General features: G+C 74.4%; 50 protein-coding genes (2 of these 50 cut by a window edge). 33 read left to right on the top strand and 17 right to left on the bottom strand.

The genetic code is table 11. The annotated features are described in order from the left end of the window. The 3 genes in view from Ae331Ps2_RS16600 to Ae331Ps2_RS34280 are tightly spaced (each overlapping or abutting the next) and all read left to right on the top strand, a layout consistent with a single transcriptional unit that may run on beyond the window. Window positions 1-551, top strand: the 3' portion of a protein-coding gene (locus Ae331Ps2_RS16600; protein WP_075307855.1) for an iron ABC transporter permease. The gene continues 427 nt to the left of window position 1, outside the view; the window shows 551 of its 978 coding nt (coding positions 428-978); the start codon falls outside the window, past its left edge; it ends in the stop codon at window positions 549-551. After that, window positions 548-1,600, top strand: a complete 1,053-nt coding sequence (locus Ae331Ps2_RS16595; protein WP_075307856.1) for an iron chelate uptake ABC transporter family permease subunit — start codon at window positions 548-550, stop codon at window positions 1,598-1,600. The genes Ae331Ps2_RS16600 and Ae331Ps2_RS16595 overlap by 4 nt, the downstream gene beginning before the upstream one ends. Further along, window positions 1,597-3,072: an ATP-binding cassette domain-containing protein gene (locus Ae331Ps2_RS34280; protein ID WP_337819528.1), complete on the top strand. Its 1,476-nt coding sequence runs from the start codon at window positions 1,597-1,599 to the stop codon at window positions 3,070-3,072. Before Ae331Ps2_RS16595 ends, Ae331Ps2_RS34280 begins: the two co-directional genes overlap by 4 nt. Window positions 3,073-3,079: 7 nt before the next feature. Here the strand turns inward: Ae331Ps2_RS34280 and asnB are convergent, their stop codons facing one another. Beyond that, window positions 3,080-4,717, bottom strand: a complete 1,638-nt coding sequence (gene asnB / locus Ae331Ps2_RS16585; RefSeq protein WP_075307858.1) for an asparagine synthase (glutamine-hydrolyzing) — start codon at window positions 4,715-4,717, stop codon at window positions 3,080-3,082. A gap of 251 nt (window positions 4,718-4,968) precedes the next feature. Between asnB and Ae331Ps2_RS16580 the strand changes: the two genes are divergently transcribed. The 4 genes from Ae331Ps2_RS16580 (at window position 4,969) to Ae331Ps2_RS16565 (ending at window position 8,665) form a co-directional block, all read left to right on the top strand. Next, window positions 4,969-6,399, top strand: a complete 1,431-nt coding sequence (locus Ae331Ps2_RS16580) for an NAD(P)/FAD-dependent oxidoreductase (protein WP_075307860.1) — start codon at window positions 4,969-4,971, stop codon at window positions 6,397-6,399. Window positions 6,400-6,491: 92 nt separating this feature from the next. Beyond that, window positions 6,492-6,935: an ester cyclase gene (locus Ae331Ps2_RS16575; protein ID WP_075307862.1), complete on the top strand. Its 444-nt coding sequence runs from the start codon at window positions 6,492-6,494 to the stop codon at window positions 6,933-6,935. Window positions 6,936-7,182: 247 nt separating this feature from the next. Continuing rightward, window positions 7,183-7,494, top strand: coding sequence for an integration host factor, actinobacterial type (gene mihF / locus Ae331Ps2_RS16570; protein ID WP_020621796.1), 312 nt, complete (start codon window positions 7,183-7,185; stop codon window positions 7,492-7,494). Window positions 7,495-7,606: 112 nt separating this feature from the next. Then, window positions 7,607-8,665 carry an alpha/beta fold hydrolase gene (locus Ae331Ps2_RS16565; RefSeq protein ID WP_249265266.1) on the top strand — a complete coding sequence of 353 codons (1,059 nt, stop codon included), beginning with the start codon at window positions 7,607-7,609 and terminating at the stop codon, window positions 8,663-8,665. On the opposite strand, the gene Ae331Ps2_RS16560 is transcribed toward Ae331Ps2_RS16565, so the two are convergent. Both Ae331Ps2_RS16560 and Ae331Ps2_RS16555 read right to left on the bottom strand, forming a co-directional pair. Next, window positions 8,647-9,345, bottom strand: a complete 699-nt coding sequence (locus Ae331Ps2_RS16560; protein WP_020621798.1) for a response regulator — start codon at window positions 9,343-9,345, stop codon at window positions 8,647-8,649. The two genes, Ae331Ps2_RS16565 and Ae331Ps2_RS16560, sit on opposite strands and share 19 nt — an antisense overlap. Continuing rightward, window positions 9,342-10,970: an ATP-binding protein gene (locus Ae331Ps2_RS16555; RefSeq protein WP_075307866.1), complete on the bottom strand. Its 1,629-nt coding sequence runs from the start codon at window positions 10,968-10,970 to the stop codon at window positions 9,342-9,344. Before Ae331Ps2_RS16555 ends, Ae331Ps2_RS16560 begins: the two co-directional genes overlap by 4 nt. 323 nt (window positions 10,971-11,293) lie before the next feature. On the opposite strand from Ae331Ps2_RS16555, the gene Ae331Ps2_RS16550 reads away from it, so the two are divergent. The 8 genes from Ae331Ps2_RS16550 to Ae331Ps2_RS16520 all read left to right on the top strand — a co-directional run bounded on the left by Ae331Ps2_RS16550 (window position 11,294) and on the right by Ae331Ps2_RS16520 (window position 20,850). Next, complete coding sequence (locus tag Ae331Ps2_RS16550; protein WP_371335637.1) at window positions 11,294-12,316, top strand: Bug family tripartite tricarboxylate transporter substrate binding protein; 1,023 nt, start codon at window positions 11,294-11,296, stop codon at window positions 12,314-12,316. A gap of 139 nt (window positions 12,317-12,455) precedes the next feature. Beyond that, the gene (locus Ae331Ps2_RS16545; protein ID WP_083695641.1) at window positions 12,456-13,535 is read left to right on the top strand and encodes a tripartite tricarboxylate transporter substrate binding protein; all 1,080 of its coding nucleotides are present in this window, start codon (window positions 12,456-12,458) and stop codon (window positions 13,533-13,535) included. Further along, a complete protein-coding gene (locus Ae331Ps2_RS16540; protein ID WP_075307868.1) occupies window positions 13,532-14,065 on the top strand; it encodes a tripartite tricarboxylate transporter TctB family protein in 534 nt (177 codons plus the stop codon). Before Ae331Ps2_RS16545 ends, Ae331Ps2_RS16540 begins: the two co-directional genes overlap by 4 nt. Window positions 14,066-14,081: 16 nt before the next feature. Beyond that, window positions 14,082-15,590, top strand: coding sequence for a tripartite tricarboxylate transporter permease (locus Ae331Ps2_RS16535; protein WP_075312238.1), 1,509 nt, complete (start codon window positions 14,082-14,084; stop codon window positions 15,588-15,590). Window positions 15,591-15,785: 195 nt separating this feature from the next. Next, entirely contained in the window at window positions 15,786-17,756 is a 1,971-nt protein-coding gene (locus Ae331Ps2_RS16530) for an amino acid transporter (RefSeq protein WP_139318792.1), read from the top strand. 328 nt (window positions 17,757-18,084) lie between these two features. Then, entirely contained in the window at window positions 18,085-19,203 is a 1,119-nt protein-coding gene (gene sfnG, locus Ae331Ps2_RS16525; RefSeq protein WP_043276063.1) for a dimethylsulfone monooxygenase SfnG, read from the top strand. A 138-nt stretch (window positions 19,204-19,341) separates the two neighbouring features. Further along, window positions 19,342-19,437, top strand: coding sequence for a putative leader peptide (locus Ae331Ps2_RS34275; RefSeq protein ID WP_369804811.1), 96 nt, complete (start codon window positions 19,342-19,344; stop codon window positions 19,435-19,437). Window positions 19,438-19,620: 183 nt separating this feature from the next. Beyond that, entirely contained in the window at window positions 19,621-20,850 is a 1,230-nt protein-coding gene (locus Ae331Ps2_RS16520; protein ID WP_075307870.1) for an acyl-CoA dehydrogenase family protein, read from the top strand. 173 nt (window positions 20,851-21,023) lie between these two features. Here Ae331Ps2_RS16520 and Ae331Ps2_RS16515 read toward each other — a convergent pair whose 3' ends face one another. Beyond that, entirely contained in the window at window positions 21,024-22,337 is a 1,314-nt protein-coding gene (locus tag Ae331Ps2_RS16515; RefSeq protein ID WP_075312242.1) for a TMEM165/GDT1 family protein, read from the bottom strand. A gap of 316 nt (window positions 22,338-22,653) precedes the next feature. Between Ae331Ps2_RS16515 and Ae331Ps2_RS16505 the strand changes: the two genes are divergently transcribed. After that, a complete protein-coding gene (locus Ae331Ps2_RS16505; protein WP_075307872.1) occupies window positions 22,654-23,823 on the top strand; it encodes a thiolase family protein in 1,170 nt (389 codons plus the stop codon). Between the two features lie 214 nt (window positions 23,824-24,037). Then, window positions 24,038-25,534 carry a S1C family serine protease gene (locus Ae331Ps2_RS16500; protein WP_075307874.1) on the top strand — a complete coding sequence of 499 codons (1,497 nt, stop codon included), beginning with the start codon at window positions 24,038-24,040 and terminating at the stop codon, window positions 25,532-25,534. A 112-nt stretch (window positions 25,535-25,646) separates the two neighbouring features. On the opposite strand, the gene Ae331Ps2_RS16495 is transcribed toward Ae331Ps2_RS16500, so the two are convergent. Genes Ae331Ps2_RS16495 through Ae331Ps2_RS16485 form a run of 3 tightly spaced genes read right to left on the bottom strand, consistent with a single transcriptional unit; the run spans window position 25,647 to window position 27,551 of the window. Then, a complete protein-coding gene (locus Ae331Ps2_RS16495; RefSeq protein WP_020621552.1) occupies window positions 25,647-26,303 on the bottom strand; it encodes a DedA family protein in 657 nt (218 codons plus the stop codon). Then, on the bottom strand, window positions 26,300-27,100 hold the full coding sequence (locus tag Ae331Ps2_RS16490; RefSeq protein ID WP_075307876.1) for an MBL fold metallo-hydrolase: 801 nt from the start codon (window positions 27,098-27,100) through the stop codon (window positions 26,300-26,302). The genes Ae331Ps2_RS16495 and Ae331Ps2_RS16490 overlap by 4 nt, the downstream gene beginning before the upstream one ends. A 16-nt stretch (window positions 27,101-27,116) precedes the next feature. Further along, on the bottom strand, window positions 27,117-27,551 hold the full coding sequence (locus Ae331Ps2_RS16485; RefSeq protein ID WP_020622685.1) for a TIGR03618 family F420-dependent PPOX class oxidoreductase: 435 nt from the start codon (window positions 27,549-27,551) through the stop codon (window positions 27,117-27,119). A gap of 209 nt (window positions 27,552-27,760) precedes the next feature. Here Ae331Ps2_RS16485 and Ae331Ps2_RS16480 point away from each other — a divergent pair, with 209 nt between their 5' ends. Both Ae331Ps2_RS16480 and Ae331Ps2_RS16475 read left to right on the top strand, forming a co-directional pair. Further along, window positions 27,761-28,402: a hypothetical protein gene (locus Ae331Ps2_RS16480; protein WP_075307878.1), complete on the top strand. Its 642-nt coding sequence runs from the start codon at window positions 27,761-27,763 to the stop codon at window positions 28,400-28,402. Continuing rightward, a complete protein-coding gene (locus Ae331Ps2_RS16475; protein ID WP_249265264.1) occupies window positions 28,399-29,124 on the top strand; it encodes a class F sortase in 726 nt (241 codons plus the stop codon). Before Ae331Ps2_RS16480 ends, Ae331Ps2_RS16475 begins: the two co-directional genes overlap by 4 nt. Here Ae331Ps2_RS16475 and Ae331Ps2_RS16470 read toward each other — a convergent pair. After that, complete coding sequence (locus Ae331Ps2_RS16470; protein WP_212611734.1) at window positions 29,064-30,293, bottom strand: citrate synthase; 1,230 nt, start codon at window positions 30,291-30,293, stop codon at window positions 29,064-29,066. The two genes, Ae331Ps2_RS16475 and Ae331Ps2_RS16470, sit on opposite strands and share 61 nt — an antisense overlap. Before the next feature lie 69 nt (window positions 30,294-30,362). Between Ae331Ps2_RS16470 and Ae331Ps2_RS16465 the strand changes: the two genes are divergently transcribed. From Ae331Ps2_RS16465 to Ae331Ps2_RS16445, 5 genes are all read left to right on the top strand, one after another. Continuing rightward, the gene (locus tag Ae331Ps2_RS16465; RefSeq protein ID WP_075307880.1) at window positions 30,363-31,535 is read left to right on the top strand and encodes a citrate/2-methylcitrate synthase; all 1,173 of its coding nucleotides are present in this window, start codon (window positions 30,363-30,365) and stop codon (window positions 31,533-31,535) included. A gap of 104 nt (window positions 31,536-31,639) precedes the next feature. After that, a complete protein-coding gene (locus Ae331Ps2_RS16460) occupies window positions 31,640-33,112 on the top strand; it encodes an MFS transporter (RefSeq protein ID WP_075307882.1) in 1,473 nt (490 codons plus the stop codon). A 531-nt stretch (window positions 33,113-33,643) separates the two neighbouring features. Continuing rightward, window positions 33,644-35,593, top strand: coding sequence for a 3-oxoacyl-ACP synthase III family protein (locus Ae331Ps2_RS16455; RefSeq protein ID WP_075307884.1), 1,950 nt, complete (start codon window positions 33,644-33,646; stop codon window positions 35,591-35,593). 183 nt (window positions 35,594-35,776) lie between these two features. Continuing rightward, window positions 35,777-41,425 (top strand): biotin carboxylase N-terminal domain-containing protein, encoded by a 5,649-nt coding sequence (locus Ae331Ps2_RS16450; RefSeq protein WP_075307887.1) that lies wholly within the window; start codon window positions 35,777-35,779, stop codon window positions 41,423-41,425. After that, window positions 41,422-42,189, top strand: a complete 768-nt coding sequence (locus tag Ae331Ps2_RS16445; RefSeq protein ID WP_020625987.1) for a beta-ketoacyl-ACP reductase — start codon at window positions 41,422-41,424, stop codon at window positions 42,187-42,189. The genes Ae331Ps2_RS16450 and Ae331Ps2_RS16445 overlap by 4 nt, the downstream gene beginning before the upstream one ends. Before the next feature lie 63 nt (window positions 42,190-42,252). Here the strand turns inward: Ae331Ps2_RS16445 and Ae331Ps2_RS16440 are convergent, their stop codons facing one another. Both Ae331Ps2_RS16440 and Ae331Ps2_RS16435 read right to left on the bottom strand, forming a co-directional pair. Continuing rightward, window positions 42,253-43,437, bottom strand: coding sequence for a glycoside hydrolase family 3 N-terminal domain-containing protein (locus Ae331Ps2_RS16440; protein WP_371335786.1), 1,185 nt, complete (start codon window positions 43,435-43,437; stop codon window positions 42,253-42,255). A 170-nt stretch (window positions 43,438-43,607) separates the two neighbouring features. Then, on the bottom strand, window positions 43,608-44,597 hold the full coding sequence (locus tag Ae331Ps2_RS16435) for a glutathione S-transferase family protein (protein ID WP_075307889.1): 990 nt from the start codon (window positions 44,595-44,597) through the stop codon (window positions 43,608-43,610). Between the two features lie 35 nt (window positions 44,598-44,632). Between Ae331Ps2_RS16435 and Ae331Ps2_RS16430 the strand changes: the two genes are divergently transcribed. The 3 genes from Ae331Ps2_RS16430 (at window position 44,633) to Ae331Ps2_RS34265 (ending at window position 47,837) form a co-directional block, all read left to right on the top strand. After that, a complete protein-coding gene (locus Ae331Ps2_RS16430) occupies window positions 44,633-45,838 on the top strand; it encodes an acetyl-CoA hydrolase/transferase C-terminal domain-containing protein (protein WP_075307891.1) in 1,206 nt (401 codons plus the stop codon). A gap of 338 nt (window positions 45,839-46,176) precedes the next feature. Then, a complete protein-coding gene (locus Ae331Ps2_RS34270) occupies window positions 46,177-46,992 on the top strand; it encodes a class I SAM-dependent methyltransferase (RefSeq protein ID WP_083695637.1) in 816 nt (271 codons plus the stop codon). Beyond that, window positions 46,989-47,837, top strand: a complete 849-nt coding sequence (locus Ae331Ps2_RS34265) for a methyltransferase domain-containing protein (protein WP_083695636.1) — start codon at window positions 46,989-46,991, stop codon at window positions 47,835-47,837. Before Ae331Ps2_RS34270 ends, Ae331Ps2_RS34265 begins: the two co-directional genes overlap by 4 nt. 13 nt (window positions 47,838-47,850) lie before the next feature. Here the strand turns inward: Ae331Ps2_RS34265 and Ae331Ps2_RS16420 are convergent, their stop codons facing one another. The 5 genes from Ae331Ps2_RS16420 to Ae331Ps2_RS16400 form a co-directional block, all read right to left on the bottom strand. After that, window positions 47,851-48,762, bottom strand: a complete 912-nt coding sequence (locus tag Ae331Ps2_RS16420) for an alpha/beta fold hydrolase (RefSeq protein ID WP_212567633.1) — start codon at window positions 48,760-48,762, stop codon at window positions 47,851-47,853. After that, complete coding sequence (locus Ae331Ps2_RS16415) at window positions 48,726-49,301, bottom strand: GtrA family protein (protein WP_020625982.1); 576 nt, start codon at window positions 49,299-49,301, stop codon at window positions 48,726-48,728. The genes Ae331Ps2_RS16420 and Ae331Ps2_RS16415 overlap by 37 nt, the downstream gene beginning before the upstream one ends. A 128-nt stretch (window positions 49,302-49,429) precedes the next feature. Beyond that, window positions 49,430-50,083, bottom strand: a complete 654-nt coding sequence (locus tag Ae331Ps2_RS16410) for a protocatechuate 3,4-dioxygenase subunit alpha (RefSeq protein WP_075307893.1) — start codon at window positions 50,081-50,083, stop codon at window positions 49,430-49,432. After that, complete coding sequence (gene pcaH, locus Ae331Ps2_RS16405) at window positions 50,080-50,778, bottom strand: protocatechuate 3,4-dioxygenase subunit beta (RefSeq protein WP_075329751.1); 699 nt, start codon at window positions 50,776-50,778, stop codon at window positions 50,080-50,082. Before pcaH ends, Ae331Ps2_RS16410 begins: the two co-directional genes overlap by 4 nt. Before the next feature lie 28 nt (window positions 50,779-50,806). Next, window positions 50,807-52,030, bottom strand: a complete 1,224-nt coding sequence (locus tag Ae331Ps2_RS16400; protein ID WP_020625979.1) for a 4-hydroxybenzoate 3-monooxygenase — start codon at window positions 52,028-52,030, stop codon at window positions 50,807-50,809. A 70-nt stretch (window positions 52,031-52,100) separates the two neighbouring features. On the opposite strand from Ae331Ps2_RS16400, the gene Ae331Ps2_RS16395 reads away from it, so the two are divergent. Both Ae331Ps2_RS16395 and Ae331Ps2_RS16390 read left to right on the top strand, forming a co-directional pair. Continuing rightward, window positions 52,101-52,859, top strand: a complete 759-nt coding sequence (locus tag Ae331Ps2_RS16395) for an IclR family transcriptional regulator (protein ID WP_075307895.1) — start codon at window positions 52,101-52,103, stop codon at window positions 52,857-52,859. 57 nt (window positions 52,860-52,916) lie between these two features. Next, the gene (locus tag Ae331Ps2_RS16390) at window positions 52,917-54,044 is read left to right on the top strand and encodes an epoxide hydrolase family protein (RefSeq protein WP_075307897.1); all 1,128 of its coding nucleotides are present in this window, start codon (window positions 52,917-52,919) and stop codon (window positions 54,042-54,044) included. A 4-nt stretch (window positions 54,045-54,048) separates the two neighbouring features. On the opposite strand, the gene Ae331Ps2_RS16385 is transcribed toward Ae331Ps2_RS16390, so the two are convergent. Further along, window positions 54,049-55,275, bottom strand: a complete 1,227-nt coding sequence (locus tag Ae331Ps2_RS16385) for an FIST N-terminal domain-containing protein (protein WP_212567632.1) — start codon at window positions 55,273-55,275, stop codon at window positions 54,049-54,051. A gap of 95 nt (window positions 55,276-55,370) precedes the next feature. Beyond that, the gene (locus Ae331Ps2_RS16380; RefSeq protein WP_255407889.1) at window positions 55,371-55,838 is read right to left on the bottom strand and encodes a S24/S26 family peptidase; all 468 of its coding nucleotides are present in this window, start codon (window positions 55,836-55,838) and stop codon (window positions 55,371-55,373) included. On the opposite strand from Ae331Ps2_RS16380, the gene sodN reads away from it, so the two are divergent. From sodN to Ae331Ps2_RS16360, 4 genes are all read left to right on the top strand, one after another. Next, a complete protein-coding gene (gene sodN / locus Ae331Ps2_RS16375) occupies window positions 55,791-56,198 on the top strand; it encodes a superoxide dismutase, Ni (RefSeq protein WP_020628231.1) in 408 nt (135 codons plus the stop codon). The genes Ae331Ps2_RS16380 and sodN overlap by 48 nt on opposite strands. 128 nt (window positions 56,199-56,326) lie before the next feature. Beyond that, window positions 56,327-56,659, top strand: a complete 333-nt coding sequence (locus Ae331Ps2_RS16370; protein ID WP_020628232.1) for a helix-turn-helix transcriptional regulator — start codon at window positions 56,327-56,329, stop codon at window positions 56,657-56,659. Further along, the gene (locus tag Ae331Ps2_RS16365) at window positions 56,656-57,141 is read left to right on the top strand and encodes an SRPBCC family protein (RefSeq protein WP_075307901.1); all 486 of its coding nucleotides are present in this window, start codon (window positions 56,656-56,658) and stop codon (window positions 57,139-57,141) included. Before Ae331Ps2_RS16370 ends, Ae331Ps2_RS16365 begins: the two co-directional genes overlap by 4 nt. Before the next feature lie 28 nt (window positions 57,142-57,169). After that, a protein-coding gene (locus Ae331Ps2_RS16360; RefSeq protein ID WP_075312254.1) for an AAA family ATPase crosses the window boundary here: on the top strand, window positions 57,170-57,322 show its 5' end (the start). It continues 369 nt past the right edge of the window; the window shows 153 of its 522 coding nt (coding positions 1-153); it begins with the start codon at window positions 57,170-57,172; the stop codon falls past the right edge of the window.

Raw genomic sequence — 57,322 nt, 5'->3', positions numbered from 1 at the left:
CCCTGGCGGGCGCCGCGCTCGCCGCGGGCCTGCAGTCGATCACCATCCTGTTCCTGCTCACCGACCCCCAGGCCTTCGACGACTACCGGTTCTGGCAGGTCGGCTCGGTCGCCGGCCGGGACCTCGGGATCGCAGCGCAGGCGGCCCCGTTCGTCGTCGCCGGGCTCGCACTGGCCCTGACCTGCGGTCCGCGGCTGAACGCGCTGGCGCTCGGCGACGACGTCGCCCGGTCCTTCGGCCGCCCGGTCGGGACCGACCGCGCCGTGTGCGGAGTGGCCCTGGTCGTGCTGGCCGGGGCCGCGACCGCAGCCGCGGGGCCGATCGCCTTCCTCGGGCTCGCCGTGCCGCACCTGGTGCGCCGCCTCGCCGGGACCGACCACCGGGTGGTGCTGCCGCTGGCGGCGCTCGCCGGACCCGTCCTGCTGCTGGCCGCGGACGTGCTCGGCCGGGTCGTCGCCCCGCCGGGCGAGGTCCAGGCCGGGGTGGTGACGGCCGTCGTCGGCGCCCCGCTGTTCGTCGCGCTGGTCCGGCGGCGGAGGTTCCTGCGATGAGCACCGGGACCGTCCCCGTCGGGGATCCCACCGCGGTGCTGCGCCGGATCCGGGCCCGGGCCCGGCGCCGTCGTACGACGGCCGGGCTCGCCGTCACCGTCGCCGTGCTCGCCGCGTTCGTCACCTCCCTCTCGGTGGGTGCACAGGGCCTCGGGCCCGGCGACGTGCTGGCCGCGCTGACCGGGCTCGGCACGCCGCGCACCGAGCTGGTGGTGCTGCGGCTGCGGATGCCGCGCGCGTTGACCGCGCTCCTGGTCGGCGCGGCCCTCGGCCTGGCCGGGGCGCTGTTCCAGCGGGTGCTGCGCAACACCCTGGCCAGCCCGGACGTGATCGGTGTGGGTGCCGGCGCCGCCGTCGGTGCGGTGACCGCCTCGATCGTGCTCGGTCTGTCCGCCACCGGGACCTCGGCCGGTGCGGTGCTGGGCGCCGTCGCGGCGGCGCTGCTCGTCGCCGTCCTGGCCCGCCGCGACGGCCTCGGCGGTACCCGCTTCGTGCTGGTCGGGGTCGGGATCGGGTCGGCCGCGATGGCCGTCGTCTCCTACCTGATGATCACCGCGTCGCTGACCACGGCGCAGCAGACACTGGTCTGGCTGACCGGCAGCGTCACCGAGACCGGCTGGTCGACCGCGGTCCCGCTGGCGACGGCCTGCGCGGTGCTCGTACCCGCGGCGCTGCTGCTGGCCCGTGCGCTGCCCCGCCTGGAGCTCGGTGACGACACCGCGACCGCGCTCGGGCTGCCCGTCGGCCGGGCCCGGGGCGCGCTGCTGGCGGTGGCCGTCCTGCTCGTGGCGGCCGCGGTCGCCGCGGCCGGGCCGGTGTCGTTCGTCGCGCTCGTCAGCGGGCCGCTCGCCGCCCGGCTCGCCGGCCCCGGGCGGGCGTCGCTGCCGCACGCCGCCGGTGTCGGGGCCGCGCTGGTGCTGTTCGCCGACGTCGTCGCCCGCACGCTGATCGCCGAGGTCGCCCTGCCCGCGGGTGTCGTCACCGGTGCGATCGGCGCCCCCTACCTGCTGTGGCTGCTCGCCCGCTCCCGGACCGGAGGAACCCCGTGACCACCCCCGCCACCGTGCCCGCCGGGCCCGCACTGGACGCCGACGGCCTGGTCCTGCGCTACGACGAGCGCGTCGTCGTCGACGGCCTGACCGTGCACGTCCCGCCCGGCCGGATCACCGTGATCGTCGGCCCGAACGCCTGCGGCAAGTCCACCCTGCTGCGCGGGCTGGGCCGGATCGTCGCCCCGGCCGCCGGGACCGTGCGCCTCGACGGCACCGACGTCCGGTCGCTGTCCGGCCGCGAGCTGGCCCGCAGGCTCGGGCTGCTCCCGCAGTCCCCGACCGCCCCGGACGGCATCACCGTCGCCGACCTGGTGGAACGCGGCCGGTCCCCGCACCAGGGCTGGTTCGGCGGCCGCGGCGACGCCGACGACGCCGCCGTCGCCGAGGCGATGCGCGCGACCGGGGTGCTGGAGCTGGCCGACCGCCCGGTCGACGAGCTGTCCGGCGGTCAGCGCCAGCGTGTGTGGATCGCGATGGTGCTGGCCCAGGACACCGGGGCCCTGCTGCTCGACGAGCCGACGACGTTCCTGGACCTGCCGCACGCGGTGGAGGTGCTGGACCTGCTCGTCGACCGGAACCGGGAGCGGGGCAGCACGGTCGTCGTCGTCCTGCACGACCTGAACCTGGCCTGCCGCTACGCCGACCACCTGATCGCGATGGCCGACGGTGCGATCGTCGCGCAGGGCCCGCCCGCGACGACGATGACCGCCGACCTGGTGCGCCGGGTCTTCGGGATGGAGTCGCGGGTGGTGCCCGACCCGGTCGCGGGCACCCCGATGATCGTGCCCGTCGGACGGCACCACCCGGTTCCCACGCCGGCCGCCCCGGCCCCCGAACCGGACGCGGTGCGGACCGAGGACGAGCTGCGCGAGGTGGTCGCCGCGCCGCACCCGATGGTCGCGGGCAAGTCCACCGACCGGGTCGACGAGGTCGCCGCCCGGTTCGTCGCCGCCTCCCCGCTGGTGTTCCTGGGCACCACCGCGCCGGACGGCACGGTCACGGTGACCCCGCGCGGCGACGCACCCGGCTCGGTCCGGGTGCTCGACGGCGGCCGGCGCCTCGCGGTCCCGGAGCGGCCGGGCAACCGGCGCGTCGACAGCATGCGCAACCTGCTCGCGCACGACGGCATCGGACTCACCTTCTGCGTGCCGCGCGCCACGCACGTGCTGCGGGTGCACGGCCGCGCCCGGGTGACCCGCGACCCCGCGGTGCTGGCGCTGTGGGGCCCGGCCGACGCCGAGGGCCAGGGCCCGGCCGCGCACCGGCCGCCGCCGCTCGCACTGCTGGTCGACGTGCACGACGCCTACGTGCACTGCGGCCGGGCGCTCGCCGCCGCCGGGCTGTGGGACCCCGACAGCTGGGACGGCGACGACGTCCCGGGGGTGAAGGAGCTGGCCGACGCCGCCCGGGCCGACCGCGCGAGCCGCGCCGAGGATCCCGACACCGTCGGACCGGCCGCGCGGGTGTGAGCGGGGCTCAGGCCGTCGCGAAGGCCCCGAGCACGTGGTCCGGCCGGATCCCGTCGAAGTGGGACCGCCAGATCCCGTGGTAGAGGACCTCCTCCTCGCTGCGCAGCGGCCAGGAGTCGGACGGGTGCTCGGGCACCTCGTCGGTCAGCCCGGCGGCCGCCGCGGCGGCGGCCTTGCGGGCGGCCAGCTCGGCCAGCACGGTGCCGGCGCCGGAGCCGTCGCCGAACTGCTCCTTGCCGCGCCACAGCAGGTCCTCGGGCAGCCAGCCCTCGAACGCCTCGCGCAGGATCGCCTTCTCCGGCCGGCCGCCGGGGCGCTGCTTCCACTCCGGCGGCAGCGCCAGCGCGGCGCGGACCAGGCCGGAGTCGAGGAACGGCTCGCGGGCCTCCAGCCCGAAGTACATGGTGGTCCGGTCGCAGCGCTGCAGGTTCAGGTGGTGCAGCTGCTCCAGCGAGCGGACCAGCTCGGCCTGCAGGGTGTCCGGGTCGGCGTACTCGGGACCGTGGACGTAGGAGTAGCCGGCGAACAGCTCGTCGGCGCCCTCCCCGGTCAGCACGACCTTGACCTTCTTCGCCGCCTCGCGGGCGAGGATCAGGTTGGGCACGGCGCTGCGGACCAGGGCCGGGTCGTAGTGCTCGATGACCTCGACGGCGTGGTCGAGGGCCTCGGCGATGTCCTCGGGCGTCACCAGGACCTCGTGGTGGTCCGAACCGATGTGCGCGGCGACCTTGCGGGCCGCGATCAGGTCGCCGGACTCCGCGGTCCCGACGGCGAAGGTGGGCAGCTGCTCGCCACGAGCCCGTGCCTCCTGCGCGGCGATGGCCGCGACCAGCGCCGAGTCGAGGCCACCGGACAGGAACACCCCGACGCCGACGTCGGACATCATCCGGCGGCGCACCGCGGACACCACGGCCTCGCGCACCCGGGACAGGTCGGCGTCGTCCCAGCCGGGGCGGATCGCGCGGCGGGCCGGGCGGACCTCGACCGGCACGGCGTCGGCGAACCGCACCAGCCCCGACGACGGGCTCCACAGGCAGCCGGGCGGGAACGAGCGCACGTACGGGCGGTCCTCGGGGTCGAACGCACGGAGCTCGCTGGCGAACAGCACCGTCTCCGACGGGTCCGGCGCGGTGTACGGGACAATCCCGGCGGCACCGCCGCCGTCACGGAACTCTGCCGGCGGCACCCAGTACAGCGGCTTGACCCCGAACGGGTCCCGGGCGACGAGCCCGGGACCGTCGGTGCGCCCCATGGCGACGGCGAACATGCCGTTGAGCGAGGCGACCGCGGCCTGGCCGTCCCACATCACCGCGTGCAGCGCGGCCTCGGTGTCGGACTTGGTGCGCACCGTGCCGTCCGGGAACGCCTTGGCGATGCGCTCGTGGTTGTAGATCTCGCCGTTCCCGACGATCCAGGCAGTACGCGCGGCGTCGGACATCGGCTGGTGCCCGCCGCTGACGTCCATGATCGACAGGCGCTGGTGGCCCAGCCAGGTGTTCCCGACGACCTGCACGCCGGTGTCGTCGGGTCCGCGGTGCGCCACCCTGGCGAGCATCCGCTCGTACTTCTCGGGGTCGGCGGGCTCACCGCCCGGCCATGCCGTGGGTCCACCGAACGCAGCCACGATCCCGCACATGGGCTCCATCGTCGCACGGTCGGCGAGCCCGCATCCGGCTTCCGTTCCCCCACCGTGTGAGTTCGGACTCTGAAAGGCGTTTCCGGAGCGATCCGAATTGCCCCGGCGGCCGAGGGTTCGTACGGTCGGAGACCGGCCAGGACGGCCGCCGTCCACCGCCGACACCAGGACTCAGGGTCCGGAGGCGGGGACCGACACCGGCCATCGAGCAGGTGCGCGGTGACGCCGCGCCAGGACCGACCGACAAGGGGCGGACTCAGGTGAGCACGGCAGAGCACGACGAGCGGCAGGGCCGGCACAAGGTCGTGATCGTCGGCGGAGGGTTCGGCGGTGTGCAGGCCGCCAAGGCGCTCAAGGGCGCCGATGTCGACGTGACCATCGTCGACCGCACGAACCACCACCTGTTCCAGCCGCTGCTCTACCAGGTGGCGACGGGCATCCTGTCCCCCGGCCTGACCGCCCCGGCGCTGCGCCGGGTGCTGAAGAAGCAGCGCAACGTGCGCACCCTGCTCGCCGAGGTCGGCGACATCGACCTCGAGGCCAAGGTCGTGCACGCGGCCGCGCCGGACGGACAACGGATCACGCCGCCCTACGACACCCTCGTCGTCGCCGCGGGCGCCACGCACGCCTACTTCGGGCACCCGGAGTGGGCCGAGCACGCCCCCGGCATGAAGTCGATCGAGGACGCCCGGCTGCTGCGCTCGCGCATCCTGGGTGCCTACGAGCTCGCCGAGGTCGCGACGACCGAGGAGGAGAAGCAGGCGTGGATGACCTTCGTGGTCGTCGGCGCCGGCCCCACCGGTGTCGAGCTGGCCGGTCAGCTGGCCGAGCTGGCGCAGTACGTGCTGCCCCGCGAGTACCGGTCGATCGACACCCGTTCCGCGCGGATCATCCTGCTCGACGCGGCGCCGGCGGTGCTCCCGCCGTTCGCGAAGAAGCTGCAGGACTACACCCGCAAGACCCTGGAGAAGAAGGGCATCGAGGTCCGCCTGAACACCATGGCGACCGACATGGACGCCGACTCCATCACGGTCAAGGGCCCGAACGGCGAGGAGCGCATCGTCGCCCGCACCAAGGTGTGGGCCGCCGGTGTGCAGGCGTCCCCGCTGGCCGAGCTGCTCGCGAAGGCCTCCGGCGGCGAGGTCGACCGGGCCGGGCGCCTGGCGGTCGACCCGGACTGCAGCCTGCCGGGCCGCAGCGACGTGTTCGCCATCGGCGACATGGTCTCCACCATCGACCGGCTGCCCGGTGTCGCGCAGGTCGCGATGCAGCAGGGCACCTACGTCGGCAAGCTGATCAAGGCGCGGGCCAAGGGCGACGACACCACCCCGGCCCCGTTCCGCTACTTCGACAAGGGCTCGATGGCCACGATCGGCGCGCGCGAGGCCGTCGCCGACGTGCGCGGCATCAAGCTCACCGGCTGGATCGGGTACTTCATCTGGTGCTACGTGCACGTGATGTTCCTGATCGGCTGGGGCAACCGCTTCGGCACGCTCTACAACTGGCTGCGGTCGCTGCGTTACGCCCGCTACCGCGGGCACCGGCTGATCAGCGTCACCGCCTCCTACGACAAGGCGGTCGACCCCGAGAAGCCGCTGGGCGCCGAGACCGACGAGCGCGCCGAGCTGGACCCGCGGGTCTCGCCCGGCTCGCCACCGGCGCCCGACGAGCGCCCGGCCGCCACGGCCTGAACGGGCCCACGCACCACGACCGACGCCCGGGGGCACGCGCCTCCGGGCGTCGTCGCGTGCGGGGGTGGGTCGCGACGTGGCACCGTGCTCGGGTGACCCCGGCGATGCAGGTCCTGATGCGTGACATCGCGCGGCTCTGGGACACCGCGGCCGGCGCGCTCTACGACGACGGGGACCCCGGCCCGGCGACGGCCGCGCTGGCTGCCGACGTGCGCTGGACCGAGCTGCCCACCCGCGCCGGGGGCCACGGCCGGGACGCGGTCGCCGCGCACCTGGCCGCCGTCGCCGCTGCCCGGCCGTCCGGGCTGACCCGGACCCGGTTGTCCCGCACCGTCGACGTCCGCCGGGTCGTCGACGAGGTCCGCGTCGGCTTCACCCACGACCGGGAGCTGCCGTGGCTGCTGCCCGGGCTCGCCCCCACCGGGCGCGCGGCGGAGGTGCTGGCGGTGCAGCTGGTGCGGGTCCGGCAGGGCCGGATCGACGAGGTCCGGACCCTCTGGGATCTCGCGGGACTGCGCTCCGTGCTCGACGGGTGAGCCCGTCGTCACCGCTTCCGCTGCATCATCGCGCTGACCTGCGGCAACAGCCCCACTCGTCGAATGTGCGACGGGCGGTCGCCCGGGTGCGGTGAACAGCGCCACGGAAGGCCGTGACCAGGCCCGACACGCCCTGAAGAGGGGGTTCCCGCAGGTCGTGGCGATGTCTCTGCCAGTCTGTACCGCGATCGGAGATAGCAGTCCACCCCGGTGAGCGGGGTGCGTGAACCGAGAGGAGTTGTCAGCGATGGCTCTGCCCACCCTGACCCCGGAGCAGCGCGCCGAGGCGCTCAAGAAGGCGGCTGCGGCCCGTACCGCCCGCAAGGAGCTCCGCGACAAGATCGCCAGCGGCGAGGAGACCATCCCCGCTGTGCTGGGTCGCGCGAAGACCGACCAGATCGTCGGCAAGACCAAGGTCGCCGATCTGCTGAAGAGCGTCCCGGGCTGGGGCCCGGCGAAGGTCTCCAAGGTGATGGAGGAGGCCGGCATCGACGTGTCGCGTCGTGCCGCCGGCCTCGGCGACCGTCAGCGCGCCGCGCTGATCGAGAAGGTCGGCTGACCTTCCCCCAGCGCCTCGCGACGGCCCGGCCCGCCCTGTGCGGACCGGGCCGTCGCGCGTTCCGGGCCGGGCCCCGGCGGGGCGTCCGTGCCGGTCTGGCAGCCTGCCCGGTGTGAACAGCCCCGGTGTGGAGCGGCCCGGTGTGGAGCGGCCCGGTGTCGAGCCGCAGGGCACCGTGCGTACGGTCGAGGCCGAGCCGGGTGTGACCCTCTGGGTGCAGGACCTGCCCGCGCACCGGCCGACGCCGGCGGCGCCGGTGCTGCTGGTGAACGGGGCGGGCTCGGCCGGGTACGGCTGGCCGGACGCGCTGGTCGAGGCCCTGCGCGAGCGGCACCGGGTGGTCCGCTACGACCACCGTGACACCGGGCGTTCCACCCACGCGTTCGAGGACCGGCCCTACGCCGTCACCGACCTCGCGACCGACGCGCTCGCGGTGCTCGACGGCTGTGGGATCGGCCGGGCGCACCTGGTCGGGATGGGGCTGGGCGGGACGCTGGTCCAGCTGCTGGCGCTCGACGCGCCGCACCGCATGGTCAGCGCGGCGCTGCTGTGTTCCGCGGCGCTGCCGTGCTCCGCGGCGCTCGACACCGGCGACGCCGACCTGCCCGGCCCGACCCGCGACGTCCGGCGGATGTGGCAGGAGCTGGGCGACCCGCGCGACGAGGCCGGGGAGCTGGCCTGGCGGGTCGAGTACTGGCGGCGGGTCTCCGGCGGGGTGCTGCCGTTCGACGGCGCCGAGTTCGCCGCACGTGAGCGGCGGATCATGGACCACACCGGGCGGGTCGAGCCGTGCACCGCACATGCCCAGGCCGACCTCGACGGGCTGGACCGCGGCGGCGAGCTGGGCTCGGTCACGGTGCCGACTCTCGTCGTCGAGGCGCCGGAGGACCCGGTGCACCCGCCGCCGCACGCCGACCACCTGGCGGCGCGGATCGGGGCGGCGGCGCAGCTCGTCACCGTCGACGGGATGGGGCACGCGCTGCCGGACCTGCTGTGCGAGCCGATCGCGGCGGTGCTGCTGGAGCACGCCGCCGAGGCCGAGGAGGCGGACGCCGACCCGGCGACACCGGAGGCGGACGCCGACCCGGCGACACCGGATGCGGACGCCGTCCCGGCAGCACAGCAGGCGGAGCAGGCGCCGCCGGGGGCCGGTCAGCCGACCCAGCGGTAGCGGCGCTCCGGGCGGCCGGTGCCGCCGTAGCGCAGCCGTACGGTGACCTGCCCGGTCGACACGAAGTGCTCCAGGTAGCGGCGGGCGCTGACCCGGGACAGCCGGGTGGCCTCGGCGCACTCGGTCGCCGACAGGTCGGCCTCCGCGTCGGTCCCCGAGTGGTCGCGCAGGGTGCCCGCGACGAGCTCGGCGGTCGGGGTGGTGAGGCCCTTCGGCATGCGTTCCGGGCCGCCGGGGGTGCGGGCGGGGGCGGCACCGGTGCCGCCGAAGATCCGGTCGATGTCGGACTGGTCGCGGACCCGGTCCAGGTCGCGCCGGATCCGCGTCGCGCGGTGCACCTGGGCGGCGAGCGCGGCGGAGTCGAACGGCTTGACCAGGTAGTGCAGCGCCCCGCCGTGCAGCGCAGCGGCGACCGTGTCGGAGTCGTCGGCGGCGGTGACGACCAGCACGAACGGGTCGTCGGCGGCCCCGGTGCGCAGCCGCGTCAGCACCTCCAGACCGGACATGTCGGGGAGGTAGACGTCGAGCAGCACCAGCTCCGGGCGGAGCCGGGCGGCGGCGTCGAGGGCGTCGGCGCCGTTGTGCGCGACGCCGACCACGGTGCAGCCCTCGATCCGCTCCACGTAGCCGGAGTGGACCTTCGCGACCATGAAGTCGTCGTCGACGACCAGGACCCTCACACCCGCACCCCCGTCGGCGCCACCGGCAGCACCGCCTCGAAGACCGCACCGGCCCTGCCGGCCGGCGCCGGCCGCACCGCGATGGTGCCACCCCGGCGCAGGCACGCCTGCCGGGCCAGGGCCAGGCCGAGCCCGCGGCCGCCGATCTCGGCGGCCTTGGTGGAGTAGCCGGCCCGGAACACCTCCTCGGCGAGCTCCGAGGCGATCCCGGGACCGGAGTCGCGGACCTCGATCCAGACCTCGTCGCCGTCGGTGTCGCCGCCGCCGGCGAGCCCGATCTCGATCCGGCGCGGGCCCTCGTGCCCGGCGGTCGCGTCGATCGCGTTGTCGATCAGGTTGCCGAGCACGGTCACGAGGTCGGCGGACAGGTCCGGGTCGTGGTCGGGATCGGTCGGGTCGAGCCGGGACTCCGGGTCCAGGGCCAGCTCGACGCCGCGCTCGGCGGCCTGGCTGTTCTTCGCGACGAGCAGCGCGGCCGTCGCCGGGTCGCCGACGCTGGCGGTGACCTCGCGTCGCCAGCCCTCCGAGGCGGCGACGATCCCGGCGACGAACCGGCGCACCTCGTCGTGCTCGCCGAGCTCGGTGAGCCCGGCGATGGTGTGCAGCCGGTTGGAGAACTCGTGGGCCTGCGCGCGCAGGGTGTCGGTGACGGTGTGCGAGGCGTCGAGACGGTGCTGCAGGGTGGTGAGCTCGGTGCGGTCCCGCAGGGTCACCACGGCGCCCACGTCGCGGCCGTCGACGCGGACCGGGCGGCGGTTGAGCACCAGGGCCCGGGTGTCGAGCAGGACGAGCTGGTCCTCGCCGTCGGCGGCGCCGGTGAGGACCTCGCGGAGCCGGTCGTCCAGCCCCAGGTCGGCGACGGCGTCGCCCTCCCGGGCACCGGGCAGCTGCAGCAGCTCGCGGGCGACCGGGTTGAGCAGGGTGATCCGGTTCGCGGTGTCCAGCCCGACCACGCCCTCCTTGATCCCGAGCAGCATCGCCTCCCGGCGCTGCACCAGCTCGACGATCTCGTCCGGCTCCAGGCCGAGGGTCTGGCGGCGGACGCGGCGGGCGAGCAGCAGCGACCCGAGGACGCCGAGGCCCAGGGCCAGTCCGAGCAGCGCGCCGGTCTCGGCGCGGGCCCCGGCGAGGGACTCCCAGAGCGACGGCGCGCGGATCCCCGCCGACACCAGCCCGGCGACGGCGCCCCGGTCGTCGATCACCGGCACCTGGGCGACGACGGTGCGCCCGTCGGAGTTGCCGACCCAGGCGCGGCCCCGCGGCGCGGTGCTGGCGCCGGGATCGAAACGCTGCCGGACCCGGGACGGGTCGGGTGAGGTGCGCACGACCAGCCCGGCGTCGACGATCTCGATCTCGTCGGCCCCGGACAGGTTCTCCGCGCTGCGGGCGAACGACGGCAGCAGGTCGTAGCGGCGGGTCTGCAACGCCTCGCGGACGGTCGGCACGGACGCGACGTCCTCGGCGACCGACAGCATCCGGCGCCCCTCGGTCTCGCGGAACGACTCCGACGACTGCACCGCGGCCAGCGCCGCGACCGCGCCGAGCAGCACGACCACGACCACCAGCTGCCAGACGAGGAACTGGCGGGCCAGTGGCCCTCCGGTCCCCCCGGCGCTCCGTCGCATGCGCCCAGCGTAGGGCGCGTGCCCGCGGCGGCGACCGCGCGACCGGTGGGACCGCGATCCGTGGGACTGCGATCCGTGGGACTGCGATCCGTGGGCACGGTCCATGGATCGCGGCCCGCGGGACTGCGGACCGTGGGACTGCGGACCGTGGGACCGAGCCCGCGGACGACGACGCGTCGCGCGGCTCACCCTCGGTGGACCGGCCCGGCCGCGGGCGCGCAGACTCCGACGGCGGCGGCAGGCAGCGGCACGACAGCGGCACGACAGCGGCGCTGCAACGGCACGGCAGCGACACGGCGACGGGGGCGGGCATGGTGGGGACGGTGGCGCGCCCCGGCGGGCCGCCGCCCGCCCGCCGCGCCCGCCGGGGCCCGTTCGCCGCGCTGGTCGCGGTGCTCGTGCTGGCCCTCGCCGCGGTCGTCGTCCCGATCGTGCTGACCGGCGGGCCCCGGCCGCTGTCCGACCTGCGCATCCTCGTGCCCAACCCGCCGGGCGGCGGCTACGACGTCACCGCCCGCAGCGCGGCGAAGGTGTTGTCCGACAACGGGATCACCGGTCCGGTCGAGGTGTTCAACCTGTCCGGTGCCGGCGGGATCGCCGGGCTCGGCCGGGTCGAGGGCGAGGCCGGCAACGGCAGGCTGCTGATGAGCATGGGGCTCGGGGTGGTCGGGGCGACCGCCTCGCGCGACACCCCGCTCTCGCTCGCCGACACGACTCCGATCGCGCGGCTGACCGAGGAGTCGGAGATCGTGGTCGTGCCCGCGGACTCGCCCTACCGGGACGTCCGCGCCCTGCTCGACGCCTGGCACGCCGCTCCCGGCGGGCTCACCGTCGGCGGCGGCTCGACCGTCGGCGGGCCGGACCACCTCGCGACGATGCTGCTGGCCGAGGGCGCCGGCATCGCGCCCGCCCGGGTCCACTACGCGTCCTACGACGGCGGCGGTCCGCTGCTCGCGGCGGTGCTGCGCGGCGAGGTGGCCTTCGCGGTGTCCGGGGTGGGCGAGTTCGCCGACCAGATCGGGACCGGTGACCTGCGGGTGCTCGCGGTGACCGCCGGCGAACGCGTGCTCGGCCTCGACGTGCCGACACTGCGCGAGTCCGGGGTGGACGTCGAGTTCAGCAACTGGCGCGGGCTGGTCGCGCCGCCCGGGCTGTCCGAAGCCGACCGCGCCGCGCTGGCCGACGCCGTCGCCGCGATGCGTGCCACCCCGCAGTGGCGGCAGGTGCTGGCCGCGAACGGCTGGCACGACGCCTGGCTCCCGGGCGCGGACTTCGCCCGGTTCACCGCCACCGAGAACGAACGGGTGGAGCACGTCCTGGGCGGGCTGGGCCTGCGGTCGCGCTGACCGCTCGGGCCCGCACGCGGCGCCGTGTCCGCGATGACCGAAACGACCACAAGGACCGTTGTAGCCGTTACGGAGACACCGGTCGGGTGACCCCGCACACTTCAGCGCGTTCGCTTCGCAACGGTGAGATCGGACGCGCATGCCCCAGTCGACGGCCCCTCCGCAGTCGCAGGAACCGCCCTCGCACCACCGGCCCACGCCGGACGACCCCGCGCCGCCCGTGCCGCGGCCCCGGGTCGGACCTCTCGTCGGCACGGTCCTGGCCGTCCTGGCCGCCCTGCTGCTCGTCCCGCCCGCGGTCGGTGCGATCGGCGGCGGTGGCGACGGCACCCAGCTCCGCGGACTGCGGATGCTCGTCCCCAACGCCCCCGGCGGCGGCTACGACGTCACCGCCCGCAGCGCGGCCAAGGCCATGGAGGACGCCGGGCTGACCGGGTCGGTCGAGGTCTTCAACCTGCCCGGTGCGGGCGGCACGGTCGGGCTCGGCCGGACCGTCAACGAAGCCGGCGACGACCGGCTCGTGATGAGCATGGGCCTGGGTGTGGTCGGCAGCGTGTACTCCAACGACTCGCCGGCCACGCTGGAGCAGACCACGCCGATCGCGCGGCTGACCGAGGAGACCGAGATCGTCGTCGTCCCCGGTGACTCGCCGTTGCGGAACGTGGGCGACCTGCTGGCCGCCTGGCGGGCGGCGCCCGGGAAGACCCCGGTGGGCGGCGGTTCCTCCCCCGGCGGCCCGGACCACCTGGCCCCGATGCTGATGGCCGAGGGAGCCGGGGTGGACCCGCGTGCGGTCAACTACATCTCCTACGACGGCGGCGGCGAGCTGCTCGCCGCGGTCCTCGGCGGCAAGGTCGCGTTCGGGGTGTCCGGGCTCGGCGAGTTCGCCGACCAGATCGCCTCGGGCGACCTGCGGGTGCTCGCGGTGACCGCGGGCGAACGCGTGCCCGGCCTCGATGCGCCGACACTGCGCGAGTCCGGCATCGACGTCGAGTTCACCAACTGGCGCGGCGTCGTGGCGCCGCCGGGGCTGGACCCCGAGGGCGTCGCGGAGCTGGAGCGCGCCTACGCCGAGCTGCACACGACGCCGGAGTGGCGCGAGGTGCTGGCACGCAACGGCTGGCAGGACGCCTACCTGCCGGGGCCGGAGTTCGGCCGGTTCCTGGCCGACGAGGACGCCCGCGTCGAGCGGGTGCTGACCGGGTTGGGGCTGACGTGACGACCATCGGGGACACCGGGAACACCGGGACCGCCCGCTCCTGGTGGAAGGAGCACTCCGAGCTGGGTGTGTCGGTCCTGCTGGCCCTCACCGGCCTGCTGGTGCTCGGCGACACCCTCGCCGAGGGCGGCGGCGGCACCGCGTCCGACCCGCTCGGGCCGCGCACCGTCGCGTTCGTGCTCGGCGCGGCGCTGCTGGTGCTGGCCGCGCTGCTGACCGTCGACGTCCTGCGCGGCGGCCGCGGCGAGGCCGAGGGCGGCGAGGACGTCGACCTCGAGGTGCCGATGGACCTGCGCACGGTCGGGATGCTGGCCGGGGTGATCGTCGCGACGGCGGCGCTGATCCCGCTCGCCGGGTGGCCGATCGCCGGGACCGTCCTGTTCGCGGGCGCCACCTACGCGCTCGGCTCGCGCGCGGTGCTCCGCGACCTCGGCATCGCCGCCGGGGTCTCACTGCTGACCTGGGTGCTGTTCGACGCCGTGCTCGGCGTCGACCTGCCCGGCGGCCCGCTGATGGGGGTTCTGGGATGACCGAGGTGCAGTGCTGATGGGCACGTTCGACCTGCTCATGAACGGGTTCGCGCACGCGCTGACCCCGCAGAACCTGTTGTTCGCCGCGTTCGGGGTGCTGCTCGGCACCGCGATCGGCGTGCTGCCGGGCATCGGCCCGGCGATGGCGGTGGCGCTGCTGCTGCCGGTGACCTACGCCTTCGACCCGACCGGTGCGTTCATCATGTTCGCCGGCATCTACTTCGGGGCCATGTTCGGCGGTTCGACGACGTCGATCCTGCTCAACACCCCCGGCGAGTCCGCGTCGGTGATGGCGGCCATCGAGGGCAACCCGATGGCGAAGTCCGGGCGCGGCGCCCAGGCGCTCGCCACCGCCGCGATCGGGCACTTCATCGGCGGCATCGTCGGCGTGACCGGGCTGGTCCTGGTCGCCCCGCTGATCGCCTCGGTGGCCGTCGACATCGGCGCCCCGGACTACTTCGCGATCATGGTGCTGGCCTTCGTCGCCGTGAGCGGCGTGCTGGGCGCCTCGCGGGTCCGCGGGTTCGCCGCGCTCGCGCTGGGCCTCACGATCGGCCTGGTCGGGCTCGACCCGATCTCCGGGCAGCCGCGGCTCACCTTCGGGGTGCCGCAGCTGGCCGACGGCATCGACGTCATCATCGTCGCGGTCGGGTTGTTCGCGATCGGCGAGGCGCTGTGGGTGGCCGCCCACCTGCGACGACGCCCGCAGGAGGTCATCCCGGTCGGCCGTCCGTGGCTGGGCCGCGAGGACCTGCGGCGCACCTGGAAGCCGTGGCTGCGCGGACCGTTCATCGGGTTCGGCTTCGGCTCGATCCCGGCCGGCGGCGCCGAGATGTCGACGTTCATGGCGTACGTGACGGAGCGGAAGCTGTCGAAGCACCCGGAGCAGTTCGGGAAGGGTGCCATCGAGGGCGTCGCCGGGCCGGAGTCGGCGGCCAGCGCGTCGTCGGCGGGGACGCTGGCGACGATGCTGACCCTCGGCCTGCCGACGACGGCGATCGCCGCCGTCATGCTCGCCGCGTTCCAGCAGTTCGGCATCCAGCCCGGCCCGCTGCTGTTCCAGAAGGAGCCGGACCTGGTCTGGACGCTCATCGCGAGCCTGTTCATCGGCCTGGTCATGCTGCTGGTGCTGAACCTGCCGCTGGCCCCGGCCTGGGCGAAGCTGCTGCGGATCCCGCGGCCGTACCTGTACGCGGGGATCCTGTTCTTCGCCTGCGTCGGCGCCTACGCCGTGTCCGGCCAGCCGGTCGACCTGCTGGTGCTGCTCGCGATCGGCGGGATCGGGTTCCTGATGCGCCGGTTCGGGCTGCCGGTGCTGCCGGCGATCATCGGGGTCATCCTCGGCCCGGATGCGGAGCTGCAGCTGCGCCGCGCCCTGCAGATCGCCGATGGCGACGTCACGACGCTGGTCTCCACCCCGCTGGCGGTGGTGGTGTACTCGCTGATCGCGATCCTGCTGGTCGCCCCGGTCGTGCTCCGGGCGGTCCGCGCCCAGCGCGGCGACCGGGAGTCCGAGACGGTCTGACCCGGACGGCGACCCCGACGACGTCCCGCGGCCGCACCGGCCGCGGGGCGTCGTCGGCACGACAGCGCTGCCCACGGTGCGCGCGGTGATCCGTTCGCCGCGCGCATCCGGACGCACGCGCACGACGGATCACCGCGCGCGCAGCGGATCACGTCATGGCTGGCGACGACCGTGTCGGGGCGCAATCCTGGGCCGGTGGCGATCACCAAGACCCCGCGACGGGTCCGCGACCGGGTGGGCTCCTGGCTCCTGCAGGACGCGCACCGGCCCGAACGGCTCGGGCCGCACACCCGGCCCGAGCCGGAGCACCCGCGCCATCCCTGGTGGAAGGTCATGTGCCTGACCGGCGTCGACTACTTCTCGACGCTGGGCTACCAACCGGGGATCGCGGCGCTCGCCGCCGGCGTGCTCTCCCCCGTCGCCACCCTGGTCCTGGTCGCGGTGACGCTGCTCGGCGCACTGCCGGTCTACCGCCGCGTCGCCCGGGAGAGCCCGCACGGCGAGGGCTCCATCGCGATGCTGGAGCGGCTGCTGCCCGGGTGGCGCGGCAAGGTGTTCGTCCTGGTCCTGCTCGGGTTCGCGGCCACCGACTTCCTCATCACGATGACGCTGTCCGCGGCCGACGCCACCGCGCACCTGGTGCAGAACCCGCTGGCCCCCGCCGCGCTGCAGGGGCAGAACGTGCTGATCACGCTGCTGCTGCTCGCGCTGCTCGGCGGGGTGTTCCTCGCCGGGTTCTCCGAGGCCATCCGGATCGCGGTCGCGCTGGTCGCGGTCTACCTGGTGCTCAACGCCGTCGTCGTGGTCGACGGGCTGGTCCGGATCGTCACGGCGCCGCACGTCGTCGCGGACTGGTCGGCGCTGCTCGTGTCCCGCTACCCGGACCCGCTGCTGATGGTGGGGATCGCGCTGATCGTGTTCCCCAAGCTCGCGCTGGGCCTGTCCGGGTTCGAGACCGGGGTGTCGGTGATGCCGCTGGTCCGGGGCCGCGACGGTGACACCGAGGACCGCCCGGAGGGCCGGATCGCGGGCACCCGGCGGCTGCTCACCGTCGCCGCGCTGATCATGAGCACCTTCCTGGTGACCTCCAGCGTCGTGACCGTGCTGCTGATCCCCGAGGCGGACTTCGCCCCCGGCGGGCAGGCGAACGGCCGGGCGCTGGCGTTCCTCGCCCACCGCGACCTGGGGAACGTCGTCGGCACCGTCTACGACCTGTCCACGATCGCGATCCTGTGGTTCGCCGGGGCCTCGGCCATGGCGGGCCTGCTCAACCTGGTGCCCCGGTTCCTGCCCCGCTACGGCATGGCGCCGTCCTGGGCCAGGGCCGCGCGGCCGCTGGTCCTGGTGGTGCTGGTCGTCGCGTTCGGGGTGACCGTGCTGTTCGACGCCGACGTCGACGCCCAGGGCGGGGCCTACGCCACGGGCGTGCTGGTGCTGATGACCTCCGCGGCGGTCGCCGTCGCCTTGTCGGTGCGGCGCACCGGGAGCCGCCCGGCCGTCGTCGCGTTCGTGCTGATCGCGCTCGTGTTCGTCTACACGACGGTGGCGAACGTCGTCGAACGGCCGGAGGGGGTGAAGATCGCCGCCTGCTTCATCGCCGGGATCCTGGTGGTGTCGCTGCTGTCGCGCACCCTGCGCGCGTTCGAGCTGCGCGTCACCGACGTCACCCTCGACGACACCGCCCGCGGGTTCCTCGACGAGTGCTCCGGCTCCGGCCGGCCGCTGCGCCTGGTCGCGCACGAGCCTCGCCCCGGTGAGCGGGACAGCGTCGCCCGCGACGAGGAGTACCGGGAGAAGCTCGCCGAGGAGACCGAGGACCACCACATCCCCGACCCCGACCGGGTGGTGCTGGTCGAGGTCACCGTCACCGACCCGTCGGAGTTCGAGTCGGGCATCACCGTGCGCGGCGAGCGGCGCGGCCCCTACCGGGTGCTGACGACGTCGGCGCCCTCGGTCCCGAACGCGATCGCCGCGCTGCTGCTGCACCTGCGCGACGTCACCGGCACCGCCCCGCACGCCTACTTCGACTGGACCGAGGGCAACCCGGTGCGCCACTTCGGCCGGTACCTGTTCACCGGGGTCGGCGAGGTCGCGCCGATCACCCGGGAGATCCTGCGGAAGGCCGAGCCCGACGTGGCCCGGCGCCCCGTGGTGCACGTCGGTTAGGGCGGCCCGTGGTGGCCGGCGTGGGTCCCGCGGACGACGTCCTCGCGGATCTCGGTGGGGGCCCCGCGGTGATCTCCCCGGCATCCGGTTGACACCCACCGGCTCTGCGGGTTCGGTGGGACCGTGACCGGCTTCCTGCTGACCCGACGCCGTCACGTCGACAACCTCGTCGTCGTGAGCCAGGCCTGTCGCTGATCGCGTCACCGCAGGTCCGTTTCCTCCCTCTTTCCTCTCTTTCCGGCGCCGTCGTGCGCCCGTCTGCCGTGCCCGGCACACCCCCGAGGAGTCTCCCGTGTCCGATGCTCTCGACACCACGCCCAACACCCGGATCCAGGAGCCGCTGAAGTTCGCGTACTGGGTCCCGAACGTCTCCGGTGGGCTGGTCACCAGCACCATCGAACAGCGCACCGACTGGGGCTTCGAGTACAACAAGAAGCTGGCGCAGACCGCCGAGAACAACGGCTTCGAGTACGCGCTGTCCCAGATCCGCTACATGGCCAGCTACGGCGCCGACCACCAGCACGAGGCCACCGCGTTCTCCCTCGCGCTGGGGCTGGCCACCGAGCGGCTCACGGTGATCGCCGCCGTCCACCCCGGCCTGTGGGAGCCCTCGGTGCTGGCCAAGTGGGTCGCCACCGCCGACCACCTGACGAACGGCCGGCTCGCGGTCAACGTCGTCTCCGGCTGGCTGAAGGCCGAGTTCACCGCGATGGGCCAGCCGTGGCTCGAGCACGACGAGCGCTACCGCCGCAGCAACGAGTTCATCCGGGTGCTGCGCGAGATCTGGACCTCCGACGGTGGCGCCGAGTTCGCCGGCGACTTCTACCGGATCCGCGACTTCGACCTCAAGCCGCGCCCGCTCGATGTCCCGGGCCGTCCGCACCCGGAGATCTTCCAGGGTGGCAACTCCACCGCGGCCCGCTACAACGGCGGCACCGTGTCGGACTGGTACTTCTCCAACGGCAAGGACTACGACGGCTTCTCCGAGCAGGTCGAGGAGGTCCTCGGCCACGCGAAGACCGCCGAGCGTCTGCAGCCGGTCCGGTTCGGCCTCAACGGCTTCATGATCGCCCGCGACGACGAGAAGGAGGCCCGGGACACCCTGCGCGAGATCATCGAGAAGGCGAACCGGCCGGCCGTCGAGGGTTTCCGCGACGCCGTCCAGCAGGCCGGCAACTCCACCGGCGACAAGCGCGGCATGTGGGCCGACTCCTCCTTCGAGGACCTCGTCCAGTACAACGACGGTTTCCGGACCCAGCTCATCGGCACCCCGGAGCAGATCGCCGACCGCGCGATCGAGTACAAGCGGCGCGGCGCGAACCTGCTGCTGCTCGGCTTCCTGCACTTCCAGGAGGAGGTCGAGTACTTCGGCGCGAAGGTGCTCCCGATCATCCGGGAGAAGGAGGCCGAGCTCGCCGCCCGCGAGCCGCAGCTGACCGCCGTCTGACCGGCGGCGTCCGACCGACACCTGCCCGCACGGGCCCGGCGACCGTCGTCGCCGGGCCCGTGCGCGTCCCCGGGGACCGTCCTGACCGGACATCCCGCGCCGCGTCCCATTTCCGGGAACGTCTCGTTGACTTCCGCGGTGACCTACCCGAACACTGGGACCGTGCCGAACACCGAGCTCACCCGTCGACGCCACGTCGACCTCTCGCGTGTGACCTCCTCGCTCTGTCGCTGACCGGCGTCCCCGTCGCACCTCTCCGCGTGTGACGGCCGGCGGGCGTCCGTCCCGCCGGTGATCGCCCGGCACCGTTCCCGCAGCCGGGCCCCCTCCCCCGCGCACCGTCGTGGCGCGCCCGCACCCGGGCGCCCGTGGCGTGCCGTCGAGGTGCCCGGCTCCCTGCACGACGAGGAGTCACCCATGACCACCACCGAGATCCGTCCCGAGACCGTGACCGAGTCCTGGGACCCCGTACCCACCGACGCCGCGGGCTGGATCGCCCGCGCCGGCGAGGTCCGCGCCGTCCTGGCCCGCGACGCCGCCGCCCGCGAGCGCGCCGGCGCCACCCCGCACGCCGAGGTCGCCCTGCTGAAGGCCTCCGGCCTGGTCACCCTGCTCGGCCCGGTCGAGCACGGGGGCGGGGGCCAGGACTGGACCGTCGCCTACCGGGTGATCCGCGAGGTCGCGGCCGGCGACGGCTCGATCGGGCAGCTGCTCGGCTACCACCTGCTGTGGTTCTGGGCCGCGCGCCTGGTCGGCACGCCCGAGCAGATCGCGGCGGTCGAGGAGCAGGCGACCCGCGAACGCTGGTTCTTCGGCGGCGCGGTCAACCCCCGCGACGAGGACCTGACCATCCGCGACGAGGGCGACGAGCTCGTCTACGACGGCCGCAAGAGCTTCTCCACCGGCAGCCGGGTCTCCGACGTGACCGTGCTGGAGGGCGTCATCGAGAACACCGACACCCACGTGTTCGCCATCGTGCCGAGCGCCCAGGAGGGCATCGTCTACGGCGACGACTGGGACAACATCGGCCTGCGCCTGTCGGAGTCGGGAAGCGTCACGGTCTCGGGTGTGCGGGTGCCGTGGGCGTCGGCCGCCGGGTTCACCGACAAGGTGTTCGCCCCGCGCGTCTACAACACCTTCAACGTGCCGGTGATCCAGCTGGTGTTCGTCGCGTTCTACCTGGGGATCGCGCGCGGGGCCCTGGAGGCGGGCGCGGAGTACACCCGCACCCGGACTCGGCCGTGGCTCTACGGCGGCCACGAGCGAGCCGTCGACGAGCCCTACCAGCTCGACCTCTACGGCGACTACACGGCCAAGCTCTGGGCGGTGGAGGCGCTGGCCGACGCCGTCGCGGCCGAGCAGCAGCGGCTGCACGACGACGCCGACGCCGTGACCGCCGAGCAGCGCGGCGAGCACGAGGTGCGCGTCGCCGCGGTGAAGGCGCGGGCCACCGAGGTCGCGCTGGAGATCACCGGCGGGATCTTCGAGGGACTCGGCGCGCGGGCGACCCGGACCGAGCTCGGCTTCGACCGCTTCTGGCGCGACGTGCGCACCCACACCCTGCACGACCCGGTCGCCTACAAGCGGCGCGAGGTCGGGGCGTGGGTGCTGCGCGACGAGCTGCCCGAGCCGACCTGGTACACCTGATCCCGGGATCCCCCGGACACGACACCGCCCGCCCCGGTCGCACTGGGGCGGGCGGTGTCGTCGCGCGGCGGTGCCGCGGAGTCATCGGTGTCTGAGAGTCAGCGGGGCCGTGGAGTCGGCGGGGCCGTGGAGTCGGCGGGGCCGTGGAGTCGGCGGGGCCGTCGGCGGGGCGCTCAGCCGACGGTCGTGCGATCGCCCTCTCCCGCGGGGGTGCGGTCGGTGCGGACCCGCGGGAGGAACCGCCCGGTCCGGGCGCGGTACTCGGCGTACTCGGGGCCGAGTGCACTGCCCAGGCCGGGCTCGTAGACCGCGCGGGCCTGGATCTGCACCGCGACCAGGATCAGCACCCCGGCGAGCACTCCGAGCAGGGTCGGGGCCATGAACAGCATCCCGGCGCACCCGACGATCAGGCCGGTCAGCGCGGGGTTGCGGACACGGCGGTAGATCCCGCCGGTGGCGAGCACCGGGCGTCGTGCGGCGTCCGGGTCCCCGGCCGCGGCCGCACCGGCCTCGGCGGCCGAGCGGCGCCACACCGTGCCGAGCTGCAGCATCGCGACCGCGACGACGGCGAACCCGAGCAGCAGCAGCCCCGCCCCGACGACGGCGACCGCCGGCCGGGCCAGCACCGAGATCGGCTGCAGCACGTCGAGGGCCACCAGCAGCGGCGCCCCGAAGCCGAGGACCGCGGCCAGCACGAACAGCGTGCGGGCCCACCAGGCCGGGCTGCCCGGGTTCCGGGCGACGTCGAGCCTGCGCTCCCCGCGGGCACGGTGCGCGCGACCGCGGAACCACAGCCCGACGCCCACGGCGAGCGCCCCCAACACCAGCGCGGCCCACCCGAGCCCGTGGTGCCCGGCGACGTCGAACACGCGGGCCCAGGCGTTCTCGCCCCACACCTGCGGGACGGCCTCGTACAGCAGCCAGGCGCCGAAGACGAAGAACATCACCGCGGCGCCGATCGAGATGGCCCGCTCCGGGAGCCGCTTGCCGAGCTGGCGCCCGACGACGATGGCCAGCGCGTCCGCGGCGACCATGCCGGCCGTGGATCCGGCCCAGATGCCGATCGACCCGGCGAGGGTGCCGTGCTGGGCGGCCAGGGTGATCGTCGCGAGCATCGTCTTGTCACCGAGCTCGGCGAGGAAGAACGCGACCGACGCGGCGACGACGGCGGACCCGCCGGCCCGCCTGGCCTTGGCCTCCTCGTCCTCGGAGAGGCTGTCACCGCGCAGCGTCCAGGCGCCGAACGCCAGGAAGGCGACCGCGGCGACCAGCGCGATCCAGCCGGTCGGGATCGACGCACCCAGGCCGTAGCCGACGGCGACCGACACGAGGTGGGTCACCGAGGTGGCGATCGTGATCCCGATCAGGACCGGGATCGCGTTGAAGCGCGTCGCGAACGTGAGGGCCATGAGCTGCGACTTGTCGCCCAGCTCGGCCACGAAGATGACGCCGAAGCTGACCGCGAACGCGATCAGGAATCCATCCATGTCCATCCCTCGATCTCGACCGGACCGAGGATGGGTGCCCTCGATCCGGTGTATCCGGATCGAAGGTCTCGCTCGCCTGGTGGTGGTCAGGCCGCTGCGCCCGGGTCGGCCGTCGCAGGACGAGGCGGACCAGTATGTCGAGCGCAGCGTTGGGAGCTACTCCCCTTCGCGTACGAGGAGACGGTACCTCATCGATCCAGAGCGGCTCGACACCTGATGCGCATCCGATGGTGTGACCGCCCTCTCAGCGCCGACCCCCTGCGATGGCTTAGCGTCGCGAACGAGTCGTGTCACCGGTGACCGAGGAGGACCCGTCATGCCCGAGGCCGTCGTCTGTGCCGCCGTCCGCACACCGATCGGGAAGCGGAAGGGTTCGCTGGCCGAGGTCCACCCGGTCGACCTGTCCGCCGCCGTGCTGACCGCCCTGGTCGAGCGGACCGGGATCGACCCCGCCGTCGTCGACGACGTCGTGTGGGGCTGCGTGAACCAGGTCGGCGACCAGGCCGCGCAGATCGGCCGCTACGCCCTGCTCGCCGCGGGCTGGCCGGAGTCGGTGCCCGGGGTGACGGTGAACCGGGCGTGCGGGTCGAGCCAGTCCTCGTTCGACTTCGCGGCCGGGATGGTGCTGGCCGGGCAGTACGACGTCGTCGTCGCCGGTGGGGTGGAATCCATGACCCGGGTCCCGCTGGCCGCGGGCCGCGACCTGGGGCGTCCTTACGGACCGCTGGTGCGCGAGCGCTACCGCGCCGACCTGGAGTCCGGGGAGTTCCCGAACGGCGACTTCAACCAGGGTGTCGGCGCCGAGCGGATCGCCCGGGACTGGACGCTGTCGCGGACCCGGCTCGACACCTACGCCGCCCGGTCCCACGAGCTCGCCGCCGCCGCGATCGACGCCGGCGCGTTCGACGACCAGCTCGTCGAGGTACCCGGGGCGCCCGGGTTCGCCGCCGACGAGGGCCTGCGCCGCGGGACCACCACCGACACCCTGGCCGCGCTGAAGCCGTCGTTCTCCGCGGACGGGGTGATCCACGCCGGGAACAGCTCGCAGATCTCCGACGGCGCGTCGGCGGTGCTGGTCACCACCCCGGAGAAGGCCCGCGAGCTCGGCCTGACCCCGATCGTCCGCTACCACTCCGGGGCCGTGTCCGGCGCCGACCCGCTGCGGATGCTGACCGGCCCCATCCCGGCGACGCAGAAGGTGCTGAAGCGCTCCGGGCTGTCGATCGGTGACATCGGCGCGTGCGAGGTCAACGAGGCGTTCGCGCCGGTCCCGCTGGCCTGGCAGGCCGAACTGGGCGCCGACGACGCCGTGCTCAACCCGCTCGGCGGGGCGATCGCCGTCGGGCACCCGCTGGGCGCCTCGGGCACCGTGCTGCTCACCCGCCTGGTGCACCACATGCGCGACCGCGGGATCCGCTACGGGCTGCAGACCATGTGCGAGGGCGGCGGAACCGCCAACGCGACGATCGTGGAGCTGGTCGCCTAGACCGTCCAGGTTCCGCCCCGTGCTGTGGGTGGGGGTCCTCGGCGGGGCCGCGCTCGCCGCGCCGGGGCCGGGTCCTCACCGTGGGACGGCGCCCTCTCCTGACCAGGGCGTCCCGACCGACCGACGGGGCCGCGACGGGCACTCTCACCCGATGCCCGAGCGATTCCCAGCACGGTCACAGGGTCGTCTCAGGGTCGCGGCGCACAGTTGCACCATGACCGAGAACGGGCCGGGAACGGGCGAGCCGTCCGACGGACGGACCTCCACCGCAGGCGGCGCCACCGACCCCGTCCGGCCCGCACCGCGTCACGAGGGGGCGGCCCCCGCCCACCCGACCGGCGACGACGGCACCCGCGCACAGGAGGCGACCACCGTGACCGACACCGACCACCGGCAGCAGGGCGGCAGCCAGGGGCCCCAGACCCCGCCGCCGTGGGCGACGACGAGCAACCCCACGATCCCGGCGTACGGCGCGGGGAGCCCGCCCACCTCGGTCTACCCGCCGTTCCCCCAGCAGGGGCCGGCACCGAAGCCGCCGCGCCGGTTCGGCGCCGGCCTGGCCGCCGTCGCGCTGACGGCCGCCCTGGTCGGCGGCGCGGCCGGGGTCGGCGGTGCCTACCTCGTGCTCGACGGCCCCTCCTCGCAGGCCACGCTGACCAGCGCCTCCGCACCCGGCACCCCGGCCACCCCCGCCGACGGCTCGATCGCCGGCGCCGCGGCCGCGATCACCCCGAGCACGGTGGACATCCAGGTCCGCACCGCGCAGGGTCTCGCGGAGGGCTCCGGGGTCATCCTGACCTCCGACGGCCAGATCCTCACCAACAACCACGTGGTGGCGAACGCCGCCGACGGCGGCCGGATCACCGTGTCCACCTCCGACGGCAGGCAGTACACCGCGACCGTCGTCGGCACCTCCCCCAGCTACGACCTCGCCGTCATCAAGCTGCAGGGCGCCCGGGACCTCAAGCCCGCCACCCTCGGGGAGTCCTCGAGCGTGCAGGTCGGCGAGCAGGTCGTCGCGAACGGCTCCCCGCAGGGCCTGTCCGGCACCGTCACCGCGGGCATCGTCTCCGCGCTGAACCGGACCGTCACCGCGGGCGGCGACGGCCAGCCCCTGGTCGTCTACAACGGCCTGCAGACCGACGCCCCGATCAACGAGGGCAACTCCGGCGGCCCGCTGGTCAACCTGGCCGGGCAGGTCGTCGGCATCAACTCCGCGATCGCCACCGCCGGCCAGAGCTCCGGCTCGATCGGACTGGGCTTCGCGATCCCGGTCGACACGGCCAAGCGGGTCGCCCAGGAACTGATGGACTCCGGCGTCGCGACCAAGCCGCAGCTCGGTGTGCAGGGCGCGGTGTCGGCCTCCCGCAGCGCCCCGAGCGAGACCGCGGGCGCACAGATCGCGGCGGTGGAGCCGAACTCGCCCGCGGCGACCGCGGGGATCAAGGCGGGCGACGTGGTCACCAAGGTCAACGAGTACCCGGTGTCGAGCTTCGCGGACCTGATCGCCCGGGTCGGCAACTTCGCCCCCGGCCAGCAGGTCACGCTGACCGTCGGCAGCGGCTCCGGTGCCCGCGAGGTGCCGGTGACCCTGGGCAGCGTGAAGGACACCGCCGCCGCGACCGCCCAGAACGGGGCGCGGACCGTGCCGCAGGACGGCTCCTCCGGCGAGCTGCCGTTCGGCATCAACCCCTTCGGCGACGGCAACTGATGCGATCTCCCCGGGGCGACGCCACGCCCCGGGCACCCACTCCGGCCGGGCGCGACACCCCCCCTCCCGTCGCGCCCGGCCGGTTCCCTGTGCGCCGGTGGGCCGTCCGGTCTCAGCCGACCCGGTGGCGGGCCCGCAGCCGGGACCGCACCCGTCCGGCCAGCGCCGTGACCCCGGCGACGACGGCCACCAGCCCGACCGCGAGCAGCGCCGCCACCACCGGGGAGTCGGTGAGGTTGCCGGTCAGCACCCCGAGCACGCCGTAGAGCAGCGTCCACAGCACCGCACCGGCCGCGACGGCGGGCACCAGCTTCGCCCAGGTCATCCCCGACACCGCGGCCGCGATCAGGGTCGGCACCCGCCCCGCCGGGGCGACCCGCCCGACCAGCACGACCAGCCAGCCGCGCTCGGCGAACGCGCCGCGCATGCGTTCGATCCGGGCCGCGGTGCGCGCACCACCGAGCCGCCCGCCCGCGACCGCGGCACGGACCGGGTCACCGGCCAGCCGCGCGACGGCGAAGGTGACGAGGTCACCCAGCAGGGCCGCGGCGAAGGCCAGCAGCAGCACCACCGGCAGCGACAGCGCGGAACTCGTCATCGCCGTCGCGGCGGCGGCACCGACGATCGCGCCGGTCGGCACCACCGGCAGCACCGATCCGAGCAGCACTCCGCCGGCGACGACGAGGTAGGCGATCCGCCCGGCGTCCGGACTGAGCTCGGCCTCGAGCCAGTCCTGCGCCGGTGCGGCCAGCAGCTGCAGCGCGCTCACGCCGGCGTCCCGACGGCGGCACCGGGCGGGAGCACCAGGGTGCGGGTGGGCAGCCCGGCCGCGGCGACGGCGTCGGCGAAGTCGTGCGGCGGGCGCACGAGCAGCTCCCGCATCCGGGACCCGGTCCGCCCCGGGACCGAGCACAGCCCGGCCACGGCGAGGGTCCCCCAGTGCACCGGCAGCGCGACGGCCGGTGCGAGCCGCCGGACGGCCTCGGCGGCGCCGGCCGGGTCGAGGTGCCCCGGCCCCAGGTTCGGGCCCCAGCCCCACACCGGCAGCGCGGCGAGGTCGATCGGACCCTGGGCGGCGACGTCGTCGAGCCCGGGGAACAGCCCGGTGTCCCCCGCGACGTAGACGCGCAGCCCGTCGCCCTCCAGCAGGTGGCCCATCGCGTCGGCCTGCGGGCCGTGGGTGAACCGTGGCCCCCACCGGTGCCCGGAGTGGTCGGCCGGGGTGCCGGTGACGCGCAGCCCGTCGACGACGCGGGTCTGCCCGACGGCGAGCTCGGAGACCCGGGCGACGCCGCGGCGGCGGAGCCAGTCGCCCGCCCCCGTGGGCACCACGACCTCGACCGACCGCGGCAGCCGGCGCAACGAGGCCAGGTGCAGGTGGTCGGCGTGCAGGTGGGAGATCAGGACCAGGTCGACCCCCGCGGGCCCCGCCGGGTCGACGGCCGGCGCGGTACGGCGCAACGGTCCGACCGAGTTCGCCAGCACCGGGTCGGTGAGGACGGTGCGGCCACCGATCCGCAGTCGCAGGGTGCTGTGGCCGAGGAAGGTCGTCTCCGGCAGGTCCACACCGGCGAGTATCCCCTCAGGCGTTGCCGAGGACCCGGTCGACCGCGATCTGCAGCACCACCCGCCGGGGGTTCGGCCGGGGCTGCTTGTACTCGGCGGCGTAGCGGCGCTCGGCGTCGGCGACCACGTCGGGCTCGTCCCGCACGACGGCGCGGCCCTCCAGGGTGGACCAGGTACGCCCGTCGACGACGGTGACGCTGACCCGGGCCCCGTCCGGTCCGGCCGCGGCGACGTTGCGCGCCTTCTGCGACCCGCCGCTGCAGATCACCCGGGCGGTGCGCTCGGCCACGTCGACGGTCACCCCCACCGGCGCCGCGTGCGGGGTGCCGTCGCGGCGCAGGGTCACCAGGACGCACGGCCGGCGCTGGGACCAGAGCTCGACGAACGCGTCGGAGACGCCGTCGTCGAGCGACCGGCGACGGCGACGGGGCGGGACGGGGGTGGTGGTCACGTCGCCATCCTGGACGTCGCAACGCCCCGGGCGCGCCCGGCACGCCGAGGAGCCGGTCACTCCGGGCGACACCACTCGCCCCGGTGATCCCCGTACGGGCGACTTGTCTGGCCCCGCCGACCGGGTGTCGCTTCACTCTCCGCCATCGGACAGGGCGTCCCGTTCGCCCCACCGGTCACGAGGATCACGTTCGTCACAGGGAGTGGATCATGACCGCACGTTCGCTCGTCCGCCGCACCGGCGCCGTCGCCGCCACCGTCACCCTCGCCGCGCTCGCCGGGCTCCCGCTGGCCGGGGCGGCGTCGGCCGCGGAACCGGCCGCCACCCCGGTGACGAGCGTCGTCACGGCCCCGGCCCAGGAGGACACCGAGGAGCCGCCGACCGAGGAACCCACCGACGACGCGACGCCGGCCGACGACGACCCGGACGCCACCGACCCCGAGGAGACGGCGCCCGAGGAGACGACCACGGCTCCGCAGACGACCACTCCCGCGGCCGGTGCTCCCGCCACCGGGCGCGGCAGCGACCTGGACTGCGTCGACCTCTCCCGCGCCCAGGCCCAGGCGGTGCTCGCCGCCGACCCCTCGGACCCGAACAACCTGGACCGCGACGGCGACGGCCGGGCCTGCGAGGGCCCGGACCTCGTCGCGGCGGCCGGCACCGGGCAGGTGCGCGCGGTCCCCGGCGGCGGTGTCGAGGCCGGTGACGGCTCCGGCGGCGCCGGGGTCGACCCGACGGTGTTCCTGCTGGTCGGGACCGGTGCGGTCCTCGCCGCCGGGGCGGGTGTCGTCGTGTGGAGCGGGCGTCGCACCGGCCGCGCGTCGCTCCCCCTGACCACCCGCCACTCGTGACCCGCACCCCCGCGCACACCGGTCCGCCGGGCACGAGGCCGGTCGGACGCGGGCGCTGCGGCCCCGCGTGCGGGGCCGGTCCGCGGGAGCTGCCCGGGCCACACGGCCGCCGCGGGCCGCGCGGGGTGCGACGGGTGTGGTGGGGGGTGCTCGTCGTGCTGGCGCTGGCCGTGCCGCTCGGGGCGCCGCCGGTGGCGATCGGCGGAACGGTTCCGCCGCTGCCCACGACCACGCTCCGCCCGGCGGCGGCCCCGCTGCCGCCGTCGGACCCGGTGCGGGTGCGGGCGCCCTCGATCGGGCTCGACAGCGGGCTCGTCCCGCTCGGCCTGACCGGGCGGGGGACGCTGGAGGTGCCACCCGACGGTGCCGCCACCGGCTGGTACACCGGCGCCCCCGCGCCGGGCTCCCGGGGGCCTGCGGTGCTCGCGGCACACGTCGACTGGGACCACGAGCCGGGCCCGTTCTTCCGGCTGCACGCGCTCGCCCCCGGTGACCTGGTGTCGGTCGACCGCGCCGACGGCACCGCCGCGACCTTCGAGGTCCAGGCCGTCCGTCGCTACGCCAAGGACCGCTTCCCCACCGCGGCCGTCTACGGCGACCTGCCCGGCGCGGGCCTGCGGATGATCACCTGCGGCGGGACGTTCGACCGGGGCGTGCGCAGCTACACCGACAACGTGGTGGTGCTCGCCTCGCTGGTCGACCCGGGTCGCGGCCCGGTGTAGACGCCGGTCGGCCGGAACCGCAGGCCGGGCTCGGCGTACTCCTCCAGGGCGTGCGCCACCCAGCCGACGGTCCGGGCGCAGGCGAACAGCAGCTCGCCGGCGTCGGGGCTCAGGTCGTGGGCGTGCATCAGCGCGGCGAGCGCGAGGTCGACGTTCGGGGCGGGGCCGTCCCCACCGCGGTCCATCCCCGCGACGACGGCGTCGACGCAGGCCACGACGCGGTCCGCGGCCGGGTCCGCGCGGAGCCGGTCGAGCAGCACCGTCGCGCGCGGGTCGGTGCCCCGGTACACCGAGTGCCCGAAGCCCGGGACCCGCTCGCCGGCCCGCAGCCGCTGGGCGAGCACGCCGGACGGGTCGTCCTGGGCCTCGGTGAGGAAGCGGTGGGCGAGCCCGCTGACCAGTCCGTGGCGGGGCCCGTCCAGGGCGCCGAGCCCGGCCGAGACGACGGCGTGCACGTCGGCCAGGGTGCTCGCGGCGACCCGGGCCGCGACCGTCGACGACGCCAGGCCGTGGTCGGCGAGCAGGACCAGCGCGGCGCGGACGTGCCCGGCCGTCGCCGACGCGGGTGCCCGGCCCGGGTCACGCAGCAGCGCCGGCAGCAGCCGCTCCGCCAGGTCGGACGGTCCGGACCCCGGGTCCCCGGCGAGTGCGGTCACGACCGTCCCCAGCAGCGCCGACGCCGTCGCCACCACCGCGCCCGGCCGGGCGGCGGCACGCAGCGGGTCGGCCGCGGCCACCGCGGCGACGGCGAGCCGGAACCGGTCGGTCGCCCGTGCCCCGGCGGGGGCGGCGTCGAGCACGGCGCGCGCCGGGGCGAGCAGGTCCGGGGCGGCGTCGAACGACACCCGGCCCGGGACCTCCCACAGCAGCGCCGCGACCTGCTCGAGGTCCGCCGACCCCGCGAGCGCCGGCGTCGCCACCCCGCGGAACCACGGCCCCCCGTCGGCGACGAGTGTGATCCGCGTCCTGATGCGCTCGACCGTCCCGGACGGCTCCCCCGCCTCCCGGCCGCGCGCGGCGAGGGCCTCCACCTCGTCCTGGGCGAACCGGCTGCCCCGCCGCTGCGCGCCGCGCACGCTGGTCAGCAGCCCGCGGCTGGCGTAGGCGTAGACGGTCTCCCGCTTCACGCCGAGGCGTTCCGCGGTCTCGGCGACGGTCAGGTACTCCACGAGATGGACCGTATCAACATTGATCCGATCAATATTGACAACGATTCCCGACGGGCGGACGGTCCGGTCATGACCAGCACCGACAGCACCGGCACCGCCGCCCCGCAGGTCCCACCGGGCCTGCGCGGCGTCGCCGTCACCACTACCCGGATCGGGGACGTCCGCGGAGACGAGGGCTTCTACCACTACGGCCCGTACTCCGCGGTCGACCTCGCGCGCACCCGCACCTTCGACGACGTGTGGTTCCTGTTCGTCCACGGCCGCCTCCCGGGCACCGCCGAGCTCGCGAAGTTCGCCGCCACCACCGCGCAGCGCCGGGTCCTGCCCGACGCCGTCGCCGCGCAGCTGCCCGCGATCGCCGAGGCCTGCGGGCCCGACCTGCTCGCCGGGCTGCGCACCGCCCTGTCGCTGCTCGGCCCGCAGCACGGGATGCGGCCGCTCTGGGACGACCCGACGGCGGGCCCCCGCGACGCCGCGACCGTCTGTGCCGCGACACCGACCGTCCTCGCCGCGCTGCACCGGCTGCGTCACGGCCTCGACCCGGTCGCCCCGCGTACCGACCTGTCGTCCGCCGCGAACTGGCTGTGGATGCTGGCCGGCGCCGAGCCCGCGCCGACGCACGTCCGCGCGCTCGACGCCTACCTCGTGGCGACGGTGGACCACGGCTTCAACGCCTCCACCTTCACCGCCAGGGTGGTCGCCTCCACCGGCGCCGACGTCGCGTCCTGCGTGGTCGCCGCGCTCGGCGCGTTCGCCGGGCCGCTGCACGGGGGCGCCCCCGACCGCGCGCTGGAGAGCCTCGACGCGATCGACCGTGACGCCGGCGGCTCGCCGGAGCGCTGGGTGGCCGACCGGCTCGCCGCGGGGATGCGGATCATGGGGTTCGGCCACGCCGTCTACCGCGGGCCGGACCCGCGCTCGGCGCTGCTGCGCGAGGTGGCCGCGGAGCTGGGCGGGCCGCTGCCCGCGCGAGCCGCCGACGTCGAACGGCGGGTCGCCGCCACCCTCGCCGAGCTGCGTCCGGACCACCCGCTGTTCGCGAACGTGGAGTTCCACGCGGGCGTGGTGATGGAGGGCTGCGGGATCCCCCGCAGCATGTTCACGCCGACGTTCGCGGTCAGCCGGGTCGTCGGCTGGTGTGCACACGTGCTGGAGCAGGCCGCGCAGCGCCGGCTGATCCGTCCCTCCGCGGCCTACGACGGCCCGCCGCCGCCCGAGCCGGTCCCGCCGCGCGCGGAGTGACCCGGCTTGCCGGACGGGTGACCGGCGTGCTCATCTGATGGGTGACTCCCGCTTCGGCGGGGGTCCGCCGTCAGCACGATCCGTCACCCCACCACGGAGGTCGAGTGTTCCGGGCACGCCGTCCGCACCAGCAGCCCGAGAGCACCCACCCCGGGGGAACCGCACCGGCGCCGCCGCGCCCCGGCGTCGCGATCGCCGTCCTGGCCTCCTGCGGACTGCTCGTCTCACTGGTCCAGACGATGGTCGTGCCGCTGCTGCCGCGGTTCCCGGAGCTGCTCGACGTCAGCGGGTCGACGGCGTCGTGGCTGATCACCGCCAACCTCGTCGCCGGCGCGGTGTCGGCGCCGGTGCTGGGGCGGCTCGGCGACATGTTCGGCAAGCGCCGGATGCTGCTCGTGGCGCTCGGCCTGGTCGGGGTGGGGTCGCTGCTCGGCGCGCTGGCGCCCGGGATCGAGCTGCTGCTCGTCGCCCGGGTGCTGCAGGGCGCCGCGTTCGGGGTGATCGCGCTCGGGATGAGCCTGATGCGCGACGTCCTGCCCGCCGACCGGGTCGGGTCCGGGGTCGGGCTGATGTCGTCCTCGCTCGGCTTCGGCGGGGCCATCGGGCTGCCGATCACCGGCGTCGTCGCCCAGTTCGCCGGCTGGCGCTGGCTGTTCGCCGGGGCCGCGGTGCTCGGCGTGCTGCAGATCCTGCTGGTCCGGCGGCTGGTGGCCGAGTCACGGCTGCGCACCGGCGGCCGGTTCGACGTGCCGGGGGCGTTCGGCGTCGGCGGGGCACTGGTGTGCCTGCTGCTGGCGATCTCCAAGGGCGACGACTGGGGCTGGACGTCGGCGACCGTGCTCGGCCTGTTCGCCGGCACCGTGGTGCTGGTCACCGCGACCGCCTGGTACGAGCTGCGCGTCCCCGCGCCGCTGGTGGACCTGCGGGTCTCGGCACGGCCCGCCGTGCTGCTGACCAACCTCGCCTCGGTGCTGGTGGGCTTCGCGGTGTTCGCGGGCTTCGTGCTCGCCACCCAGATCCTGCAGGCCCCCGTCTCGACCGGCTACGGGTTCGGGCTCTCGCTCGTCGTCGCCGGGCTGGTGCTGCTGCCGATGGGCGGGTCGATGGTGGTGTTCTCCTCGGCCTCGGCCCGGCTGTCGCGGCTGCGGGGCCCGCGCACCACCCTGGTGGTCGGCACGCTGCTCCTCGGGGCGGGCAACTTCGCCTTCGCCGCGATGCCCTCGACGGTGCCGCTCCTGATGGCCGCCTCGACCGTGGCCGCGGTCGGCGCCGCGCTCGCCTACTCGGCGATCCCACTGACGATCATGCGGGCGGTGCCGGAGTCGGAGACCGCCGCGGCGAACAGCCTCAACACCCTGGCCCGGCAGCTCGGCACGAGCTCGTGCACCGCGGTCGTCGCCGCGGTGACGGCGACCTACGTGCTCGGCGACGGCGGACCGCCCTCGGCCACGGCGTACACGATCTCCTTCGTCGCGGCGGGCGCCGCCGGGCTGCTCGCCACGGTCCTGGTGCTGCTCACGCCCGCGCCGAAGGCGGAGACCGTCGCGGCCCCGGCCCCGGCGACCGCCCACGGCTGAACACCGGAGCGCCCCGGAACGGTGTCCGGGAATTCGGGATCGCATTCCGCAGTCGCATTCCCACCGTGCGCCGCCGGGCGGCCGCCGCGGCGCCAGCGTACGACCGTCCACATCGGAGGACGAGCCCCGTCCTCCCCCGTTCGGACGATGGTGCGCCCCCCCGGAGCGCGGGTGACGATCACCGCGCGGACTGTGACGCCGACGACCATGCCCCCTGTGGGGCGTGCACGTGCCGGGACCGACCGGCCACGCCCGGTGATCGTTCCACTGTGGACGAGCCCGCCCGTCAACCTGCGGGTCTGCGGAGCTCTTTCCGAGAACCGGCGAGTAGACCGACCGGTAACATTCTCGCCAGTAACAGTCGGAGTTGACCGACCATCCGTGAGAGCGCACACTCGGCGGCTGGATCACATTCCGATCGTGACTGTTCATCGATAGCGTTGCAGGCACCGCAACCGATCCGATCGACCAGGCCGCACCGCGTCCCGCCTGGCGATTCCGCCGGTCGTCGCCGCTGCTGGAGGTCGTCACATGAAACCGTTCGTGGTCAACAACCACGACCGACTGGTCTTTCCCGCCAATTTTCTCGGTGAACTCGATTTTTCCGTCATCGACGACCTGGAACAGTTCACGGCCATCGTCGGTCGCGATTTCGAGGCAAAGGCGCCCACCGGCACCGACATCCTGGAGCGGGTCACCAACGGTGCTTACGAGAGTCGCTTCGCGCTGCTGCGCGACATGAGCCAGAACCTGTTCTGGGTCAACCGGTACACGCTCACCATGTTCGAGAAGCGCCCGACCCGCTGGCGTGACCTCCCCCGCCACCGCGCCGACGTCTTCCTCCCGCTGCTCACCCCCTGGCGCGACGGCGACAAGAAGATCCGGGCCGTCGCCGATGCCTTCGCCGCGCTCCCCACCACCTGGGACGAGGAGACCGAGCGCCGCATCTTCGAGCTCCTCTTCGACGTCTACGGCAACCGCCGTCACCACGCGACCGAGCTGCCCGCGGTCAAGCCGACCGTCGAACAGTTCCTCACCACGCCCGGCGCGCAGACCTTCGTCGTGCCCCACCACGACCCGGACTACCCGGTCTTCTCCTTCACCGAGATCCTCGACGCGCACGCCGAGCGCCCCGAGCTCGAGGCCCTGACCCGGTGGGCGATGGTGCTGCACAACCAGTACCCCTGGGACCGTGCCGCCACCGAGCTGCGCACCGCCGAGGAGATCGGCGACGACGAGTACGTCATCGCCTTCCACCCGCGCAACCGCGACGTCGAACAGTTCCTGGACCGCGCCACCGGCGCCCGTCCGGCGCGTCGCGGCCGGCTCTCCACCCAGTCCGACCCGGTCGAGCCCGTCACCCCGCTGCCCCCGATCCGGGTGCGCGAGGCGTTCGCGGTGCAGCCGAAGGTGGAGGCCCTCGCCGTCGTCCGGGGTGAGCACGTCTGCTCCAACGACGACGTCGTCCGCAACTCCGCGTTCTCCTGGTCACCGATGAGCGCCGACGAGATCGCTGCCAAGACCGGCATCGACCAGCGCCGCTACACCGAGCTCGACATCGAGGACCTGGCCTGGGCCGCCGCGGTCCGCGCGCTGGAGCACTCCGGCCGCGACCGCTCCGAGATCGGCGCCGTGCTCGTCGCCACCTGCACCAGCGAGCGGCTCATCCCGTCGCTGTCGACGTGGCTGTCCGGTCGCCTGGGCCTGCTGCAGACGCACTGCTCGGCCGACATCATCGCCGCCTGCGCCGGGCTGCCCTACGGCCTGTCCGAGGCCGTGCGCCAGCTGCAGGAGGTGAACCGGCCGGTCCTGCTGGTCTGCGTCGAGAAGTTCTCCGACAAGATCGGCAACGTCCGCACCTCGCGGATGATCTTCGGCGACGGCGCGGCCGCGATGGTCATCGCCCCGGCCGCCGAGGGCGAGCGCGGCGACGTCGACCTGCTGCAGACCTACGCGTCGGGCCCGGACACCCAGGTGAACTCGATCATCTGGCCGAACCCGGAGTTCGACAACGACATCACCGTCTACGGCCCCGAGGTCAAGGCGCTGGTCGCCCGCTACCTGGCGCAGATGATCGACGAGCTCACCGAGCAGGCCGGACCCGACGGCGAGGGCACGATGCTCGACGCGGTCGACCTGATCGTCCCGCACCAGGCGAACAAGACGATGATCCTGCAGCTCGCGGGCAAGGCGGGGCTCTCGGCCGACCAGCTGTACTTCAACATCGAGTCGATGGGCAACGTGTCCGCGGCATCCATCCCGATCGCGCTGTTCGACTCCGTGGCCGACGGCGTGGTGGCCGGCCGGACCCGGGTCTTCGCGCCCGGCTTCGGGGCCGGCGCGGTGGGCGGCTACGCGGTGCTGGAGATCGACCCGGCCGTGATGGCGCCGGAGGTCCACCTGGACCCGACGGCCGCCGCGGTGGCCGAGCCGGCCGTCGCCCCGACCTCCGACGACGTCCGCATCGCCTTCGGCGAGTAGCACGACCGGGTGACACGGGCCACAGTGGGCGGGAAGATCCCTGTCCGAGAGGTGAGCCCGCCCGCATTCCGGCACAGCCCGGGCGACCGTCCGTACCGACCCGCCGACCGCACGACGACGATGTCGGTGCGGCACCCCGCCGCCACCTCGTCGTCGCACTCGTAGGAGCAGTGAACCCCAGCCATGTTCTCGCGCATCGCCATCGTCAATCGCGGCGAGCCCGCCATGCGGCTCATCAACGCCGTCCGTGAGTGGAACGCCCAGAACGGGCCCGACCGCCGCCTGCGCACGATCGCGCTGCACACCGCCGTCGACCGCCGCGCGATGTACGTCCGCGAGGCCGACGAGGCCGTCCTGATCGGTCCGGACGACCCGGACCACATGGGCGCGAGCCCCTACCTCGACCACGCCGAGCTGGAGCGCGCGCTGCGTGTCACCCGCGCCGACGCGGTCTGGCCCGGCTGGGGCTTCGTGTCGGAGAAGGCCGAGTTCGCGGAGCTGTGCGAGCGGCTGGGGATCACCTTCGTCGGGCCGTCGGCGGAGGTCATGCGCCGGCTCGGGGACAAGATCGCGTCCAAGCAGCTGGCCGAGTCGGTCGGGGTGCCGATGGCGCCGTGGTCGGGCGGCCCGGTGGCCGACGTCGAGGCGGCCCGCAAGACCGCCGAGACCGTCGGCTACCCGCTCATGGTGAAGGCCACCGCGGGCGGCGGGGGGCGCGGCATCCGCTACGTGGCGGGCCCAGAGCAGCTCGACGAGGCCTTCGAGCGGGCCGCGTCGGAGGCGTCGAGGACCGCGGGCGACGCGACCGTGTTCCTGGAGCGCGCGGTGTCCGGCGGCCGGCACGTCGAGGTGCAGGTCGTCGCCGACGCCACCGGCGACGTCTGGACCCTCGGGGTGCGCGACTGCTCGGTGCAGCGGCGCAACCAGAAGGTGATCGAGGAGTCGGCCTCCACCGCGCTCGACCCCACGCAGGAGGAGCTGCTGCGCAGCTCGGCCGCCGAGCTGGCCCGCGCCGCGGGCTACGTCAACGCCGGCACCGTCGAGTTCCTCTACCAGCCCGAGGAGAAGCTGCTCTCCTTCCTCGAGGTCAACACCCGGCTGCAGGTCGAGCACCCGGTCACCGAGGCCTGCACCGGCGTCGACATCGTCAAGCTGCAGCTGCACGTCGCCGCGGGCGGCACGCTCGCCGAGGTCGCCCGCGAGGTGCCGGCGGCGCAGGGCTGGGCGATCGAGGCCCGGCTGACCGCCGAGGACCCGGAGCGCGAGTTCGCCCCCGCCCCGGGCCGGATCGAGCACCTGGCACTGCCGTCGGGTCCCGGCATCCGGGTCGACACCGGCGTGGCAGCGGGCGACGTCATCCCGCCGCAGTTCGACTCCATGATCGCCAAGGTGATCGCCTGGGGCCGCGACCGCGACGAGGCCCGCGCGCGGCTGTCCCGGGCACTGCGCCAGACCGCCGCGGTGATCGACGGCGGCTCCACGAACAAGGCGTTCCTGCTGGACCTGCTCGACCGCGACGAGTTCCGCTCGGGCGAGCTGCAGACCACCTGGCTCGACACGATGATGGCCGAGGGCTACGCACCGCCCCGCCGGCTCGACGTCGCGCTGCTCGCCACCGCCGTGCTGAGCCACGACGGCCACGTCGCCCGCCAGCAGGAGCGGCTGTTCCGCTCCGCGGAGGCCGGCCGGCCCGAGGTGGGCTACGAGACCTGGCACCAGACCGACGTCACCGTCGCCGGGCAGTCCTACAAGCTCAAGGTCGCCCGGACCCGCGCCGGGCGCTACACCGTCGAGCTGGACGTGCCTACCGCCGGAGGCGGCTCCTCGACGCAGTCGGTCGACGTCGACGTCGAGCGCAACGGCGCCTACGAGCGCCGGCTCACCGTCGGCGACCACTCCTGGACCGTGCTGTCGGTCGCGCAGGAGGCGGACTACCTCGTCGAGGTCGACGGCGCCGTGCACCGCATCTCCGGCGGCGAGGCCGGCATCGTCCGCGCCCCCGCCCCGGCGATGGTCGTCGCGCTGCCGGTCACCGCGGGCCAGACCGTGGCCGAGGGCGACACCCTCGCGATCGTCGAGTCGATGAAGCTGGAGACCTCGCTGCGGGCGCCGTTCGACGGCACCGTCGCCGAGATCCTCGTCCCGGCCAACACCCAGGTCGACGGCGGCACGAAGCTGGTGCGGCTGGAGCCGTCGGCCGACGCGGACGCCGCGGCCCCCAGCGGGGAGCGCGCCGACCTGTCCGCGTTCGCCGCGACCGGCGCCGACACCGACCCCGCCGCGACCGCGGCCGACGCGCTGTCCGCGCTGCGCTTCCAGGTGCTGGGCTTCGACGTCGACGAGCGCCAGGCCCGCCCGCAGCTGCGCCGCCTCGCCGGCGCCCGCGAACGGCTGGCGGCCGACGACCCGGCCGTGCTGGCCGGGGAGACCGCCGTCCTGCAGATCTTCGCCGACCTGTGCCAGCTCTCGCGCAACCGGTCCGAGACCGACGACGAGACCGGCGAGACCGAGCGCAATCCGCAGGAGTACCTCTACGCCTACCTGCGCTCCCGCGACGCCGAGGACGAGGGCCTGCCCGAGTCCTTCCAGGCCAAGCTGCGCCGGGCGCTGGCCCACTACGGCGTCGCCGAGATCGACGGTGGCGCGGCCCGCGCCGACGATCTCGGCCCGGCGCTGTACCGGATGTTCCTGGCCCACCGCCGCGCACCGCAGCAGGTGCCGGTGGTGCTGGACCTGCTGAACTGGCGGCTGCGCCACCCGGAGTCGGTCGCGCACCTGTCCCCCGCGGCGCGCGAGGACTACCTGCGCACGCTCGACGAGGTCGTCGTCGCCACCCAGCTGCGGCACCCGGTCGTCGGCGACACCGCCCGGCTGGTGCGCTACCGCGCGTTCGACGCGCCGGTCGTCGCGGCCGAGCGGGACCGGGCGCTGGCCGAGGTCCGGGAGAGCCTCGACGTGCTGGCCGAGAACCCCGACGCCGACGACCGGGCCCGCCGGATCGACGCGCTCGTCAGGTCCTCGGAACCGATCCTCGGCGTGTTCGGCGAGCGGCACGACGCCGTCCTGCTGGAGGTCATGACCCGGCGCTACTACCGGGTGCGGGTGCTGCGCGACCTGGAGCTCGTCGAGCACGCGGGCAAGCCGCTGCTGACCGCCCGCTACCAGCACCTGGGCCGGGACCGCACGCTCTTCGCCTCGGTGATCGACAACAACGACCCGGCCGCCGCGCAGGCCGTGTCCGACGAGCTGCGCCGCCGCGTCGGCGAGCTCGACGGGGACCGCACCGCGCTCGTCGACCTCTACGTCACCTCGACCAAGGCCGACGACGGCGGCGACCCCGACGCCCGCGCCGAGCGCGTCCGCGCCGCCCTGGGGAAGGTGCCCGCGCACCTGCACCGGGTCGCCGTCGCCGTCCGCCCGAACCCGCGCGCCGCGGGCACGGCGAGCGAGGAGGCCGAGCCGCCGACCTGGTTCACCTTCCGGCCCGACGAGACCGGCGAGCTGGTCGAGGACCGCACGCTGCGCGGCATGCACCCGCTCGTCGCGGACCGGCTGCGGCTGTGGCGCTTCCGCGACTTCGAGCTGCACCGCCTGCCCGCCGCCACCGACGTGCACCTGTTCCGCGCCACCGGCCGCGAGGTCACCGCCGACGACCGGCTCGTCGCGATGGCCGACGTCCGCGAGCTGACCGTGCTGCGCGACGAGGAGACCGGCAAGGTCCGCTCGCTGCCGCAGTTCGAGCGGGCGCTCGACGCCTGCATCAACTCGCTGCGTGCCGCCCGCGCCGGGGACCGCACGCTGGCCCGGATGTCGTGGAACCGGATCGCCCTCTACGTGTGGCCGGAGGTCGACGTCCCGCTCGCCGAGCTGGACTCGGTGGTCCGGCGGCTCGCGCCGCGCACGGCCAACCTCGGCCTGGAGCAGGTCCTCGTCGAGTTCCGCACGGCCGATCCGCAGGTCACCGGGGGTCAGGGCGGTCCGCGCTCGATGCTGCTGCGCATGTCGCGCCCGCCCGGCGCGGGGCTGCAGGTCAAGCTCGACCAGCCCCCGACCGAGCCGATGCGCGAGCTCGACGCCTACGACCAGAAGGTGCTCAAGGCCCGTCGCCGCGGTGCCGTCTACCCGTACGAGATCGTCCCGCTGCTCACCGCCCCGATCGACGCCGGCCCGGGCACCTGGCAGGAGTACGACCTCGTCGACTCCGGCGACCCGGCCCTGCCGGTGCCGGTCGACCGCGCGCCCGGCGGCAACACGGCCAACCTCGTGCTCGGCGTCGTCTCGGTGCCGACCCGGCGCTACCCGGAGGGCATGAAGCGGGTCGTGCTGCTCGGCGACCCGACCCGGGCCCTCGGCGCGATCGCCGAGCCGGAGTGCCGCCGGGTGCTGGCCGCGATCCACCTGGCCCGCGAGCTGGACGTGCCGATCGAGTGGTTCGCCGTCTCGGCCGGCGCGAAGATCGCGATGGACTCCGGCACCGAGAACATGGACTGGATCTCCCGGGTGCTGCGCGGGATCATCGAGTTCACCCAGGACGGCGGGGAGCTCAACGTCGTCGTCACCGGCATCAACGTCGGCGCGCAGCCCTACTGGAACGCCGAGGCCACGATGCTCATGCACACCAAGGGCATCCTGGTGATGACGCCGGACTCGGCCATGGTGCTGACCGGCAAGCACTCACTGGACTTCTCCGGCGGGGTGTCGGCCGAGGACAACTTCGGCATCGGCGGCTACGACCGGATCATGGGCCCGAACGGGCAGGCGCAGTACTGGGCGCCGGACCTGAGCGGCGCCGTCGGCGTGCTGCTGGCGCACTACGCCCACACCTGGACCCAGCCGGGCGAGCGGTTCCCGCGGCCAGCCCCGACCACCGACCCGGTCTCCCGCGACGTCACGACCGCCCCGCACTCCGGGCCCAACTGCGAGTTCACCACCCTCGGCGAGATCTGGGCGCCGGAGACCAACCGGGAGCGCAAGAAGCCGTTCGACATCCGCTCGGTGCTGCGCGGCGTCGCCGACGCCGACCACCCGACGTCGGAGCGCTGGGCCGACATGCACGACGCCGAGTCGGTCGTCGCGCTCGACGCCCACCTCGGCGGCCAGCCGATCGCGATGATCGGCATCGAGTCGCGGCCGCTGCCGCGGCGCGGGCCGCGCCCGGTCGACGGGCCGTCCCAGTTCACCGCCGGGACGCTGTTCCCGCGCTCCTCGCGCAAGTGCGCGCGGGCCATCAACGCCGCGTCGGGCAACCGGCCGCTGGTCGTGCTGGCGAACCTGTCCGGGTTCGACGGCTCGCCGGAGTCGCTGCGCGGCCTGCAGCTGGAGAACGGCGCCGAGATCGGCCGGGCCATCGTCAACTTCGACGGCCCGATCGTGTTCTGCGTGGTCTCCCGCTACCACGGCGGCGCGTTCGTGGTGTTCTCCGGAACGCTGAACGACAACATGGAGGTCGCCGCGATCACCGGCTCCTACGCCTCCGTGCTCGGCGGGGCGCCCGCGGCGGCCGTCGTGTTCGCCGGCGAGGTCAACGACCGCACCGCCAAGGACGAGCGGATCACCGACCTGGAGGCCCGGATCACCCGGGCCGTCACCGACGGGGACGAGGCGACGGCGGCCCGGCTGCGCGGGGACCTCGCCACGCTCCGCCCGGACGTCCGCTCCGAGAAGCTCGGCCAGGTCGCCGAGGAGTTCGACACCAAGCACTCCATCGAGCGGGCGCGGTCCGTCGGCTCGGTGCACCGGATCGTCAGCCCCGACCAGCTCCGGCCCTACCTGGCCGATGCGGTCCAGCGGGGCATGAAGCGCACACTCGACACCCTTGGAGGAACCGCATGACCGCGATCACCGACACCAACCCGGAGCAGCGCGTCGCCATCGTGACCGGGGGTGCGCGCGGGATCGGTGCGGCGATCACCACCGCGCTGGCCCGCACCGGCGTGCACGTGGCCGCCGGGTACTCGTCCAACTCCAAGGCCGCCGACGAGCTGAAGGGCAAGCTGGAGGCCGAGGGCGCGTCGATCTCGGTGCACCAGGGCAACGTCGGCTCGCCCGAGGACTGCCAGCGGGTCGTGTCCGAGGTGCTGGAGCAGAAGGGCCGCGTCGACTATCTGATCAACAACGCCGGCATCACCGTCGACAAGACCGTCCGCAAGCTGACCGTCGACGACTGGCACGCCGTGCTGCGGATCAACCTGTCCGGCGCGTTCTACATGACCAAGGCCGTGCTGGAGCACATGACCGGCAACGAGTTCGGCCGGATCGTGAACATCTCCTCGGTGATCGGCCAGATCGGTTCGATCGGGCAGGCGAACTACGCCTCCTCCAAGGCGGGCCTGATCGGCTTCTCCAAGTCCCTCGCCCAGGAGGTCGCGAAGAAGGGCGTCACGGTCAACTGCGTCGCACCCGGCTTCATCGAGACCGAGATGGTCGCCGCGGTGCCGGAGAAGGCGCTCGAGAAGATCGTCTCGAAGATCCCGGTCGGCCGTCTCGGCCAGGCCGACGAGATCGCCCGGGCCGTACAGTTCCTCGTCGACGACCGCGCCGGGTACGTGACCGGCTCGGTGATCAGTGTGAACGGCGGGCTGGACATGGCGTCCTGACCGTCGTTCTCCCCGGCCGAGGGCCTCGCACGGAGTCGTGCGGGGCCCTCGTGCGTACCCGGGTCAGCCGCGGTGGCAGAGGCCCTTGGCCGCCAGTACCCGCGCGACGGCGGTGTCGTTGTCCTGCGCCGTGATCCGCCCGTCGGCCAGCGCCTTCTCCGCGGCGTCGAGCAGCGGTGCGACCGGGGTGACGTTGGAGAACAGCGCCATGTCCGCGCCCGCGGTCAGGGCCCGGGTGGTGGCCTCGGCCAGCCCGAAGCGGTCGGTGATCGCCTTCATCGCACCGAGGTCGTCGGTCATGGCGAGACCGTCGAACCGGTAGTCCTCGCGCAGCAGCCGGTAGGCGGCCGGGGCGATGCTGGTGGGCACGTCGGTGGTCAGGCCGGGGACGTCGAGGTGGCCGAGCATGACCCCGACCCGCCCGTCGAGCGGCTTCCCCGGTCCGACGAGGTCGGCGTAGGGCCGCAGGTCACCGGCGCGCAGCTCCTCCAGCGGCGGGGTGCTCACCGACCCCTTGTGCGAGTCACCGGAGCTGTGCCCGTGGCCGGGGAAGTGCTTGAGGACGCCGAACACCCCGCCGGCCTCCTGGCCCTGCACCCAGGCCGCGGCGTAGCGGGTGACGGTGGCCGGGTCGTCGGAGAACGACCGGTCCCCGATGACGGCGGTGCGCGGCTGGTCGGAGACGTCCACCGACGGCGCGAGGTTCCAGGTCACGCCGCGGGCCTTCAGCTGTTCGGCGCGCTCGCGGGCGATCTCGGTGACCTGCTCGGGGCTGTCGGACGCGGCCATCTGCCGGGCGCTGGGGACGTCGCCGTCGAGCTCGTCGATGCGCTGGACCCGGCCGCCCTCCTCGTCGACGGCGACGGCCAGCGGCGTGCGGGAGGCCTCCTGCAGCGCCGCGAGCCGGCCGTCCTGCAGCAGCGCGGTCGCGTTGCCGCCGAGGAACACCCCGCCGACCTGCGAGTCCCGCACGATCGCGGTGGCGCCGGCCGGATCGGCCGCGTCCACCCCGACCATCAGACGCTGGGCGAGCCGGTCGCGGGGGGACAGCGCCGCCACCATCGGGGCGCAGGTGTCCGGGTCCGGCGCCGGCTGTGCCTGCACCGCATCCGGACCGGCGTCCGGCTGTGGGACGCCGGTGCTGTTCGCGGTGAGCTGCGGCCCGGCGACGGCGACGAGCCCCGCCGTCAGCGCGCCCACGACGGCGGCGGTGAGCAGTCCGGTGCTGCGACGACGTCGCTGCCGGATCACGGGGTGGGGTCGTCCAGGCACTCGCATCGCGACCATCGTGACAGGCCCTCGCCGGTCCGGCGCCCCCGCCGCGCCGCCACCGGTTCGCCCGGACCGCACGCGGCCGGGCCCTCCCGCCGGTGCCCGGACGCCCCGCCGTCGCCACGGCGGGGACTCCGACGCCGCGGTCAGCCGATCGCGGGGACCCGCTCGGACTCCGGCGGCGGACCGGGCGGGGTGCCGTCGCCGAACGGGCGCCCGCCCAGCTCCTCGCGGCCGTGTGGGGTCGTCCAGCCGGCGAGGTCGGGCCCCTTCGGGACGATCCCGGTCGGGTTCACCGACGCGTGCACGCCGTAGTAGTGCTGCTTGACCTGCTCGAAATCGATGGTGTCGCCGAAGCCGGAGGTCTGGAACAGGTCCCGGGCGTAGGCCCACAGCACCGGCAGCTCGGTCAGCTTGTGCCGGTTGGCCTTGAAGTGGCCGTGGTAGGCGGCGTCGAAGCGGACCAGGGTCACCCACAGCCGGATGTCGGCCTGGGTGATCGAGTCCCCGACCAGGTAGCGGCGCGTCGACAGGTGCTGCGACAGCTCGTCCATCCGGGACCAGAGGGCGTCGTAGGCGCGGTCGTAGGCACGCTGGGACGAGGCGAACCCGCACTTGTAGACGCCGTTGTTGACGTCGTGGAAGATCCCCTTCCCGATCTCCTCGATCGCCTCCGGGTCGGTCCACAGGTCCGGTGCGCCGTCGCGGTGGAACTCCCGCCACTCGGTGGACAGGTCCCGCTCCAGCAGCGCGTACTCGTTGGTGACGACCTTCCCCGAGGCGACCTCCACCATCGCGGGGACGGTGACGCCCTCGGCGTAGCCGGGGACGGCCCTCTCGTAGGCCTCGCGCAGGTACTCGATCCCGAGCACCGGGTCGACGTTCCCGGGGTCGAGGTGGAAGCGCCAGCTGCGCTCGTCGTGCAGCGGGCCCGCGATGCCCAGCGAGATCGCGTCCTCCAGCCCGAGCAGCCGCCGGGTGATGATCACCCGGTTCGCCCATGGACAGGCGCGCGCACCGACGAGGCGGTAGCGGCCCGCCTCGACCGGCCACGGCGACGACCCGTCGGCCGTGATCCGCTCGGCCACCCCGAGCGCCTCCCGTACGAACTCACCGCTGTCCTGGTCGGTCCCCATGCCCGCCAACGCTAGCCCTGTGGTCGGATGGGCGCATGAGCGTCGACGGTGACCTCGAACGCGGTCTGTCCGACCTGGTCGCGCCGGGCTCCCGGGTGGCACTGGCCGACGGCTGTGGGCTCCCCTACGCGCTCGCCCGTCCGCTGTCGCGTGTGGCGGCCCGGGCCGGGGGTGTGCGGCTCGTCCTGGGCTGGGTGCCCGGCCCGGCCCCGGATCTCGACCCGGACGCGTTCGCCGACATCCGCACCGTCGTCGGCGGGCCGGGAGCGCGGGTGTTGATCGAAGCCGGGCACGCCCACCGGGTGCCCGCCCGGCTCTCCGCGGTGCCGGCGCTGCTCGCCGGTCCGCTGCGGCCGGACCTGCTGCTCGCCACCGTCGTCCGCGACGACGCCGGTGACCTGCGGTTCGGCGCCGAGGTGTCCTGGATGCGCGGTCTGGCCGAGGCCGGTGTCCCGGTCGCCGCGCTGGTGTCGGCCTCGGCCCCGCACGCCGACACCGGACCGCCGCTGCGCGGGGTGGCCGTGCTCGGCGAGGTCGACGGACCGATCGGGGCGCCACACACCGTCGGCACCCCGGCCCCGACCGATGCCGACCGGGCCGTCGCGGCCGCGGTCGCCGCGCTGGTCCCGGCCGGGGCACGGATCCAGTTCGGGCCGGGCCGGCTGGCCGCGGCGCTGGTCGCGGCCCTGGACGTGCCGGTAGCGGTGGACTCCGGGCTGCTCGCCGACCCGGTCGTCGACCTCGACGAGCGCGGGCTGCTGCGCGGCACCCCGACCTCGACGGCCCTCTACGGCAGCCCCCGGCTGCACGACTGGGCCGACCGGCTGGGCCGGGCCGGGCGGGCGACCGTGCGCCCGATCGAGTACACCCACGACGTCTCCCGTCTGACCTCGACCCCGGGGCCGCTGGTCGCGCTGAACACCGCCCTGGAGATCGACCTCGACGGCCAGGTCAACGTCGAGGGCGTCGCGGGGTCGGCGGCCGGGATGATCGGCGGGCACCCGGACTTCGCGGCCGCCGCGGCCCGGGGGCCAGGCCTGTCGGTGATCGCGTTGCCGTCGGCGCACCGCGGCCGCCCGACGCTGGTCGAGCGGCTCGGCGGGCCGGTCACCACGCCGTCGCACGACGTCGACGTGGTCGTCACCGACCGGGGTACGGCGGACCTGCGGGGGCTCGGCCGCGGCGAACGGCGGCACGCGCTGAGCTCCCTGTGGGGCGGCGCCGTTGCGCCGGACGGATGAACTCGAATCCATGGTGTGACCGGAGTCACCCATCACCCGGGGTGAGTGGATGGGCGCCGCCCCGGGCGCGGCCCGTCGTGGCCGGGCCTCGGTGACTCCGCGTCCCCACCGGACCGACGGCGTGTGACGGCCGTATGACGTCACTGGTGGGCCCGCGCGCCGCCCGGTCCTGTCCCGGCCCGGCCGCGGCCGTCCGGTGAGACCCCGGATGACCGGCCGCGTTGCGCATAGCACAACGCGGCCGGCCGATCCAGGATCACCCTCGGTGAGCGGACAGGGGCCGCGGGGGCACCTACGGTCGGGCCGTCCAGCACCCGAGCGCCGAGGAGGCGCGCCACATGACGGCAGACCAGGAGTTCGGCGACGCGCCGACCGAGGTCCGCGAGTCCACCCACTACCGGCAGGAGTACGTGCAGACGTTCGTCGACAAGTGGGACGAACTGATCGACTGGCGGGCCCGCTACGCCGGCGAGGGGAAGTTCTTCGTCGAACAGCTCCGCAGGCGCGGGGTCACCAGCGTCCTCGACGTGGCGACCGGCACCGGCTTCCACTCCGTCCGGCTGCTGGAGGAGGGCTTCGAGACCGTCGTCTCCGCCGACGGCAGCGCCGAGATGCTGGCGAAGGCCTTCGCCAACGGGATGAAGTTCGGCGGGCACGTCCTGCGCGTCGTGCAGGCCGACTGGCGGTGGCTGAACCGGGACGTGCACGGCGAGTACGACGCGATCATCTGTCTCGGGAACTCGTTCACGCACCTGTTCTCCGAGCGTGACCGCCGCAAGGCGCTCGCCGAGTTCTACGCCATGCTCTCCCACGACGGTGTGCTGATCCTCGACCAGCGCAACTACGACGCGATCCTGGACAACGGCTTCAGCTCCAAGCACCAGTACTACTACTGCGGCGACGACGTGGTGGCCGAGCCGGAGTACGTCGACGACGGCCTGGCCCGGTTCCGCTACAGCTTCCCGGACGGCTCCCGCTACCACCTCAACATGTTCCCGCTGCGCAAGGACTACACCCGGCGGCTCATGCAGGAGGTCGGGTTCCAGCGGATCGACACCTACGGCGACTTCCAGTCGACCTACGCCGACGACGAGCCCGACTTCTTCGTGCACATCGCCGAGAAGGCCTACCTCGACCAGGAGGACGTCGCGTGACGCGGACGCCCGAGCACACCGCCGAGCACACTGCCGAACACACCGCCCGGTCGTACTACGACTCCGACGACGCCGACACCTTCTACGCGCGGGTCTGGGGCGGTGAGGACATCCACGTCGGCGTGTACGAGGACCCGGAGGAGCTGATCTCGGTCGCGAGCGCCCGCACGGTGACCCGGATGGCGCAGGTCGCCGGGGTCGGCCCGGGCACCCGGGTGCTGGACCTGGGAGCCGGCTACGGCGGCGCGGCCCGCAGGCTGGCGGCCGGGCACGGGGCCGCGGTGCACTGCCTCAACCTCTCCCCCGTCGAGAACGCCCGCAACGAGCGGATGACCCGCGAGCAGGGGCTGGACGAGCAGGTCACCGTCACCACCGGCAGCTACGAGGCCGTGCCGGTCGAGGACTCCTCGGTGGACCTGGTGTGGTCCCAGGACGCGTTCCTGCACTCCGGCGACCGGGACCGGGTGCTCGACGAGGTCGCCAGGGTGCTGCGCCCGGGCGGGCAGGTGGTGTTCACCGACCCGATGGCCGTCGACGGGCTGGACCAGTCCTCGATCCAGCCGATCCTGGACCGGATCGCGCTGTCCACGATGGGCACACCCGGCTTCTACACCGACGGGCTGGAACGACGCGGCTTCACCGGTGTGCGGTTCCACGACCACGCCGGGCAGCTGCCGACGCACTACCGCCGGGTGCGCGAGGAGCTCGTCGCGCACGAGGAGGAGCTGTCGTCGTCGATCTCGCGGCCCTACCTGACCGCGATGAAGGCCGGCCTGCAGCACTGGGTGGACGGCGGGCGGGCCGGGAAGCTCACCTGGGGCATCGTGCACGCCGTCCGGTCCTGAGGACCGCCAGCGGTCAGCCGCCCAGGAACGCGCGGACCGCGGCGGTGGTCGCGGCGGGCTGCTCGTCAACGAGGAAGTGCCCGGCCCCGGCGAGCGCCTCACCGGTGACCAGGTCCGGGTCGGCGGCGGCGCGGCGCCACACCTCCAGGGGGCTCTCGGCGTTGGCACCGACGACACCGCGCTCGCCCCACAGCACCAGAGTGGGCGCGGCGATCCGCTCCCCCGCCCGCTCCGAGGCGGCGTCGTGGTCGAGGTCGATCGAGGCGCCCGCCCGGTAGTCCTCCAGCATCGCGTGCCGGGCGGCCGGGTCGGCGAACGCGCGCTCGTAGGAGGCCAGCGCCTCGGGCGGGTGCGCGTCGAGCCCGGAGCCCCAGCCGCCGAGCAACGAGTGCAGGAAACCGATCGGGTCCCCGGCGATGAGCCGTTCGGGCAGGTCGGCGGGCTGGATGAACAGGAACCAGTGGAAGTACGCCGTCGCCAGCGCCCGGTCGGTGTGGGCGTAGACGTAGGCGGTGGGGAGGATGTCCAGCAACGCCGCCCGCGTGATCCGCTCGGGATGGTCGAGCAGCATCCGGTGGGTGACGCGGGCGCCGCGGTCGTGGGCGACGACGGCGAAGGTGTCGAAGCCGAGGCGGGCCATCACGTCGACCTGGTCGGCGGCCATCGCCCGGAACGAGTAGCCGGCGTGGTTCTCGCCGTCGGCGGGGCGGCCGGACTCGCCGTATCCCCGCAGGTCCGTCGCGACGACGGTGTGGTCGCGCGCCAGGTCCGCCGCGAGCGGCCCCCACATGGCGTGGGTCTGCGGGAAGCCGTGCAGCAGCAGCACCGGCGGGCCCTGTCCGCCGCGCACCCCGTGGACGACGACCCGCTCCTCGGGCGGCCCGACGGTCAGGTCGAGGGCGTCGAACTCGGCTGTTCCGGGCACGGGTGCCGTCCTTCCTGGTCGCCTCGCGCACCGGCGGCAGCCGGGCGTGCCACATCGAACACCCAGAACCGCAGCACCGCGAACCGCAGCAGCCCGCCGACGAGGCTGGCGGCGGCGACGACCGCCGCCTCCTCTCCCGGTGTGGTGTCCCCGGCGACCTGGTGCAGCGCGAGCAGCACCGCGGAGGTGTAGGTCGCGTAGAACGCGACGGTGCCCGCGTCGTGCACCCACTCGCGCAGCCGGTGCGCGGGGGCGCCGTCGAAAGCGAAGCGGCGGCTGGCCTCGGTGCTGACCGCGGTGGTGAGGACCAGCGCGACCAGGTTCGCCGGGACCGCCGGGAGCACCGGGCGCAACAGCAGGAACAGCGCGGCGTTCAGCGCGGTCGCCCCGCCGCCGACGACGGCGTAGCGGGCGAGCTGCACGGCGAGGGGGTACCGCCGCGACACGGCGGCGACGGCGCCCGTCACGCGCCCGTGTACCCGGGCGGCGGACTGCGCCGGATCACCGAACGGCACGTGTGCCGACTGCGCTGCGTCCACCGGTCCTCCCGCCCCTGCTGGGTAGATCTTCGCAGGAGTACCCCCGAAGGATCACCCGAATCAACCGGACGCGTCACACCCGCCACACCGGTGAGGTCCCGGGCGGGTGCCGGCGCGGCCGGGCGCCGTCACAACGCGAGGAACACGGTCTCCCCCTCACCGCGCAGCCGGATGTCGAACCGGTACCGGCCCGGCCCGTCCGCGACGGCGACGAGCGTGTGCCGGCGGTCGGCCGGGACGGCGGTGAGCAGCGGGTCGGTGGCGTGCGCCGCGGCGTGCTCGGGGAAGTAGATGCGGGTGACGACGCGGTCGAGCAGGCCGCGGGCGAACACCGAGACGTTCACGTGCGGAGCCTCGGCGGAGCGCGCATCGGCACCGTGCGGAGCCCCGGCGGAGCGCGCATCGGCACCCTGCGGAGCCCCAGCGGAGCCCGCATCAGCACCCTGCGGAGCCTCGGCGGGCAGCGCACCCGGCAGCACGGTGCGGATCCACCACCGGCCCTCGTCGTCGGTGGGGCAGCGGCCGAAGCCGCGGAAGCCCTCGACGGACGGCTTCGCCGCGCCGCGGGGGTCGTCGGGGTGGTCGAAGCGGCCGTCCGGGTCGGCCTGCCAGGTCTCGACCAGCGCGTCCGGGACGAGTGCCCCGTTCCCGTCGAACACGGTCCCGCCGATCAGGACGGCGCCCGGGGTGCCGTCGGGCACGACGTCCGGGCCGTCCGGCCAGGGCAGGCCCAGCGCGAGGTAGGGGCCGACGGTCTGGGTCGGGGTCAGCGGCAGGCTCATGCGTGGGGCTCCTCGAACGGGGTGGCGCCGCGGCCGCGCAGCACGATGTCGAACCGGAACGCCAGCGCCCACTCCGGGCGGGTGGCCTCCAGGTCGAAGGTGGACACCAGCCGCGGCCGCGCCTGCTCGGGCGTCGCGTTGTAGATCGGGTCCTGGGCGAACAGCGGGTCGTCCGGGAAGTACATCTGGGTCACCAGCCGCTGGGTGAACGCGCGCCCGAACAGCGAGAAGTGGATGTGCGCGGGGCGCCAGGCGTTGTGGTGGTTGCCCCAGGGGTAGGCGCCGGGCTTGATCGTGGTGAACGAGTAGCCGCCGTGGGCGTCGGTGAGGACCCGGCCGCCACCGGTGAAGTTCGGGTCGAGCGGGGCGGGCCAGTTGTCCCAGCGGTGGGCGTAGCGGCCCGCGGCGTTGGCCTGCCAGACCTCGACCAGGGTGTCCGGGACGGGGCGGCCGTCGGAGTCGAGGACCCTGCCGAACACGACGATCCGCTGTCCCTGGGCCTCACCGTGCGCACCGACGGTGAGGTCGTCGTCGCCGGGGCGGACGGGCCCGGTGAGCAGCGGCCCGGTGATCTCGGTGAGCCGCTGGGGCAGGATCACCGGCTGCTCGGACGGCGCCCGCAGCGCGGTGCTGCGGTAGTCCGGTGAGAGCAGCGGTGCGTGGGTCCCGGCCGGGACGGGGGCGTAGCCCTGCATCGGCGGTCCTTCCTCGTGGTGGGTGGGTCTAGACGGCGCCGTGCGGGAGGCCGACGTAGTTCTCGGCGAGGCTCGTCGCGGCGGCGCGGGAGGTCACGGTGTAGCGCAGCTGGGAACGTTGCAGCCCGACGCCGAACGCGTCGCCGCCCTCGGTGGCGGGGTCGAAGCGGTGCAGCATCGAGGTCATGAACCAGGAGAAGTGCTCGGCCCGCCAGACGCGGCGCAGGCAGGTCTCGGAGTAGCCGTCGAGGCCCGCGTCGTCGCCGTCGCGCAGCGCGCGGACGACCGCGTCGGCGAGCACCCGGACGTCGGCGATGGCGAGGTTCATGCCCTTGGCGCCGGTGGGCGGCACGATGTGCGCGGCGTCGCCGGCGAGGAACAGCCGTCCGCGGCGCATCGGGGAGGCGACCATGCTGCGCATCGGGGTGACCGAGGGCTTCTCGATGAACTCGCCCTCGTTGATCGTGAAGCCGTCGCAGGCCAGGCGGGTGTGCAGGGCGTCCCAGATGCGGGCGTCGGACCAGTCGGACGGGTCGGTGTCGTTGGGGACCTGGACGTAGAGCCGGGTCACCTCGGGGCTGCGCATCGAGTAGAGCGCGAAGCCGTCGTCGTGGTGGGCGTAGACGAGTTCGTCGGTGGTGGGGGCGGCCTTCGCGAGCACGCCGAGCCAGGAGAACGGGTAGACGCGCTCGGCGATCTCCGGGGCGACGAGCGGGCGGGAGACGCCGTGGAAGCCGTCGCAGCCGGCGATGACGTCGCAGCGCAGGACGTGCTCGGTGCCGTCGGCCGCGGCGTAGGTGATCGACGGGGTGTCGGTGTCGACGTCGTGCAGGGCGACGCCGGTGACGCCGAACTCCACCGGCAGCCCGGTGGCGTCGACGCGGTCGGCGAGCAGGTCCTTCACGACCTCCTGCTGGCCGTAGACGGTGATGCCGGTGCCGACGAGGTCGGCGAAGTCGATGCGGTGGTCGGCGGCGGGTGCGCCGGGGGCCTCGGCGAAGCGCAGCGCGATGCCGGTGTGCGGCATGCCCTCGCGGTCCAGCCGGCCGGCGACACCCATCTCCCGGAGCAGCTCCACGGTCGGTGCCTCCAGCACGCCGGCGCGGACCCGCGCCTCGACGTAGGCACGGTCGCGGGACTCCAGGACCACCGACTCGATCCCGGACAGCGCCAGCAGCTTCGCCAGGACGAGCCCGGCGGGGCCTGCTCCGACGATGCCGACCTGGGTCCGGGTCTCGCGTCGCTGCGTCATGGGCGTCACCTTCCCGCCTGGGCACCGGAGCATTCGACCACGCTTCCGCTCTACGGAAGAATGCCCGGTCATGGCGACACGTCCGGTCCGGTCGGGGGTCACCGCGCGGGTGCTGGACGTGCTGGGCGCCTTCAGCGCGCAGGCCCCGGTGCTCGGGTTGACCGACATCGCCCGGCGCACCGGGATCCCGCTGACGACGGTGCACCGGATCGCCGGTGAGCTCGCCGCGGGCGGGGCACTGGACCGCGGCGACGACGGCCGCTACCGGATCGGGCTGCGGCTCTGGGAGATCGCGCACCTGGCCCCGGCCAGCCACGGGCTGCGGGAGGCGGCGATGCCGTTCCTGGAGGACCTGCACGAGGTCACCCGGCACAACGTGGCGCTCGCCGTGCTCGACCCGGACGACCCCGGCGAGGTCGTCTACGTCGAGCGCCTGTCCAGCCGCGGCGCCGTCTCGATCGTCTCGCGGACCGGGTCCCGGCTGCCGTCGACGGCGACCGGGGTCGGGCTCGTGCTGCTCGCGCACGCCGACCCGGCGGCGGTGGAGACGGTGCTGGCCCGCCCGATCCGCCGGTTCACCCCGTGGACGGTGTGCCGCCCCGACGGCGTCCGTGCGCTGCTCGCCCAGGCCCGGACCAGCGGGTTCGTGGTGTCCGACCGGCAGATCGAGGAGGTGTCGATGTCGGTGGCCGCGCCGGTGCGCGGCGGGGACGGGCCGGTCGTCGCCGGGCTGTCGATCGTCGTTCCGGCCGCGACGAACCCGCACACCCTGGTGCCCGCGGTGCGCGCGGCGGCCCGCGGGATCAGCCGGGCCCTCGCCGCATCGTGATCGTTCCGATGCCGTGGCCACGGCGCCCGTCGTCACGTTCCGTGTCACCGTGGCCGGGTGCGCGACTTCCGGATCGAGATCCCCGACGCCGAGCTGGACGACCTGCGCGAGCGGCTCGCCCGCACCCGCTGGCCGGACCCGGCGACGGTCGACGGCTGGTCCCAGGGCGTGCCGCTGGACTACGCCCGTGAGCTCTGCGACTACTGGCGCACCCGCTACGACTGGCGCCGCGTCGAGGCCGAGATCAACGCGTGGCCGCAGTTCCGCACCGGTCTCGACGGCGGCGGCGACGACGCGGTCGAGATCCACGTGCTGCACGCCCGGTCGAAGCACCCGGACGCGATGCCGCTGCTGCTCACCCACGGCTGGCCGGGCTCGCTCGTGGAGTTCCTCGGCGTGCTGCCCGCGCTGACCGACCCCGAGGACCCGGCCGACGCCTTCCACGTCGTCGTGCCGACGCTGCCCGGGTTCGGGTTCTCCGGCAAGCCCACGACGACCGGGTGGGGGGTCGAGCGGATCGCCGTCGCCTGGGCGCAGCTGATGGACCGCCTCGGCTACGAGCGCTTCGCCGCGCAGGGCGGCGACTGGGGCTCGATGATCACCTCGGCGCTGGGGACCGCCGCCCCGGAGATGCTGATCGGCATCCACCTGACGATGGCACTGGCCCCCAAGCCCGACGACGCCGAGGCCCTGTCGGCGCAGGAGAAGGCCGACATCCGCTTCTCCAAGGAGTTCTCGCGGTACGGCTCCGGCTACTCCGCGGAGCAGTCCACCCGTCCGCAGACCATCGGCTACGGCCTCGCCGACTCCCCCGTCGCGCAGTGCACGTGGATCGTGGAGAAGTTCTGGGACTGGACCGACTGCGCGGGCCACCCGGAGAACGTGATCAGCCGGGACCGGCTGCTGGACAACGTCATGCAGTACTGGCTGGGGTCGGCCGGCGCGTCGTCGGCGCGGATCTACTGGGAGAGCTTCGCCCGCCGCCGCCTCGACGACGTCGACGTCCCGACCGGTGTCGCCCAGTTCCCGCAGGAGATGGTGAAGCTCCCCCGGTCCTGGCTGGAGCGCCGCTACACCGACCTGCGCTGGTTCTCCCGCCCCGACGTCGGCGGGCACTTCCCGTCGCTGGAGCAGCCGGAGTCCTTCGTCGACGAGGTGCGGGGGTTCTTCCGGACCCTGCGCTGAGCGGTCAGACCACCAGCACGGACGCGGTGAACGCGTGCAGGTGGTTGCCCGGCCCGACCGGGCCGATCTCGCCGGCGGCGAAGAAGCCGGCCACCCGGGGGCCCGTCGCACCGGGGGAGGTCCCGTGCGGGTCGAGACCGACGCGCACGGCGTGCACGTCGTGGTCGGCGTCGCCGAACATGCCGGCGCCGCGGCCGTTGCAGGAGAACAGCAACGCGCCCGCGGCCGGCGCGGCGCGGCGCACCGGGGCGAGCAGCTCGTGCAGGTCCTGGGCGGCGCCGGCGGCGTCGCGGACCTGGAAGCGCACGGTGGTGCCGACCTCGACGAGGTCACCCGCGATGACGGCGCCGTCGCCGACGTCGACGGCCAGCACCGCGCGGACCAGGAAGTCGCCGCGGTCGTGGGACTCGGCGTACTCGTCGACGGCGACGCCCAGGTGCAGCCCGGTCAGCGCCTGCTCCTGCTCCTCGGGCGGCAGGGCGGTGACGATCTCGCGCAGCCGCTCGGCGGCGGGCCGCCCGGCGAGCTCGGCGATCCGGTTGTCCCGGGCGCTGGTGACGACCATCGGCGGCCCGATCGGGCGGCATCCCTGGCTGACGACGACCCGCGCGTCGGACGCACCGCCGAGCAGCACCCCGACCGCCCCGCCGTGGTGCACGGTGCCCCCGGCGAACAGCCGGTCGGCCCCGGGTCCGCCGGGTCCGCCGGTCAGGCCCCCGGTCACCGGGAACCCCGGATGGGTCGACGCGAGCCGGTCCAGCACCCCGCTGACCGGGAACACGGACGGGTCGGCCAGCAGGACGGCGACGCGGTCGTCCTCGGCGGGTGGGACCAGGCCGCGCACCGCGATCGCGTCGCGTCCGTCCGGTCCCGCGCCGGGGCGGCGCTGTGCGACCGGGAAGAACGTCCGGACCCGGGTGCCGGGCAGCGACGCCGCCCAGACGGCGACGGCGGGCTCGCCCTCGACGCCGCGGCCGTCGGCCATCACGCCGTGCGCGGTGGTCCCGATCGTCGCGCCGGGTCCGGCGAGCTCCATCACCCGCAGTCCCGCGGCCTCGGCCTCCTCGACCGGGGCGGCGGGCCCGGCACCGGGGCAGACGAAGAACGCCACGAGGTCGGGGACCGCACCGAGCGCCGCCAGCGCCTGCCCCGTCGCGACCTCCGCGGCCCCGACGAGATCCGGCCCCACGGCCAACCCGTCGCCCACCCGAGTGCCCCCACCGACCACCACGCCCCCGACGCTACGTCAGCAAGCCGCTCCCACACGGGATCCGGCGTCCCACACGGGTCCCGATCCCGTGTGGGAGACCGGATCCCGTGTGGGACTCAGCGGCGAGGGGCGGGGATGCGGCCGGGGCGGGGGCAGAGGCGGTAGCGGGCGACGGCGTGGACGCTCGCGGGGCCCAGGGTGGTCGAGTCCGTGGAGCCGAACGGGTTGTCGCCGCGGACGTGCCAGCCGTCGCCGTCGGGGTGCACGGCCCGCTTCACCGACAGCTGCCCGGGGCGGGACTCCCAGGTCACGAGGACGACGTCGCCGGGCCGGACGGGTGCACCGAACCGGACCAGCACGACGTCGCCGTCGGAGAGGGCAGGGGACATCGAGGGCCCCCGCACCGTCACCCGCCGCAGGCGCATCGCGGACTCCCTCCAGAGTGGATCTCTCGTGACGTGGTCGTCCTGCCCGACCACCGTCGCGAGGGTAGGGTCGCCGGTGCCAGAACGATCACCCCACCAGGGAGGACACTCATGCGGCTGTCCCGCATTCTCCGTCCGCGACTGGAGGCCACCGCGCACTGCGACCTCCCCTGCGGCGTGTACGACCCGGCCCAGGCCCGGATCGAGGCCGAGTCGGTCAAGGCGATCCAGGAGAAGTACCAGGGCAACGAGGACGCGGACTTCCGGGCCCGCGCCATCGAGATCAAGGAGCAGCGCTCCGACCTGGTCAAGCACCACCTCTGGGTGCTCTGGACCGACTACTTCAAGCCGCCGCACTTCGAGAAGTACCCGGAGCTGCACGAGCTGTTCAACAAGGCCACCAAGGCCGCCGGCGCGTCGGGCACCAAGGGCTCGAACGACCCGGCCACCGGCCAGGAGCTGCTCGACTACATCGCCCAGATCGACAAGATCTTCTGGGAGACCAAGCAGGCTGCCTGATCACAGGCCCTGAAGCGGCGCTGACCAGCGGGAACCATCTCCCGTCGGTCAGCGCCGTTGTCGTCTCCGAGGCACAGTCACAGCTATATGCCTTGACCGGCATATGCCCGCTGTGGCATGTTCATCGAGTGCGTGATTCCTTCGACGTCCTGGCGGACCCGACGAGACGAGCCATCCTGGACCGGCTGCGGACGCCGCAGGGCTGCGTCGTCGGAGAGCTCGCGACCGCGCTGGAGCTGAACCAGACCGCGGTGTCGAAGCACCTGCGCGTGTTGCGCCACATGGGCATGGTCGACGTGGTCGTCGAGTCCCAGCGCCGTCGCTACGTACTCCGGGCGGATGCGCTGGCCGAGATCGAGACCTGGCTCGCGCCGCATCGCGCCTTCTGGCAGGAACGACTCGACGCCCTGGGCGCACACCTCGACTCACTCGACAGTCCCCCCGGAGAGGAACCGTCATGAGCATCCAGGTCACCGTCGATCCCGACGGCCCGGTCCTGCGCTTCGTACGCCGCTATCCGCATCCGATCGAGAAGGTCTGGGCCGCACTGACCGAACCCGCCCAGATGAGCCGCTGGTTCCCCTGCGAGGTGCAGGCGGAGATGCGCGTCGGGGGAACGATCACGCTGACCTTCGAGGGCGGCGAGCAGGACCACGCCGAGATCACCGAGCTCGAGCCACCGACGGCGTTCGGGTTCACCTGGGCCGACGAGAAGCTGCGCTGGACCCTCGAACCCGACGGCGACGGCTGCGTGCTGCGGCTCAGCAACACCGTGCTCGACCCCCGCTGGTCGGCGAACACCGCCGCCGGGTGGGACCGCTGCTTCGAGGCACTCGCCGCACACCTCGGCGGGAGCGACCCCGACACCACACCGGGACCCGACGAGGCCCTCATCGCGCACTACCGTGCGGTGCTCGGGTCAGGAGCCCCGACACCGCGGTGACTCCGGACCCCGGCGCTACGGTGCCCCGGTGATCGTGTGGCTGAACGGCGGGTTCGGGGCGGGCAAGACGACCCTGGCCGCCGAGCTGCACCGCCGTCTCCCGGACGCGGTCGTGTACGACCCCGAGGACGTCGGCCTGATGCTCTGGAAGTGGCTACCGCCGAACGAGGACTTCCAGGAC

It is taken from the genome of Pseudonocardia sp. Ae331_Ps2 (assembly GCF_001932405.1).
GTDB lineage: Bacteria > Actinomycetota > Actinomycetes > Mycobacteriales > Pseudonocardiaceae > Pseudonocardia.
This window is presented reverse-complemented; position numbering and strand designations above follow the sequence as displayed.

What these genes read in the sequence shown, in the direction of transcription:
- Ae331Ps2_RS16505 (WP_075307872.1), top strand. Translation starts at nt 22,654, where the DNA reads ATGCCCGAGGCCGTCGTCTGTGCCGCCGTCCGCACACCGATCGGGAAG.
- Ae331Ps2_RS16365 (WP_075307901.1), top strand. Translation starts at nt 56,656, where the DNA reads ATGAGCATCCAGGTCACCGTCGATCCCGACGGCCCGGTCCTGCGCTTC.
- Ae331Ps2_RS16555 (WP_075307866.1), bottom strand. Translation starts at nt 10,970, where the DNA reads ATGCGACGGAGCGCCGGGGGGACCGGAGGGCCACTGGCCCGCCAGTTC.
- Ae331Ps2_RS16595 (WP_075307856.1), top strand. Translation starts at nt 548, where the DNA reads ATGAGCACCGGGACCGTCCCCGTCGGGGATCCCACCGCGGTGCTGCGC.
- Ae331Ps2_RS16455 (WP_075307884.1), top strand. Translation starts at nt 33,644, where the DNA reads ATGAAACCGTTCGTGGTCAACAACCACGACCGACTGGTCTTTCCCGCC.
- Ae331Ps2_RS16400 (WP_020625979.1), bottom strand. Translation starts at nt 52,030, where the DNA reads ATGACGCAGCGACGCGAGACCCGGACCCAGGTCGGCATCGTCGGAGCA.
- Ae331Ps2_RS16465 (WP_075307880.1), top strand. Translation starts at nt 30,363, where the DNA reads ATGACCAGCACCGACAGCACCGGCACCGCCGCCCCGCAGGTCCCACCG.
- Ae331Ps2_RS16430 (WP_075307891.1), top strand. Translation starts at nt 44,633, where the DNA reads ATGAGCGTCGACGGTGACCTCGAACGCGGTCTGTCCGACCTGGTCGCG.
- Ae331Ps2_RS34270 (WP_083695637.1), top strand. Translation starts at nt 46,177, where the DNA reads ATGACGGCAGACCAGGAGTTCGGCGACGCGCCGACCGAGGTCCGCGAG.
- Ae331Ps2_RS16410 (WP_075307893.1), bottom strand. Translation starts at nt 50,083, where the DNA reads ATGAGCCTGCCGCTGACCCCGACCCAGACCGTCGGCCCCTACCTCGCG.
- sodN (WP_020628231.1), top strand. Translation starts at nt 55,791, where the DNA reads ATGCGGCTGTCCCGCATTCTCCGTCCGCGACTGGAGGCCACCGCGCAC.
- mihF (WP_020621796.1), top strand. Translation starts at nt 7,183, where the DNA reads ATGGCTCTGCCCACCCTGACCCCGGAGCAGCGCGCCGAGGCGCTCAAG.
- Ae331Ps2_RS16435 (WP_075307889.1), bottom strand. Translation starts at nt 44,597, where the DNA reads ATGGGGACCGACCAGGACAGCGGTGAGTTCGTACGGGAGGCGCTCGGG.
- Ae331Ps2_RS16395 (WP_075307895.1), top strand. Translation starts at nt 52,101, where the DNA reads ATGGCGACACGTCCGGTCCGGTCGGGGGTCACCGCGCGGGTGCTGGAC.
- Ae331Ps2_RS16535 (WP_075312238.1), top strand. Translation starts at nt 14,082, where the DNA reads ATGGGCACGTTCGACCTGCTCATGAACGGGTTCGCGCACGCGCTGACC.
- asnB (WP_075307858.1), bottom strand. Translation starts at nt 4,717, where the DNA reads ATGGAGCCCATGTGCGGGATCGTGGCTGCGTTCGGTGGACCCACGGCA.
- Ae331Ps2_RS16480 (WP_075307878.1), top strand. Translation starts at nt 27,761, where the DNA reads ATGACCGCACGTTCGCTCGTCCGCCGCACCGGCGCCGTCGCCGCCACC.
- Ae331Ps2_RS16515 (WP_075312242.1), bottom strand. Translation starts at nt 22,337, where the DNA reads ATGGATGGATTCCTGATCGCGTTCGCGGTCAGCTTCGGCGTCATCTTC.
- Ae331Ps2_RS16545 (WP_083695641.1), top strand. Translation starts at nt 12,456, where the DNA reads ATGCCCCAGTCGACGGCCCCTCCGCAGTCGCAGGAACCGCCCTCGCAC.
- Ae331Ps2_RS16500 (WP_075307874.1), top strand. Translation starts at nt 24,038, where the DNA reads ATGACCGAGAACGGGCCGGGAACGGGCGAGCCGTCCGACGGACGGACC.
- Ae331Ps2_RS16445 (WP_020625987.1), top strand. Translation starts at nt 41,422, where the DNA reads ATGACCGCGATCACCGACACCAACCCGGAGCAGCGCGTCGCCATCGTG.
- Ae331Ps2_RS16450 (WP_075307887.1), top strand. Translation starts at nt 35,777, where the DNA reads ATGTTCTCGCGCATCGCCATCGTCAATCGCGGCGAGCCCGCCATGCGG.
- pcaH (WP_075329751.1), bottom strand. Translation starts at nt 50,778, where the DNA reads ATGCAGGGCTACGCCCCCGTCCCGGCCGGGACCCACGCACCGCTGCTC.
- Ae331Ps2_RS16520 (WP_075307870.1), top strand. Translation starts at nt 19,621, where the DNA reads ATGACCACCACCGAGATCCGTCCCGAGACCGTGACCGAGTCCTGGGAC.